The 46,412-nt window shown below is 72.2% G+C and carries 48 protein-coding genes and 1 riboswitch (1 of these 49 running past the window's edge); of the genes, 17 read left to right on the top strand and 31 right to left on the bottom strand.

Features of this window, described 5'->3' with window-relative positions:
* The first annotated feature begins 300 nt into the window (after positions 1–300).
* Entirely contained in the window at positions 301–1,656 is a 1,356-nt protein-coding gene (locus tag ACFPFQ_RS27415; RefSeq protein WP_379623806.1) for a GGDEF domain-containing protein, read from the top strand.
* Between the two features lie 108 nt (positions 1,657–1,764).
* Here the strand turns inward: ACFPFQ_RS27415 and secA are convergent, their stop codons facing one another.
* The 9 genes from secA to ahcY form a co-directional block, all read right to left on the bottom strand.
* Positions 1,765–4,677, bottom strand: coding sequence for a preprotein translocase subunit SecA (gene secA / locus ACFPFQ_RS27410; RefSeq protein WP_379623804.1), 2,913 nt, complete (start codon positions 4,675–4,677; stop codon positions 1,765–1,767).
* Between the two features lie 192 nt (positions 4,678–4,869).
* Positions 4,870–5,496, bottom strand: coding sequence for a ribosome hibernation-promoting factor, HPF/YfiA family (gene hpf / locus ACFPFQ_RS27405; protein WP_379623802.1), 627 nt, complete (start codon positions 5,494–5,496; stop codon positions 4,870–4,872).
* 241 nt (positions 5,497–5,737) lie between these two features.
* On the bottom strand, positions 5,738–6,397 hold the full coding sequence (locus tag ACFPFQ_RS27400) for a ComF family protein (protein WP_379623800.1): 660 nt from the start codon (positions 6,395–6,397) through the stop codon (positions 5,738–5,740).
* A 62-nt stretch (positions 6,398–6,459) separates the two neighbouring features.
* Positions 6,460–8,196: an LpqB family beta-propeller domain-containing protein gene (locus ACFPFQ_RS27395; RefSeq protein ID WP_379623798.1), complete on the bottom strand. Its 1,737-nt coding sequence runs from the start codon at positions 8,194–8,196 to the stop codon at positions 6,460–6,462.
* A complete protein-coding gene (gene mtrB, locus ACFPFQ_RS27390) occupies positions 8,193–10,022 on the bottom strand; it encodes an MtrAB system histidine kinase MtrB (RefSeq protein ID WP_379623796.1) in 1,830 nt (609 codons plus the stop codon). Before mtrB ends, ACFPFQ_RS27395 begins: the two co-directional genes overlap by 4 nt.
* A gap of 7 nt (positions 10,023–10,029) precedes the next feature.
* Positions 10,030–10,707, bottom strand: coding sequence for an MtrAB system response regulator MtrA (gene mtrA, locus ACFPFQ_RS27385; protein ID WP_379623794.1), 678 nt, complete (start codon positions 10,705–10,707; stop codon positions 10,030–10,032).
* 363 nt (positions 10,708–11,070) lie between these two features.
* Positions 11,071–11,712, bottom strand: coding sequence for a dTMP kinase (locus ACFPFQ_RS27380; protein WP_379623792.1), 642 nt, complete (start codon positions 11,710–11,712; stop codon positions 11,071–11,073).
* A gap of 22 nt (positions 11,713–11,734) precedes the next feature.
* A complete protein-coding gene (locus ACFPFQ_RS27375) occupies positions 11,735–12,187 on the bottom strand; it encodes an NUDIX domain-containing protein (RefSeq protein WP_379623790.1) in 453 nt (150 codons plus the stop codon).
* Between the two features lie 110 nt (positions 12,188–12,297).
* Positions 12,298–13,800 carry an adenosylhomocysteinase gene (gene ahcY / locus ACFPFQ_RS27370; RefSeq protein WP_379623788.1) on the bottom strand — a complete coding sequence of 501 codons (1,503 nt, stop codon included), beginning with the start codon at positions 13,798–13,800 and terminating at the stop codon, positions 12,298–12,300.
* A 117-nt stretch (positions 13,801–13,917) separates the two neighbouring features.
* Positions 13,918–13,995: riboswitch (S-adenosyl-L-homocysteine riboswitch) on the bottom strand.
* A gap of 175 nt (positions 13,996–14,170) precedes the next feature.
* Here ahcY and ACFPFQ_RS27365 point away from each other — a divergent pair.
* Genes ACFPFQ_RS27365 through ACFPFQ_RS27350 form a run of 4 tightly spaced genes read left to right on the top strand, consistent with a single transcriptional unit; the run spans position 14,171 to position 16,252 of the window.
* On the top strand, positions 14,171–14,581 hold the full coding sequence (locus ACFPFQ_RS27365) for a hypothetical protein (RefSeq protein WP_379623786.1): 411 nt from the start codon (positions 14,171–14,173) through the stop codon (positions 14,579–14,581).
* A 2-nt stretch (positions 14,582–14,583) separates the two neighbouring features.
* A complete protein-coding gene (locus tag ACFPFQ_RS27360; protein WP_379623784.1) occupies positions 14,584–15,240 on the top strand; it encodes a class F sortase in 657 nt (218 codons plus the stop codon).
* Positions 15,237–15,773: a SigE family RNA polymerase sigma factor gene (locus ACFPFQ_RS27355; protein WP_379623782.1), complete on the top strand. Its 537-nt coding sequence runs from the start codon at positions 15,237–15,239 to the stop codon at positions 15,771–15,773. Before ACFPFQ_RS27360 ends, ACFPFQ_RS27355 begins: the two co-directional genes overlap by 4 nt.
* Positions 15,770–16,252, top strand: coding sequence for a hypothetical protein (locus ACFPFQ_RS27350; RefSeq protein WP_379623780.1), 483 nt, complete (start codon positions 15,770–15,772; stop codon positions 16,250–16,252). Before ACFPFQ_RS27355 ends, ACFPFQ_RS27350 begins: the two co-directional genes overlap by 4 nt.
* Here the strand turns inward: ACFPFQ_RS27350 and ACFPFQ_RS27345 are convergent, their stop codons facing one another.
* The gene (locus ACFPFQ_RS27345; RefSeq protein ID WP_379623778.1) at positions 16,253–17,545 is read right to left on the bottom strand and encodes a glutamate mutase L; all 1,293 of its coding nucleotides are present in this window, start codon (positions 17,543–17,545) and stop codon (positions 16,253–16,255) included. It abuts the gene before it with no gap.
* A 131-nt stretch (positions 17,546–17,676) separates the two neighbouring features.
* Between ACFPFQ_RS27345 and ACFPFQ_RS27340 the strand changes: the two genes are divergently transcribed.
* From ACFPFQ_RS27340 to ACFPFQ_RS27325, 4 genes are all read left to right on the top strand, one after another.
* Positions 17,677–19,296, top strand: a complete 1,620-nt coding sequence (locus ACFPFQ_RS27340; protein ID WP_379623776.1) for a long-chain fatty acid--CoA ligase — start codon at positions 17,677–17,679, stop codon at positions 19,294–19,296.
* Positions 19,297–19,459: 163 nt separating this feature from the next.
* Positions 19,460–20,149, top strand: a complete 690-nt coding sequence (locus ACFPFQ_RS27335) for a maleylpyruvate isomerase N-terminal domain-containing protein (protein WP_379623774.1) — start codon at positions 19,460–19,462, stop codon at positions 20,147–20,149.
* The gene (locus ACFPFQ_RS27330) at positions 20,146–20,766 is read left to right on the top strand and encodes a hypothetical protein (RefSeq protein WP_379623772.1); all 621 of its coding nucleotides are present in this window, start codon (positions 20,146–20,148) and stop codon (positions 20,764–20,766) included. The genes ACFPFQ_RS27335 and ACFPFQ_RS27330 overlap by 4 nt, the downstream gene beginning before the upstream one ends.
* 43 nt (positions 20,767–20,809) lie before the next feature.
* Entirely contained in the window at positions 20,810–21,595 is a 786-nt protein-coding gene (locus tag ACFPFQ_RS27325) for a hypothetical protein (RefSeq protein ID WP_379623770.1), read from the top strand.
* Between the two features lie 93 nt (positions 21,596–21,688).
* On the opposite strand, the gene ACFPFQ_RS27320 is transcribed toward ACFPFQ_RS27325, so the two are convergent.
* Positions 21,689–22,354: a TetR/AcrR family transcriptional regulator gene (locus tag ACFPFQ_RS27320; protein WP_379623768.1), complete on the bottom strand. Its 666-nt coding sequence runs from the start codon at positions 22,352–22,354 to the stop codon at positions 21,689–21,691.
* Positions 22,355–22,459: 105 nt separating this feature from the next.
* Between ACFPFQ_RS27320 and ACFPFQ_RS27315 the strand changes: the two genes are divergently transcribed.
* The gene (locus ACFPFQ_RS27315) at positions 22,460–23,419 is read left to right on the top strand and encodes an acyl-CoA desaturase (protein WP_379623766.1); all 960 of its coding nucleotides are present in this window, start codon (positions 22,460–22,462) and stop codon (positions 23,417–23,419) included.
* 9 nt (positions 23,420–23,428) lie between these two features.
* Here ACFPFQ_RS27315 and ACFPFQ_RS27310 read toward each other — a convergent pair whose 3' ends face one another.
* Positions 23,429–24,937: an amino acid permease gene (locus tag ACFPFQ_RS27310; protein WP_379623764.1), complete on the bottom strand. Its 1,509-nt coding sequence runs from the start codon at positions 24,935–24,937 to the stop codon at positions 23,429–23,431.
* Positions 24,938–25,127: 190 nt separating this feature from the next.
* Here ACFPFQ_RS27310 and ACFPFQ_RS27305 point away from each other — a divergent pair, with 190 nt between their 5' ends.
* Entirely contained in the window at positions 25,128–25,781 is a 654-nt protein-coding gene (locus tag ACFPFQ_RS27305) for a DUF998 domain-containing protein (protein WP_379623762.1), read from the top strand.
* Here the strand turns inward: ACFPFQ_RS27305 and ACFPFQ_RS27300 are convergent.
* The 6 genes from ACFPFQ_RS27300 to ACFPFQ_RS27275 form a co-directional block, all read right to left on the bottom strand.
* Positions 25,768–26,688, bottom strand: coding sequence for a cation diffusion facilitator family transporter (locus ACFPFQ_RS27300; RefSeq protein WP_379623760.1), 921 nt, complete (start codon positions 26,686–26,688; stop codon positions 25,768–25,770). The genes ACFPFQ_RS27305 and ACFPFQ_RS27300 overlap by 14 nt on opposite strands.
* A 107-nt stretch (positions 26,689–26,795) precedes the next feature.
* A complete protein-coding gene (manA, locus tag ACFPFQ_RS27295) occupies positions 26,796–28,016 on the bottom strand; it encodes a mannose-6-phosphate isomerase, class I (protein ID WP_379623758.1) in 1,221 nt (406 codons plus the stop codon).
* 48 nt (positions 28,017–28,064) lie between these two features.
* Positions 28,065–29,153 (bottom strand): SIS domain-containing protein, encoded by a 1,089-nt coding sequence (locus tag ACFPFQ_RS27290; protein WP_379623756.1) that lies wholly within the window; start codon positions 29,151–29,153, stop codon positions 28,065–28,067.
* Positions 29,154–29,155: 2 nt separating this feature from the next.
* A complete protein-coding gene (locus tag ACFPFQ_RS27285; RefSeq protein WP_379623754.1) occupies positions 29,156–29,401 on the bottom strand; it encodes a Trm112 family protein in 246 nt (81 codons plus the stop codon).
* A 100-nt stretch (positions 29,402–29,501) separates the two neighbouring features.
* Positions 29,502–30,854, bottom strand: coding sequence for a phosphomannomutase/phosphoglucomutase (locus tag ACFPFQ_RS27280; protein WP_379623752.1), 1,353 nt, complete (start codon positions 30,852–30,854; stop codon positions 29,502–29,504).
* A gap of 22 nt (positions 30,855–30,876) precedes the next feature.
* A complete protein-coding gene (locus tag ACFPFQ_RS27275) occupies positions 30,877–31,224 on the bottom strand; it encodes a DUF3499 domain-containing protein (RefSeq protein WP_379623820.1) in 348 nt (115 codons plus the stop codon).
* Between the two features lie 125 nt (positions 31,225–31,349).
* On the opposite strand from ACFPFQ_RS27275, the gene ACFPFQ_RS27270 reads away from it, so the two are divergent.
* Positions 31,350–31,826 (top strand): metallopeptidase family protein, encoded by a 477-nt coding sequence (locus ACFPFQ_RS27270; protein WP_379623750.1) that lies wholly within the window; start codon positions 31,350–31,352, stop codon positions 31,824–31,826.
* A 62-nt stretch (positions 31,827–31,888) separates the two neighbouring features.
* Here ACFPFQ_RS27270 and ACFPFQ_RS27265 read toward each other — a convergent pair whose 3' ends face one another.
* The gene (locus tag ACFPFQ_RS27265; RefSeq protein ID WP_379623818.1) at positions 31,889–32,164 is read right to left on the bottom strand and encodes a WhiB family transcriptional regulator; all 276 of its coding nucleotides are present in this window, start codon (positions 32,162–32,164) and stop codon (positions 31,889–31,891) included.
* 256 nt (positions 32,165–32,420) lie between these two features.
* Between ACFPFQ_RS27265 and ACFPFQ_RS27260 the strand changes: the two genes are divergently transcribed.
* Complete coding sequence (locus tag ACFPFQ_RS27260; RefSeq protein ID WP_379623748.1) at positions 32,421–33,173, top strand: site-2 protease family protein; 753 nt, start codon at positions 32,421–32,423, stop codon at positions 33,171–33,173.
* Positions 33,174–33,222: 49 nt separating this feature from the next.
* Here ACFPFQ_RS27260 and ACFPFQ_RS27255 read toward each other — a convergent pair whose 3' ends face one another.
* Genes ACFPFQ_RS27255 through ACFPFQ_RS27240 form a run of 4 tightly spaced genes read right to left on the bottom strand, consistent with a single transcriptional unit; the run spans position 33,223 to position 36,381 of the window.
* Entirely contained in the window at positions 33,223–33,774 is a 552-nt protein-coding gene (locus ACFPFQ_RS27255; protein WP_379623747.1) for an NUDIX hydrolase, read from the bottom strand.
* Complete coding sequence (locus tag ACFPFQ_RS27250) at positions 33,768–35,129, bottom strand: coenzyme F420-0:L-glutamate ligase (protein WP_379623745.1); 1,362 nt, start codon at positions 35,127–35,129, stop codon at positions 33,768–33,770. Before ACFPFQ_RS27250 ends, ACFPFQ_RS27255 begins: the two co-directional genes overlap by 7 nt.
* The gene (gene cofD, locus ACFPFQ_RS27245) at positions 35,122–36,105 is read right to left on the bottom strand and encodes a 2-phospho-L-lactate transferase (protein WP_379623743.1); all 984 of its coding nucleotides are present in this window, start codon (positions 36,103–36,105) and stop codon (positions 35,122–35,124) included. The genes ACFPFQ_RS27250 and cofD overlap by 8 nt, the downstream gene beginning before the upstream one ends.
* 18 nt (positions 36,106–36,123) lie before the next feature.
* A complete protein-coding gene (locus ACFPFQ_RS27240; RefSeq protein WP_379623741.1) occupies positions 36,124–36,381 on the bottom strand; it encodes a response regulator transcription factor in 258 nt (85 codons plus the stop codon).
* Between the two features lie 46 nt (positions 36,382–36,427).
* Here ACFPFQ_RS27240 and ACFPFQ_RS27235 point away from each other — a divergent pair, with 46 nt between their 5' ends.
* The gene (locus ACFPFQ_RS27235) at positions 36,428–36,895 is read left to right on the top strand and encodes a helix-turn-helix transcriptional regulator (protein ID WP_379623739.1); all 468 of its coding nucleotides are present in this window, start codon (positions 36,428–36,430) and stop codon (positions 36,893–36,895) included.
* Between the two features lie 239 nt (positions 36,896–37,134).
* On the opposite strand, the gene ACFPFQ_RS27230 is transcribed toward ACFPFQ_RS27235, so the two are convergent.
* From ACFPFQ_RS27230 to ACFPFQ_RS27210, 5 genes are read right to left on the bottom strand one after another with little or no spacing between them, the layout of a single operon-like run.
* A complete protein-coding gene (locus ACFPFQ_RS27230; RefSeq protein ID WP_379623737.1) occupies positions 37,135–38,052 on the bottom strand; it encodes a DNA-3-methyladenine glycosylase family protein in 918 nt (305 codons plus the stop codon).
* Positions 38,053–38,057: 5 nt separating this feature from the next.
* Entirely contained in the window at positions 38,058–39,128 is a 1,071-nt protein-coding gene (locus ACFPFQ_RS27225) for a sugar phosphate nucleotidyltransferase (RefSeq protein WP_379623816.1), read from the bottom strand.
* A 59-nt stretch (positions 39,129–39,187) separates the two neighbouring features.
* Complete coding sequence (locus ACFPFQ_RS27220) at positions 39,188–39,940, bottom strand: dTDP-Rha--alpha-D-GlcNAc-pyrophosphate polyprenol alpha-3-L-rhamnosyltransferase (RefSeq protein WP_379623735.1); 753 nt, start codon at positions 39,938–39,940, stop codon at positions 39,188–39,190.
* A gap of 33 nt (positions 39,941–39,973) precedes the next feature.
* Positions 39,974–40,810 (bottom strand): tetratricopeptide repeat protein, encoded by an 837-nt coding sequence (locus ACFPFQ_RS27215; protein ID WP_379623733.1) that lies wholly within the window; start codon positions 40,808–40,810, stop codon positions 39,974–39,976.
* Positions 40,811–40,862: 52 nt separating this feature from the next.
* Positions 40,863–41,690: a glycosyltransferase gene (locus tag ACFPFQ_RS27210; RefSeq protein WP_379623731.1), complete on the bottom strand. Its 828-nt coding sequence runs from the start codon at positions 41,688–41,690 to the stop codon at positions 40,863–40,865.
* Positions 41,691–42,063: 373 nt separating this feature from the next.
* Here ACFPFQ_RS27210 and ACFPFQ_RS27205 point away from each other — a divergent pair, with 373 nt between their 5' ends.
* The gene (locus ACFPFQ_RS27205) at positions 42,064–43,524 is read left to right on the top strand and encodes an LCP family protein (protein ID WP_379623729.1); all 1,461 of its coding nucleotides are present in this window, start codon (positions 42,064–42,066) and stop codon (positions 43,522–43,524) included.
* A 23-nt stretch (positions 43,525–43,547) separates the two neighbouring features.
* Positions 43,548–44,276, top strand: a complete 729-nt coding sequence (locus ACFPFQ_RS27200; protein ID WP_379623727.1) for a TIGR03089 family protein — start codon at positions 43,548–43,550, stop codon at positions 44,274–44,276.
* A gap of 6 nt (positions 44,277–44,282) precedes the next feature.
* Here ACFPFQ_RS27200 and ACFPFQ_RS27195 read toward each other — a convergent pair whose 3' ends face one another.
* Positions 44,283–44,855 (bottom strand): class I SAM-dependent methyltransferase, encoded by a 573-nt coding sequence (locus tag ACFPFQ_RS27195; protein WP_379623725.1) that lies wholly within the window; start codon positions 44,853–44,855, stop codon positions 44,283–44,285.
* 155 nt (positions 44,856–45,010) lie between these two features.
* On the opposite strand from ACFPFQ_RS27195, the gene ACFPFQ_RS27190 reads away from it, so the two are divergent.
* Positions 45,011–45,784 carry a hypothetical protein gene (locus tag ACFPFQ_RS27190; protein WP_379623723.1) on the top strand — a complete coding sequence of 258 codons (774 nt, stop codon included), beginning with the start codon at positions 45,011–45,013 and terminating at the stop codon, positions 45,782–45,784.
* On the opposite strand, the gene ACFPFQ_RS27185 is transcribed toward ACFPFQ_RS27190, so the two are convergent.
* Together ACFPFQ_RS27185 and ACFPFQ_RS27180 are read right to left on the bottom strand one after the other, a co-directional pair.
* Positions 45,741–46,085 (bottom strand): SMP-30/gluconolactonase/LRE family protein, encoded by a 345-nt coding sequence (locus ACFPFQ_RS27185; protein WP_379623814.1) that lies wholly within the window; start codon positions 46,083–46,085, stop codon positions 45,741–45,743. The two genes, ACFPFQ_RS27190 and ACFPFQ_RS27185, sit on opposite strands and share 44 nt — an antisense overlap.
* Positions 46,086–46,101: 16 nt before the next feature.
* A protein-coding gene (locus ACFPFQ_RS27180) for an acyl-CoA dehydrogenase family protein (protein ID WP_379623722.1) crosses the window boundary here: on the bottom strand, positions 46,102–46,412 show its 3' end. Its footprint extends 844 nt past the window's final position; the window shows 311 of its 1,155 coding nt (coding positions 845–1,155); its start codon lies off the right edge, out of view; it ends in the stop codon at positions 46,102–46,104.

The following is a 46,412-nucleotide window of genomic DNA, read 5'->3' as shown; positions in this document are numbered from 1 at the left end:
AGCCACGCACTGCCATCACCACCCCGTCACCACTCGCACCAACACCAGCCCCACCGCTCAGCCCCAACTCCAACCACGCACTGCCATCACCTCCTCCACGATCGGCGCGGACGCGGCCACCGAGACCGTCGAGCGACCACGCAACAGTCCGGGATTCGCTCGGCCTCCGGCGCCCGTTGCAGCACCGTTCGGCGAGACGACACCCACGTCCGATGACAGAATGTTGCGACCGAAGCTAGGATCCGCTCGATAGGGGGTCACACTCGGGATGAAGTCGTGCACGGCCGGGGGTCTCGCCGGATGACGTCCAGTACGCGTCGTCCGTGGAACATCCGCCAATGGGATGTCTGGGCGCTGCCACCGCGGCTGCTCAGCTCAGTACTGCTAATCGAGGCTCTCGCGGTCGCGCTGCTGATCGTCGATGTGCTCGTCACGCCGCTCTCGGCCTACGCGCCGATCGGGGTCATCGGCAGCACGTTGGTGATCGGTGGCGTGGTTCACGCCGAGGTGTCGATGCGGCTCGAGCGGATCCGCCGTCGCGTCGTGGGCGAGGCCGCCAACATCGATCTCAGCTCGGTGTGGACGTTCGCCGCCGCCCTGCTGTTGCCGCCGCCCGCGGCATCGGCCGCGATCATCGTGCTGTTCACGTACCTCTACCTGCGGGTCTGGCGCCCGGCTAAGGTGCCACCGTTCCGGCAGATCTTCACCACGGCCACGCTCCTGCTCGCCGTGCACGCTGCCGCCGCCGTGATGGCCTACGTGAGCTTCGGGGCGAGCCAGCCGCTGCGCACCGGCCTCGGCCCGCTTGTCATCGTGCTGGCGCTGCTCGCGTTCACCGTCGTCAACACCTGCCTCGTCGTCGGCATCGTGATCATCAGCGCCAACAAGACCGTGCGCGAGGTCCTCGGGCAGGGCGACGAGATCGTCCTCGAGGTGGCCACGCTGTCCCTCGGTGGTCTCGTCGCGCTCGCCGTCTCCACCGGTGGCCCGCTGCTCGTGGCCTTCGCATTGCCGCCGCTGCTCGTCCTGCACCGCGCGGTGCTCGTGCGCCAACTCGAGAAGGCCGCCAATACCGACGGCAAGACCGGCCTGCTCACCGCGGCCGCCTGGCACCAGCGGTCCACCGAACGGCTCAAGCGCGCGCGGGAACACGAGGGTTCGGCCGGGGTGCTGATCCTCGACCTCGATCACTTCAAGCGCGTCAACGACGACTACGGCCACCTCGCGGGCGACGTCGTGCTGAAGGCCGTGGCCACCGCCCTGCGCGAGGAGGTGCGCGACCACGACCTCGTCGGCCGCTTCGGCGGCGAGGAGTTCGTGATGCTCCTGCCGCACCCGGAGTCACGCGACTACTCCTACGCCGACCTGCGAGCCACTGCCGAGCGGATCCGCCGCAGCATCTCGCGGCTCGGTGTCGAGATCGCGACCCCCGACGGGCCGCTGACCATCGGCGGGCTGTCGATCTCGATCGGCGGCGCGATCTTCCCCGGCGACGGATCCGTGGTGCAGGACCTCGTCGCGGTCGCCGATTCCGCCCTGTACGCCGCCAAGCGCGACGGCCGCAACACCGTGCGGCTGGGCCAGCACCAGAACCGGGAGCTCACCCTCCCGCACGTGACGCCCGCCTTCATCGAGAGCGACGCTCCCAGCAGCTGAACGACACAGCAGCTGAACCGCGCATCGGAGAACGGGGAAGGCCCCCTTCCACGCCGCTCGTGGAAGGGGGCCTTTCGTCGTCCAGGTGAAGTCAGGGCCTGGCCAGTGTCAGGGCCTGGCCGCCGAGGGCGAGCCGTGGCACTGCTTGTACTTGCGGCCCGACCCGCACGGGCAGGGTCGGTTGCGCGACGGCTCGCCCCCGCCGGTGGCCGCACCGGCACCTGCACTGCCGTTGCCGGAGCGGCGACCGCGAGCGGCGGCGGCGCCGTCCTCGTCGGGCCCGCTGTAGCTCAGCTGGGCCGGATCGGCGCCCCGGTACGCCACCGGGAGCACGCTGGTGGCCTCCGGGTCGTCGGTGACCGCGGCGTGCCGCCCGGACGCCGTGACGGCGGGGGGTGCCTTCCGCAGCGAGGCCGGCTGCGCTGCCTGCTGGACGGGCGCCTGCTGGACGGCAGGCTGCTCAACCGCGGGCGCGGCCTCCGCGACAGGCGGTGCCTCGGGCTCCGCTGCCTGCACCTTGACGTTGAACAGGTGCCCGACCGTCTCCTCCTTGATGCCTTCGAGCATCGAGGCGAACATGTCGAAGCCTTCGCGCTGGTACTCGATCAGGGGGTCGCGCTGCGCCATCGCGCGCAGCCCGATGCCCTCCTTGAGGTAGTCCATCTCGTAGAGGTGCTCGCGCCACTTGCGGTCCATCACCTGCATGAGGACCTGGCGCTCGAGCTCGCGCATGCCGCCCTGGGCGCCGATGATCTCGTCGATCTCGGCTTCGCGGCGGGCGTAGGCAGCCTTGGCGTCGGCGAGCACGGCCGCGGCCAGCGCCTCCTTGGAGAGATCGTCGCGATCCTCCTCGTCGTCGCCGTCACCGGCGAGCTCCTGCCAGGCGAACCCGACCGGGTAGAGCGTGCCGAGGGCGGTCCAGAGCTTGTCGAGATCCCAGTCCTCGGCGTAGCCCTCCGCCGTGGCACCGTCGGTGTAGGCCTCCACGACGTCCTCGAGCATGTGGTCGATCTGCTCCTGGATGTTCTCGCCCGCGAGCACCCGCCTGCGCTCGTCGTAGATCACCTTGCGCTGCTTGTTGAGCACCTCGTCGTACTTGAGGACGTTCTTGCGGATCTCGAAGTTCTGCTGCTCGACCTGCGTCTGGGCGCTGCGGATGGCCTTGGTGACCATGCCCGCCTCGATCGGGACATCATCGGGGAGGTTGAAGCGGTTCATGATCGATTCGACGATCTGGCCGTTGAACCGGCGCATCAGCTCGTCACCGAGCGAGAGGTAGAACCGTGACTCGCCGGGGTCGCCCTGCCGGCCGGAACGACCACGCAGCTGGTTGTCGATGCGACGGGACTCGTGGCGCTCGGTGCCCAGCACGTACAGCCCGCCCGCGTTGCGAACCTCCTCGGCCTCCTGCGCGACCTGCTCCTTCATCGACGTGAGCACGTCGTCCCACGCCTTCTCGTACTCCTCGCGCGTCTCGACAGGGTCCAGACCCTGGCGGCGCAGTTCGAGGTCGGCGAGGAACTCCGGGTTGCCACCGAGCTGGATGTCGGTGCCGCGACCGGCCATGTTGGTGGCGACGGTGACAGCACCCGCGTGCCCGGCCTGCGCGACGATCGAGGCCTCGCGCTCGTGCTGCTTGGCGTTGAGCACCTCGTGGGGCACCTGCAGCTGCACCAGCAGCTTGGCAAGGTACTCCGACTTCTCGACGCTCGTGGTGCCGACCAGCACCGGCTGGCCGTTGCGGTGCTTCTCCGCGATGTCGGCCGCGACGGCGTCGAACTTGGCAGGTTCGGTCTTGTAGATCAGGTCGGGCTGGTCCTTGCGGACCATGGGGCGGTTCGTCGGGATCGGGACGACACCCAGCTTGTAGATCTGGTGCAGCTCGGCGGCCTCGGTCTGGGCCGTACCGGTCATGCCCGAGAGCTTCTCGTAGAGCCGGAAGTAGTTCTGCAGGGTGATGGTGGCCAGCGTCTGGTTCTCCGCCTGGACCTCCACCCCCTCCTTGGCCTCGATGGCCTGGTGCATGCCCTCGTTGTAGCGGCGCCCGGCGAGCACGCGGCCGGTGAACTCGTCGACGATGAGCACCTGGCCGTCGCGGACGATGTAGTCCTTGTCGCGGCTGAACAGCTCCTTCACCTTCAGGGCGTTGTTCAGGTACCCGACGAGCGGGGTGTTGGCGGCCTCGTAGAGGTTGTCGATGCCGAGCTGGTCCTCCACGAGGGTGACGCCCTCGTCGGTGATGCCGACGGTGCGCTTGCGCTCGTCCACCTCGTAGTGGATGTCCTTCTTGAGCAGCGGCGCCATCCGCGCGAACTCCTGGTACCAGCGGGCGCTCTGCTCTGCCGGACCGGAGATGATCAGCGGCGTGCGGGCCTCGTCGATGAGGATGGAGTCGGCCTCGTCGACGATGGCGAAGTTGTGGCCGCGCTGCACCATGTCGACCTTGTTCCAGGCCATGTTGTCGCGCAGGTAGTCGAAGCCGAACTCGTTGTTGGTGCCGTAGGTGATGTCGGCGGCGTACTGGATGCGCCGGACCGCGGGCGGCATCTCCGAGAGGATCACGCCGACGTCGAGCCCGAGGAAGCGGTGGATGCGGCCCATGTTCTCCGCGTCGCGCTTGGCCAGGTAGTCGTTGGTGGTGACGAGGTGGACGCCGTCGCCGGAGAGCGCGTTGAGGTAGACCGCGAGCACCGAGGTGAGCGTCTTGCCCTCACCGGTCTTCATCTCGGCGATGTTGCCCAGGTGCAGTGCCGCCCCACCCATCAGCTGCACGGTGAACGGGCGCTGGCCCAGCGTGCGGACGGCGGCCTCGCGGACCACCGCGAACGCCTCGGGGAGCAGCTCGTCGAGGCTCTCGCCGGACTTGTAGCGCTCCTGGAACTGGACGGTGCGCGACCGCAGTTCGGCGTCGCTGAGGCGCTGGACGTCCGGTTCGAGCGAGTCGATGTGTGCAGCGATGCGCCCGAGCCTCTTCACCAGCTTCGTCTCACCGGCACGGAGCAGACGGTTCAGGAGCGGCACGGGTCGACCTCATTCACTCTTCGGCTGGCTTCGGCGCCGCGCCCATGGATGGTGGACGCCGCGTCGCACGGCAGACTTCCTGGACCAGGGTAGCGAAGCACCTGGGTCCGCTTGTACAACGCGTGAGGGACGGCAACCGTTCCTCTCGGATCGGTGCCGCCCCTCAGGCGAGTGCTGCCGTGCTGTCCGGAGCTACCGGGCGAGCTGGATCACGCCGTAGTCGTATCCCTTGCGCCGGTAGACGACGCTGGGCTCACCGCTCTCGGCATCGGCGAACAGATAGAAATCGTGTCCGACGAGTTCCATGCGGGAGAGCGCATCATCAACGCTCATCGGGTCGGCGGTGTGCACCTTGTGGCGCACGATGCGGCCGGGTATCAGATCGTCCTCGGGATTGAGGTACTGGTCGTGGTCGTGGCTGCGCGGGCCCGGGATCTCGACCTCGACCTCGGTGACGAGATCGTCGAGTACCGCGGTGGTGGTGCCACGTCCGGCGACCACTCTGGTGCGCTTGCCGTTGAGCCGGCGGCGGTCATGCGATCGACGCATGCGCCCTTCGAGTTTGGCGACGGCGGCATCGAGTGCCGCGTAGAAGTCCTGGGCACAGGCCTCGGCACGAGCGACGGGACCGCACCCCCGTCCGGTGAGCTCGACGCGCTGGCAGTTCTTGAGTTGGCGGCGGTTGCGTTCGTGGAAGAGCTCGACTTCCATGCCCGCAATCTTGTGGTCGTACCGCTCCAGGCGGGCGACCTTCTCGGCAACGTGGATCCGGAAATGCTCCGGAACCTCAACGTTACGACCGGTGACAACGATCTCCACGCAGACTTCCCTCGCTTTCAGCGTCGGGTTGGCATTGCAGACTGCGCACTGGGATTCCCCCGTATCCCTAGCGCTCGATCGGTGGTTCCTCCAGTAGGGACTTCGACGATGCGGAGCACCGTAACCCGCATCACGGTTCGGCAACAGGCCTCTGCGCCCAGTGACCCCGACCTGGGTGGATGCGCCGAGCGACATTCCCGCGTCGCCTGCGAGGCGGTAGGATTCCACCTCGATTTCATGATCAACGCGATCCGGAGGTGGCGTCGCAGAGCACGACGGCCGCCTCCACCGGCACGCCGGCCGCCGCGAGCGTGCGGGTGCAGGCCCGCACAGTGGCACCGGTGGTGACCACGTCGTCCACCAGCACAACCACTGCACCCGGCGGCGGCAGGCACGCCGGATCGACCCGCAGCGACCCGGCGAGGTTGGCGGCACGCTGCGCGGCGTCGAGGCCCATCGAGTCGCGGGCCCGCCGGGCCAGCCGCAGCGCCCGCGTGACCCGCACGTGCGGGCGCTCGGCCGCCATCGCGCGGCACAACCGCGCGACGTGGTCGCCGCCGCGTTCGCGCGCAGCGGACGGGCGCGACGGCGCCGGCACCAGCCAGGTGGCGGCCGGTGGCGGCCGGACGACCTCGTCGAGCGACTCCCCCAGCAGCAGTGCCAGCGGAGCGACCAGATCCCGGCGACCGCGTTCCTTGTAGCGCAGCAGCGCCGTGCGTGGCGGCCCGGTGTAGCGGGTGGCGGTGAGCACCGGTGGCGCATCGGTCAGCACGGGCCATCGGCGCTCCCCGAGGCGCGCGGCGCAGTGCCCGCACCAGGGCGTGACCGGCTCGGCGCAGCCCGCGCACTGCCCCGGCAGAACGAGGTCGACCAGCGCGGCAGCAGCGGACCGGACTCCCATGTCCCCATCGTGGCCCGCCGTGGCGATCGGCGTCGGGAGTTGTCCACAGGACCTGCCGCCGGTCAGCCCGGGTAGACCGGGATGGCGTCGGGCGCCCCGCCGACCACCAGCTTCCAGGTGGCCTGCTCGCCTCCCACGTAGCTCCACACGCCGGTCTGGTCGGTCACCAGCAGCGGGCGGCTGGGCGAGGCCGCCACGGCGCTCAGCGGCGGTGTCAGGTTGTTGATCGGCACCTCCTGCACGGTGAGCCCGTCGGCCGCGATCTGCATCACCAGCTGGTCGGACTGCTGCCGGGTGATGACCGCGATCTGCTCGGAGGTCTGCCAGTCGACGCCCACGACGGCGGTGAGCTCGCTCGCCCGGAGCCGCCGGACGTTGTGGATCGCGACCTCGCCGTCGATGCTGCGTTCCACGGCGCCGACGTACAGGCCACCGCCCACCACCGCCGCCACCCGCATGCCGTCGCGCGACAACCGCAGGTCGCCGATCGGTCCGAGCTCCGTCAGCTCGGTGTCGTTGACGTCGCCCGTACGGTAGTTGCCGTTGCCGTCGATGGACACGCGGGCGATCGAGGTGCCGTCGAGCACGGTCCACACCTCGCCGCCGCTGGGCGTCCAGGTGGGCCGCGACATCGACTTCGCGCTGAGCGGAACCGGTGCCACACCTGCATCGGCACCGCCGCTGACCAGCAGGATCCTTCCGGTTCCGGACCTCGCCACGACGGCCAGCCGTCGCCCGTCAACGGTGGCCGCCGCCGACTCCGCCGCGTAGGAGCCGTTGCCGAACGGACCGGGCAGCGCCCCGGCGTCGGCTCCGACCTGCAGCACCCGCCCCCCGCTCACGACGAGCGTCGGCACGTTGCTCGTGACCGGGGCCTCCGCGGAGAAGCGCAGCACGTCGTCACGCGTCCAGATCGCGGGGCCGCCGGGGAGCAGCGGCTCGCCGTCGACGAGCAGGCGCACCTTCGGCACGTTGACCTCGGCCAGCGACATCACCAGCTGGGCCGCGATCAGGCGCCTGGTCTCGTCGTCGAGGTCACCGGTCCTGGTCAGGTCGACGACGAGCACGCCGTCCTCGCCCGCTGCCACGTTGGAGCGCAGCCTCGCCGTCGTCGGGATCATCGACACCACGGCGCCGTTGAGCGCCAGCGAGGGCCCCGCCAGCACCATCGCGACTATCCGGGCCGCCCACGACCGGATCGGAACCTCCGGGATGTGGCGGGGATCGGCCACCACCAGCCGGCGTGAGTTGTCGACGAACCAGGGCGAGACGTCGTGGTAGTTCCCGCGGAAGTCGGTCAACGACACCACCACACCGGGTGGCAGCTGCGAGATCCGCCACTGGCCGTCGTGGCGCACGATGACGACGTCGAGCTGGAAGGTGGCCTGGTCGGGCTCGAAGGCCCCGTCGTCGGTCAGCTTACCGATCTTGTTGCCGCGGATCCGGATCGTGGTGGTACCGGTGCTGATGTCGGGAGCCCCGGGCGCGGGCACGGTGTCGATCTGCCCGTCGAGGATCGTGAGGCTCGCGTCGTCGTGCCACGACTGCGCGGCCTCGGTGGTGAGGAAGCGCCGTGCGGCGCCGTGCTTGTCGGTACTGCTGGCCGAGTTCGTGACGAACAGCCGCACCATGTCGAGCGGGTCGCTGCCGTCCGGTGGCGGGAGGTCGGCGGCCGATTCGCCCCGGCCGACCTGCCGCAGCACCTGCACCGGGGAGTCACCCGGCACGGACGCGCACCCGGTCACCACGGCGAGCACCAGCAGCAGCGCCAGCGCCGTGGCCGCACCGCGGATCGTCATCGGGCGTCCTCGGAGACGGCCTCGGCACCGGTGTCGACGTCGGTTGCGGCCTCGATGTCGGTGTCGGTGTCGCTACCGGCACGGTGCGCCCCGGCGGGTGTGTCGGTCTCGGCGATCGGGATGTTGACCAGTAGCGTGTTGGTGATCATGGACCAGCCCAGCGGCGGCGTCGGCACTGACGTGGCCGCCGCCGGGGTCCGCGCCGAGATCGCGGGCGCGGAGCCGTCCTCGGGCCCCAAGGGCAGGGGGCTGGACTCCACGCTGTCGCCGGTGATGCGTGGCAGCGTCAACCGGAAGGCCGCGCCCTCCCCCGTCTCCCCCCACGCCTGCAACCAGCCGCCGTGCAGCCGCGCGTCCTCGACGGCGATGGACAGGCCCAGCCCGCTGCCGCCGCTGCGCCGGGCCCGCGACTCCTCGGCCCGCCAGAACCGGTTGAACACCAGCCCGGCCTCACCGGGCCGCAGCCCCACCCCACGGTCGCGGACCAGCACCGCGACGGCGCGCTCGTCGGCGGCGAGCACGACGTCGACGGGGTTGCCCTCGCTGTGGTCGATGGCATTGGCGACGAGGTTGCGCACGATCCGCTCGACGCGGCGGCTGTCGACCTCCGCGAGGATGCCGACGGGAAGATCGAGGCGCAGCTCGGTGGCGGTCTCCTCGGCGATGCCGCGCACGGCCTCGACGGCGCGCTCGACGACGTTGCGCATGTCGACCGGGTCGGCGGAGAGCTCCGCGACGCCTGCGTCCAGCTTGCTGATCTCGAGCAGGTCACCCAGCAGCGCCTCGAAGCGGTCGAGCTCGGTGACCAGCAGTTCGGAGCTGCGGCGCAGGGCAGGCAACAACTGCTCGCGCGAGGCGTACAGCACGTCGGCGGCCATGCGGACGGTGGTGAGCGGTGTGCGCAGCTCATGGCTGACGTCGGAGGTGAACCGGCGCTGCAGCGCCCCGAACTCCTCGAGCTGGTGGATCTGGGTCTGGATGCTGGAGGCCATCTCGTTGTACGACTCGCCCAGCCGCGCGACCTCGTCCTCGCCGTGCACCGGCATGCGCTCGTCGAGGTGGCCGTCGGCGAAGCGCTCCGCGATCTCGGCTGCCTGCCGGACGGGGCGCACGACCTGGCGCGTCACGATGCTCGCGATGCCGGCCAGCAGCAGCACGAGTATCAGCCCGCCGACGATCAGCGTGCTCTGCACGAGCCCGAGCGTGCGCTGCTCGGAGTCGACAGGGAACAGCAGGTAGAACTCGAGCGAGCCGTTCGCCGTGCGCACCGGCTGCCCGATGAGCAGCGTGGGCACCGGCTGGCCCTGGTCGGTCAGCGTCACGTAGCGACGGGCCAGCGCGCCCTGCGCCACGGCGTCACGCAGATCCCGCGGGACGTCCAGTACCGGTCCGACCGAGATGCCCGTGCCGCCCTCGCGGGTGCCGGAGGCCAGCACGGCGCGGAACGCACCGGCGCTCGCCGCGGGTCCCGCCGCGGACGCGCTGGAGTTGGTGAGGCGATCGAGCGCGAGCTTGAGATCGGTGTCGATGGAGGGCCGATCCGGATCGACGTTGGACAGCTCCGTCTCCAGCAGCACGCGGCCCGCCTCGGCCCGGCTGAGGGTGTCGGCCTCCTTGGTCTCGGTGACGCGCAGGGCGATCTGGGTCTGCAGCACCAGCCCGAGCACGACGACGACCGCGGCGGAGAGGGCGAGCGTGCTGAGCACGACGCGCAGCTGCAGCGACCGCCGCCACACCGTGTTGAACGCCTCGGCGAGATCCTCACCGGACTGGCGGATCTGCCGCGTGGCCCGGCGGAACCGCGCACCGGCCGCGATGGCGATCACGGCCGGATCATGGGGGTCCGGCCTTGTACCCCACACCGCGCACCGTCAGCACCACCTCGGGGTGCTCCGGGTCGCGCTCGACCTTGGACCGCAGCCGCTGCACGTGGACGTTGACCAGCCGGGTGTCGGCGGCATGGCGGTAGCCCCACACCTGCTCGAGCAGCACCTCGCGGGTGAACACCTGCCGGGGCTTGCGCGCCAGCGCGACGAGCAGGTCGAACTCCAGCGGCGTGAGGGCGATCTGCTCGCCTGCCCGCTCGACCTGGTGGGCTGGCACGTCGATGGTGACGTCGCCGATGGAGAGCTGCTCGGCGGGCTCGGTCTCGGTGCGCCGGACCCTGGCCCGGATGCGCGCGACGAGCTCCTTGGGCTTGAACGGCTTGACCACGTAGTCGTCGGCGCCGGACTCGAGGCCCAGCACGATGTCGACGGTGTCGCTCTTGGCGGTGAGCATGACGATCGGCACGCCCGACTCGGAGCGGATGGCCCGGCAGACGTCGATGCCGTTCATGCCGGGCAGCATCAGATCGAGCAGCACCACGTCGGGGCGCAGCTCGCGGACCGCGGGCAGCGCCCGGGTGCCGTCCTGGACCACAGCGGTGTCGAAGCCCTCACCTCGGAGCACGATCGTGAGCATCTCGGCCAGTGCCGGATCGTCGTCGACCACCAGAACGCGCGACTTCATGTGGCCAGCATCCCACCTACGTGCTCGGACGGCGCCCGCGACCCGCAGCGATGCGGTGACTCGATGATCGACACGGGGCGGCGGGGCCGGCTCGCCATGCTCGTGGCGCTCGGTGTCGACAACTTCGGGACGGGCCTGTTCGCGCCGCTGCTGGTCGTCTACGTGACGCGGGTGATCGGCCCGGACATCAACGCCGCGGGCGCGCAGCTCACCGTGGGCGATGGCTACCGCCAGGTTCTGCGCGTCCGGTGCCCGGCGTCTCGATCACGCTCAACACCGTGCTGGCGCTGGGAACGGTCGGGGCGCTCGGGCTCGGCCACCGGCACCGGCGCTGACCGGCGCCGGGTAGCAGCGGGGGCCGCCTCAGCCGAGCAGGGTGGCCGCCAGGGCCGGGGCGTCCAGCTCGGCGGTGCCGTCGAGCACCGTCCACGGCGAGAGCCATCCCGTGGCCGCGAACCGGGCATAGACGGCGGCGACGCGTTCCTGCAGCCCGCCGTCGGACTCGTAGGCGTCGCGCTCCCGGCCGGCCTCGGTGCGTTCGCGGTGGGCCGCCCGCTCGGCGGCGACCGCCCGGGGCACCTGCAGCAGGAGCTGGTGGTCGGGGATCGGGATGCCGAAGCGCTGCAGCTCCAGGTCCTGGATCCAGGCCGCCACGTCCCCGTCGCCGTCCTGGCCCAGCCGGGCGGACTGGTACGCGGCGTTGGAGGCGATGTAGCGGTCGACGAGCACCACGTCGTTGCCGGCCAGCGCGGCACGCAGGTCCGGGGCCGCAGCCCGGCGGTCGAGCGCGAACAGCACCGCCATCGCGTAGACCGACTCGCCCAGGTCACCCGCCTTGCCGTACAAGGCCTCGCGCGCGAGCTGGGCGTGGACGTCGTCGTCGTAGCGCGGGAAGGCGAGCCGCGCCACGCGCGCCCCCGCCGCGTCGAACGCCGCGCAGAGCGCGTCGGACAGGGTGCGCTTGCCGGCGCCGTCGAGCCCTTCGATCACGATCAGCCTGCTCACGGGCGGCAGAGTAGCCGCCGGCTCAGGCGATGTTGCGGACCAGCTCCCAGCTCGCGGCGAACCCGGGGTGCAGCGGCAGCTCCGCCAGCGCGTCGGCGGCCACCCAGCGCACCGCGATCGTCTCGGCGGTCAGCGCGGTGAGCACGAACTCGCTGCTGGCCCGGCCGACGACGGTGGTGTACGCCCAGCCGCCGTGATCGTCGACGTGGCAGCCGGTCAGCTCGTAGCTGCCCGGCGCCAGCCCGGCCTCCTCGGCCGCCTCCCGCTGCGCCGCCTGCTCGGCGGTCTCGGCGCGGTTGCGAGCGCCGCCGAGGATGCCCCACGTGTCGCCGTGGTGGCTCCAGGTGGCGCGGTGCTGCAGCAGCACCTTGTCGTCGTGCCACAGCAGCAACCCGGCGGCACCGTAGATGCCCCAGTGCTTGTGGCCGAGGGCGCAGCGCGTCCATCCATCACCGTCACCGCGCGGGAAGACCACGGTGCCAGCCTATGTCGGGGAGGGGCGCCAGGGCACCGTCGAGAACGACGTTGTCATGATCGAAAGGGCCTGTTGATCATGGCAACGTCGTTCTCGACGGCTCGGGGTGATCAGTAGCGGTAGTGCTCCGGCTTGAACGGGCCGTCGACGTCGACGCCGATGTACTCGGCCTGGTCCTTGGTGAGCTTGGTCAGCTCGCCGCCCAGCGCCAGCACGTGGATCTTGGCGACCTTCTCGTCGAGGTGCTTGGGCAGCCGGTAGACGTCCTTGTTGTACTCCTCGAACTTGGTGAACAGCTCGACCTGGGCGATCACCTGGTTGGAGAAGCTGTTGCTCATCACGAAGGACGGGTGGCCGGTGGCGTTGCCCAGGTTCATCAGGCGACCCTCGGACAGCAGGATGATCGAGTGCCCGTCCGGGAACACCCACTCGTCCACCTGCGGCTTGATGTTGATCTTGCGGATGCCGGGGATCCGGCCCAGTCCGGCAACATCGATCTCGTTGTCGAAGTGACCGACGTTGGCGACGATCGCCTGGTGCTTCATCGCCTTCATGGCGTCGGTGGTGATGATGTCCTTGTTGCCCGTGGTGGTGACGATGATGTCGGCCTTGCCGATCACGTCGTCGAGCAGCGCCACCTGGAAGCCCTGCAGCAGTGCCTGCAGCGCGCAGATCGGGTCGACCTCGGACACGATCACGCGGGCACCCTGGCCGTGCAGCGCGGCCGCCGAGCCCTTGCCGACGTCACCGAAGCCGCAGACCAGCGCGACCTTGCCGCCGATCAGCACGTCGGTGGCCCGGTTGAGGCCGTCGATCAGCGAGTGCCGGATGCCGTAGGTGTTGTCGAACTTGCTCTTGGTGACCGAGTCGTTGACGTTGATCGCCGGGAACAGCAGCTCGCCCTGCTCCGCGAGCTGGTAGAGCCGGTGGACGCCGGTGGTGGTCTCCTCGGTGACGCCGCGGATGCCCTCGGCGACCACGGTCCACCGCTTGCCGTCGGCGGCCAGCGAACGGCGCAGCGTGTCGAGCACGATCCGGTACTCGTCGGCGACGGTGAGGTCGTCGTCCTCGACGGTCGGCACGACGCCGGCCTTCTCGAACTCCAGGCCCTTGTGCACCAGCATCGTGGCGTCGCCGCCGTCGTCGAGGATCATGTTGGGGCCGACGGTGTTGCCGTTCTCGTCGGTGAACGAGAACAGCTGGTCGGTGGCCCACCAGTACTCCTGGAGCGTCTCGCCCTTCCAGGCGAACACGGGCACGCCCTTGGGCTCCTCCGGCGTGCCGGAACCGACCACGGTGGCGGCGGCGGCGTGATCCTGGGTGGAGAAGATGTTGCAGCTCACCCAGCGCACGTCGGCGCCGAGGCTGACCAGCGTCTCGATGAGCACCGCGGTCTGGATCGTCATGTGCAGCGAGCCGGCGACGCGGGCGCCGTGCAGCGGGCGGGCCTCGGCGTACTCGCGACGCAGCTCCATCAGGCCGGGCATCTCGTGCTCGGCGAGGCGGATCTCCTTGCGGCCGAACTCGTGGAGCGAGAGGTCGGCGACGGCGAAGTCGATGCCGTTGCGGGTCTGCAGCAGCCGGCTCGGGCCGGTTGTGGTGTCGGCGGTCATGGGGTGGTGAAGCCTCCTCGAATGCCCCGGATGGGGGCCGTGCGGCAGGGAATCGTGCGGCGGGCCTCGATCGGCACGGCGGGAGACGATGCGATGGGCACAGCCTGCCTCCTGGATCGAGTGCAGGCGCCCTTGTGCAATGGCCGGTTGGTCGAGCGTGGCGGACATCCGTCCGTCGCAGCGCCCCTCGACCCCGACTACGCGATTGCCTCTCCAGCATCCCGATCGGGCGCAGCGTCGTCAACTCGGTGAGGCGCGTTCCGCACGCGGTGGGCCGCGATCGTGGCGGCGATCACATCGACGGCCGCAACGCAGCGCCGGTGCCATCGCGTCACAGGGGTCGACATCGGATCGACGAACGGAACTCGACATGGCAGTACGTGCACGCGCCGCCCGCCTCGCCTGCGGGGCGGCCGTTGCGGGAGCGCTCCTGCTCACCGCCCCGGCGACGGCCTTCGCGGAGACCGCGACCCCCGCGCCCGCCCCGCCGACCACGGCGGCCGAGCAGGCTCCCCAGCCGCTGACGGCCGCCCCCGCGCCCGCCGTGACCCCGGCGCCGAGCGCGCCGCAGCAGGTTCGCACGCCCGAGGCGGCACCTGCTGCCCCCGGGACCCCGCCGCAGGTCCGCAGGATCCCGTCCGGCGCTCCGGAGACCGGTGGCGGCGCCACCGCTGCCGGCAGCGACGTCGCGCCGCTCGTCCTCGGCGGCATCGCGCTGGCCGGAGCGGGTGTCGCCGTTGCGGCCGTCGCGGCACGGCGCAGGCGGGGCAACGCCTCCTGAAGGTGGACGAGACGCTCGGCAGTAGACGCACCGGACGGCTGATCGCCGCCGCCGCGGTGGTGCTGTCGCTCGTCGGGGGCGGGGCGGTGGCGGTCGGCATGGCCGGGGAACCGCCCGCGGTGACGCGGGTCGAGGGCACCCCGGTCGTGCCTGCCGCTGCCCCCGGCGCCTCGACGCCGGCGGCGACGCTGGGCCCGTCCGTGCCGGTGCGCCTCGACATCCCCGCCATCGGCGTGCACGCCGGCCTGATGCGGTTGGGCCTCAACGCCGACGACACGGTGGCCGTGCCACCGGTCGACTCGCCCGACGCCGGCTGGTATGAGAACTCGCCCACGCCGGGCGAGCTCGGACCGTCGGTGCTGCTCGGGCACGTCGACTCGGCGCGCGCAGGGCCCGGGGTGTTCTTCGACCTGCGCGCGATGCGCCCCGGCGACGAGGTCTCCGTGACCCGGGCCGACGGTTCGGTCGCGACGTTCCGGGTGGACCGGGTCGTCGAGTACGCGAAGGCGGCGTTCCCGGCGAGCGAGGTGTACGGCGACATCGACCATGCGGGGCTGCGGCTGGTCACCTGCGGCGGTGCGTTCGACGCCGCGGCGCACAGCTACGTCGACAACGTGGTCGTCTACGCTTCGGCGATCACGTCGGGGCAGGTGCGATGACGGCCGCAGCAGCGCCGGGGAGCGACCCGGCATCGTCGTTCGATGCCTTCGTGCTGGCCCACGGCCCGGAGCTGCTGGGGTTCGCACGCAGGCTGACGACCGACCACCACCGGGCCGAGGACATCGTGCAGGACGTCCTCGCCCGGGTCGGGCTCGCGTGGGCGAAGGTCAGCCGCGCCGACGACGTGCGCGCGTACGTGTTCAAGGCGGTGCTCAACGACTTCCTGTCGTGGCGCCGCAGGCTCTCCTCCGGTGAACGCCCGGTTGCCGACCCGACGCAGCACCGCGCGGCCAGCGTTCCCGGCGCCGACGACGGTCTCGTCGAGCGCGACCAGATGCTGGGCGCGCTGGCGCGGCTGCCACCGGTGCAGCGCGCCGTGCTCGTGCTGCGCTACTACCACGACCAACCCGACGCTGCGATCGCCGCGCTGATCGGGTGCCGCGAGTCCACCGTGCGATCCCACGCCCGCCGGGCGCTGGCGACGCTGCGGACCCTGTCCGTCGACCGCACCAGCGAAGGGAGCCGGCGATGACCGACCCCGAGGCCATGCTGCGCGCGAGCCTGCACGACCCGGCACTCGACGACGGCATCTCGGCCACCGCACTGCTCGACGGCGTCCAGCGCCGCCAGGGCGTGCTCCGGCGCCGCCGCCAGCACCTCGCCACCGCCGCGGCCGCCGTCGTGGCCGTGTTGGTGATCGGCGGCGTCGCCCTGATCACCGCCCGCCCACCCGCGGTGCAGCCGGCCGCACCGCCACCGTCGAGCGCTCCGGCGACCACGGACCCGTTCCCGCAGCAGGCGCCGTCCACGCCGGCCACCGTCACCCCGGCGCCGGAACCGACGCGGGAACTGCCCCCACCCCCCCTCACGACGACGAGCGAGGCACCCTCGTTGCCGGGGCTGACGACACCGCCGACGGTAGCGGTCCCGCGCACCGCCGACCCCGGCGTGCGGGCCCCGCAGCCGGTGACCACCGAGGTACCGGGGCCGGCGGCCACGCGCAGCGGGTGATCAGCCCAGCAGGTGATCCCGCAGCAGCGACTCGGCAGCCCCCGCGCGGCCGTGCGCTGCGAGCAGCCCGGCGGGTGCGACGGTGAAGTCGGCGTCCACCACCACCGGCACGTCGGCCAGCGCGGCGGCCACGACCGGGTCGCTGCGCAGCGTCGACTCGACCGCGGCGAGCCCACCCCACGGATCCCGCTGGCGGAACACCCCGCCGGAGAGCACCACGAGCCCGAGGTCGCGTCCGGCGTCGGCATGGGTGCGCAGGTGGCGGCGCACCGCGACGACGGCGGCGAGCGCCGCGATGCGGCGGTCCTCAGCCGCGCTGCCGGCGTCGCGCGGCACGTAGCCGACCTCGCTGGCCATCCGCTCGACGGTGGGCCCGAGCAGGTCGGCCTCCACCGGGTCGACGATGCCCTCGGTCTGCGCCCCGACGAGCACGCCACCTGCCGCGGCACGCACCCCGAGATCGCCCTCGACGGTGTGGCGGCCCTCGTCGCCCAGCGCCGAGTGCACGTCGGTGGTGGCGCAGCCGACGTCGACGAGCAGCACCCGGGCACCGCAGATGCGGGCGAGCTGCGTGGCGGCGTGCCCGACGGCGTCGGGCGTGGCCACCCGCACCAGCCTGCGGAACCGCGGTGCGACAGCGGGACCGCGACCGCCCAGCGCGTGCCGGGCGTAGAGCTCCGCGATGGCGGCCCGCGCCGGTCCCGGCACGATCTCGCCACCGCCGGGCAGCACGTTGTCGCAGGCCACCACGGTGCGCCCGGAACCGGCCAGCAGGGCGAGCGCGTCCTCACGGGCCGCGGAGTTGCCGGCCAGCACCACGGGGAAGCGGATGCGGGCGCTCGCGAGGCGGCTCGCGTTGTGCAGCAGGGCCGCCGGGTCGTCGCCCTCGCCGCCGCCCAGCAGCAGGACGACCCCGGGCCGGGTCCCGCGCAGCAGCCGGACGTCCGCGGGCTCCAGCGGTCCCGCGTGGACGTGGACCACGTGCGCGCCCGCCGAGCAGGCGACCCGGTGCCCGGCCTCGGTGGTGAGCAGCTTCTCCGACCCGATCACCGCCAGCCGCAGCCCGCCACCTGCCGACGAGCACGCCAGCAGCTGTGGCTCGACGCCCGACTTGCGCGAGCCGGCGGCGGAGACGGCCCGCACCGCGGCGTCCATGCCCGCCAGCACGTCCCCGGTGGTCGTGATGTGCTCGGCGAACCCGGCCAGCCCGCCGTCGGGGTGCACGAGCACCGCCTTGGTCCAGGTCGAGCCCACGTCGAGGCAGACCGCTGCGGCCTGATCACTGGGCGTCACAACTGCGGAGCCTAGTCATAGGTGCGGATCGGGGCGCCCCTCCTGATGCAGATGGTCTGTCGGTGCGGGTTTGGGTAGCGTGCCGGGACCCACGGCACGCCGATCGCACGGGAGCTCCGATGCTCGGACTGATGCAAGATCGTCCGCTGTCCCTGCCACACGTCTTCCACCGCGCTGAGCAGTACTTCGGGCACAAGACGATCGTCACCGCTGACGCCGACGGTGAGACGACCACGACCATCGCCGACTGGGCGCAGCGGGTGCGCAGGCTGGCCGCGGTGCTCGACACGCTCGAGGTCTCCGCGGACGGGCGGGTCGGCACGTTCTGCTGGAACACCGGGCGACACCTCGAGCTGTACCTGGCGGCGCCGTGCACCGGCCGCGTGCTGCACACCCTCAACATCCGGCTGTTCCCCGAGCAGCTCGTCTACATCGTGAACCACGCCGAGGACGAGGTCGTCTTCGTCGACCGCTCGCTGTTGCCGCTGCTCTGGCCGCTGGTGGACAAGATCGAGACGGTCCGCCACTTCATCGTGATCGACGACGGCGCCGATGTGCCGATCCCGGACGACCCGCGGGTGCACGACTACGAGGAACTGCTCGCCGCTGCCACGCCGTTCACCGGCACGTTCGTCGTCGAGGACGAGAACACCGCGGCGGCGATGTGCTACACGTCCGGCACCACGGGCAACCCCAAGGGTGTCGTCTACAGCCACCGCTCCGCCGTCCTGCACTCGCTGATCACGCTGACCGCAGACGCGTTCGGACTGCGCGAGCGCGACGTCGTGCTGCCGGTGGTGCCGATGTTCCACGCCAACGCCTGGGGGCTGCCCTACGGCTGCCTGATGGCGGGCACCGACATGGTGATGCCGGGCCCGAACATGACCCCCCAGGCCATCGTGGGGCTGCTGGAGAAGCACCGGGTGACGGTCACCGGAGGCGTCCCCACCATTTGGATGGGCATGCTGCCCCTGACCGAGGGCCGCGACCTGTCGGCGCTGCGGTTGATCCTCTGCGGCGGGTCGGCGGTGCCGCGGTCGCTGTCGGAGTCCTACCGCACCGCGATCGGCCTCGCGATCACCCAGGCCTGGGGCATGACGGAGACCAGCCCGATCGCCACGATGTCCACCTCCCGCTCCCACCACGACGCGCTGACCGAGGACGAGCGGGCCGACATCCGGGCCCGGCAGGGTCAGGCCGCACCACTGGTCGACATCCGGCTGGTCGACCCCGAATCGGGTGAGGTCCAGCCGTGGGACGACCTCGCGACCGGCGAGATCCAGGCCGCGGGCCCGTGGATCGCGAAGGAGTACTACCGCGGCGAGGGCGGCGGCGCCCAGTTCACCGACGACGGCTGGCTGCGCACCGGCGACGTGGGTTCCGGCGACCGCTACGGGTTCGTCCGGCTCGTCGACCGCACCAAGGACCTCATCAAGTCCGGCGGCGAGTGGATCGGGTCCGTCGAGCTGGAGAACGAGATCATGGCGCACCCCAAGGTCGCCGAGGCCGCCGTCATCGCGATCCCGCACGAGAAGTGGGTGGAACGGCCGTTGGCGTGCGTGGTCGTCAAGCCGGGCGAGACGCTGACGGCCGAGGAGGTCATCGAGTTCCTGACGCCGCGGGTGGCCAAGTGGTGGCTGCCCGACGCCGTGGAGTTCATCGACGAGGTGCCCAAGACGAGCGTCGGCAAGTTCTCGAAGAAGACGCTGCGGGAGAAGTTCGGGGGTTACCGGGTGTCCGGACCGCAGTAGGCGGGCGCGGTGCGGCGCGCCGCGTTCGCGAAGGATGGGCCGCCGTGAGAAGTTCGGTGGCTACCGGGTTGCCGGCCCAGCGCGGCGCCTTACTGCAGCTGTGATGTTGCACGACCTATGACGGCAGGACATGACGACCGCACGACTTGCATCAGCACGACCCATGACCGCATGGCCGGCGAGCGTGACGCCGGCGAGCCCGGCACTCTCGGCACTGCGCATCGCGTACTCCGACCTCACGACGATCGCGTTGTCGATCGACGAGGAGGACGCGTGGCGACCGACGCGCTGTCCGGGCTGGGTCGTGCGCGATCTGCTGCTGCAACTGCTCCAGGACGCGCAGGCCGCGCTGGTCGCGCTGGCCACACCCGCCGCCGGTCCGCCCGACCGGGACGCCGTCACGTACTGGTCCGACGGGAGCGGCAACCACGATCCCGAGTTCTCCGCGCTGCGCGCCCAGCGGACCATGTCCAGCGCCTGGACCCTCACCGCGCTGACGCGGTCGCTCAGCGACACGACCCGCGCCGTCGTCACGCTCGCCGCGCGCACTCCCTCGGACGCCACGCTGGCCACCCGCGAGCACATGCTGCGGGCCGACGACCTCATCGTGACGCTCGCCGTCGAGGCGGCGGTGCACCACCTCGACCTCGTGGTGGACCTCAACCGGCCGGGACCGCGGCCGGAGCCGCTCGCACTCGTCCGCCAGACCCTCGACGGGCTGCTGGGCTGGCCGGCCCCCGAGGACTGGTCCGACGAGCGGTGGGCGCTGCTGGGCACCGGCCGGGTGCCACCCGGCGGTCGGGAGCGGCGGGAGCTGGGCGCGGCGGCCGCGGAGCTGCCCCTGCTCTGGTGAGCGCGCCGGTCGTCACCTTCGCGGCGCTCGCCGAGCGGGTGCTGGTGAGCGAGCCGCGGTGCGGCGGCACCCGGCTGGTGTGCGTGGACGGGCCGTCGGGCTCCGGGAAGACGGTGCTGGCCGAGCGGCTGGCCGCGGCACTCCCGGATCCGGTCGTCGTGCACATGGACGACCTGTACCCCGGGTGGGACGGGCTCGCCGCCGCCGTCCCCGAGCTGTTCGAGCGGATCATCGCGCCGCTGCTGGCCGGGCACGCCGCCGGCTACCGGCGCTACGACTGGGAGCGGGGCGGCTACGCGGAGGAGCACGACATCGGGACGCCTGCGGTGCTGCTGGTGGAGGGCGTCGGGTCCGCGGCACGGATCATCGCGGCGCACGCCGTGCTGGTGGCGTGGCTGGAGGCGCCGCGCGCGGAGCGCTTCCGGCGCGGCATCGAGCGCGACGGCGAGGGCTACCGCCCGCACTGGGAGCGCTGGGCGCGGCAGGAGGACGTGCACTTCGCAGCCGAACGCACCCGCGAACGCGCCGGCCTGCACGTCGACGGCGCGCCGTCGCAGCCGCACGAGCCCGCCGCCGAGATGGTCCTGCTCCGCGAACCCGCGCCGGCGGCGGGCTGAGCAGAGCCGTGCGCCCGATGGCGGCCAGGGGCCGGGACGATCGATGACCACGCCGCTCGCCTTCACCTTCGCCGGCATCGTGCTCATCGGCGTCCTCGGCTTCCCGGGGCGGCGCCGTCCTGCAACCGACCTGGCCGAGTGGGCCGTCGGCGGCCGCCGGTTCGGAGCGGTGACGATGTGGTTCCTGCAGGCAGGCGAGGTGTTCACGACGTTCACCTTCCTGGGCATGGCCGGACTCGCGTTCTCCGGTGGCGTCGCCGCGATGTACGCGCTGCCCTACGTGCCGATCGGGTACGTCGTGCTGTTCTTCCTCGCAAAGCGGCTGTGGACGCTCGGCAGGGCCCGTGGCTACCTGACGCAGGGCGACTTCCTCGAGGACAGGTACGCGAGCCCGGCGTTGGGCACGATGGCGGCCGTGCTCGGGGTGCTGTTCGTGCTGCCCTATCTGCAACTGCAGATCACCGGCCTCGGACTGATCGTCGCGCTGGTCACCGGCGACGCGGCGTCCGGGACGCTCAGCATGGTCGTCGGCAGCGTCGGGGTGGTGGCCTTCGTGCTGTGGGCCAGGATGGCGCTGATGACGCTCCCACCGGCCTGGCCTGCGCTGATGTCGGCACGCGACCCGAAGGTGCCGCGCCGCAACTACACGTGGATGCCGATCTACTCGCTGTGCCTGCTGCTGCCGATGACGATCGGCTTCGCCGCGCTGGTGGTGCTGCCGCCGGGCACGGACCCCAATGGGGTGCTGCTCACGCTGAGCCGCGACGCGCTGACGTTCGCGGGGTCGGTGCAGCTGGCTCCCGCCAACGGCGTGTCGGAGGTGGTCTGAGCCGGCGGCGCCCCCGTTGCAGGAAAGCCACTTTGCCGCAACGTCGTTGCAGGAAAGTGGCTTTCCTGCAACTCGGCGGGGCGCACCGGGCGCTCAGCCGACCCGCGCCCGCAGCCCCGCCAGCACGATGTCGAGTCCCTCGTCGAGCTCGCGGGCACCGTCGTAGACCGCCAGTGCGGGTGCCAGCTCACGGAGCCGGGGGAACTCGCGGATCGGCAGCAGTTGCAGGCCCAGCCGGAGCACGTCGTCGGCCTCGTCGGGATCGTCGAGGCGCTCCTGCAGCTCGTTGAGCACGTGGCCATGCAGGAACCCGATGAACAGCCGGTAGGCGTAGAGCGCCTCGCGCGCGCCGAATCCGGCCGTGGTGAGCAGCTCCAGCAGGTCCTCGAGCGGGCGCAACGTGCCGCGCGGCCGCCGGGCGAGCGGCGTGGCGAGCGGGCGTGTCACCAGCAGCGGGACGACGTGCGGGTGGGCGAGGGTGATCTCGCGGTAGGCGTGCGCGGTACGACGCAGCGCACCCTCCCAGTCGCCGTTCTCGGCAGCGGGCACGCGGAGCTCGGACACGACCAGCTCGACGACGCCGTCCAGCAGCGCGTCCTTGCTGTCGGCGTGCCGGTAGAGCCGCATCGGGTCGCGGTCGAGCGCCTTGCCGAGCCTGCGCATCGACAGCGCGTCGACCCCGTCGGCGTCGATCAGGGCCAGTGCGGTGGTGAACACCCGTTCCCGGGTCAGCGCCGGGCGCCGATCCTCCACGTTCACCGCTCCCTCCGCCATCACACCTTGTCGGATCGGCCGCTACGCCGTAGCGTCGACCGTAGCGCTACACCGTAGTGTTTGCGCCGCGACATGCCGCAGAGGATCCCCGTGACCAGCTCGATCACGTCCACGTCCGCCACCCTCGCGAGTCCGATCGTCGAGGGGCGCAAGTCGACCGTCGAGCACCTGCTGGTCATCGTGTTCGTCATGATCCCGGTGCTCGCGCTCGCCGCCGCCGTCCCGCTGGCCTGGGGGTGGGGCCTGAGCTGGCTCGACTTCGGGCTCGCCGCCGGGATGTACACGATCAGCGTGCTTGGCGTGACGGTCGGCTTCCACCGCCACTTCACCCACCGCTCCTTCACCGCGCACCCCGCGCTGCGCAGCGCGCTCGCCGTCGCCGGCAGCCTGGCCCAGCAGGGCGACGTGATCACGTGGGTGGCCGATCACCGGCGCCACCACGCGTTCTCCGACAAGGAGGGCGATCCGCACTCGCCGTGGCTGCACGGCACCGGACCGGCCGGGCTCGCGAAGGGCTTCCTGCACGCGCACATCGGCTGGCTGTTCGGCCACGACAAGACCAACGCCGCCCGGTTCGTGCCGGATCTGCTCGGCGATCCGGCGATCGTCCGGATCTCGCGGCTGTTCCCGGTCTGGACGGCGGTCAGCCTCGGCCTGCCCGCACTCGTCGGCGGCCTGGCCACCTGGTCGTGGTGGGGCGCGCTCACCGCGGTCTTCTGGGCCGGGCTGGTCCGCGCCGGGCTCGCGCTGCACGTCACGTGGTCGATCAATTCCATCTGCCACATGATCGGCGACCGTCCGTTCGCCGCCAGAGATCGGTCGGCCAACGTCTGGCCGCTCGCGGTGCTGAGCATGGGCGAGTCCTGGCACAACCTGCACCACGCCGACCCCACCTGCGCGCGGCACGGCGTCGGGCGCGGTCAGATCGACATCTCGGCCCGCGTCATCTGGGCGTTCGAGAAACTGGGCTGGGCGCGTGACGTCCGCTGGCCCACCCCGCGCCGCCTCGCCAGGCTCGCCGCGCCGGGAGATCCCGGCGCGGCCGCCTGATCGCGGAGCTCAGCGCTTCCCGGCGTTGCCCGGCGCCAGCCGGGAGTGCGTCCGCCCGTAGGCCCAGTAGACGACCAGGCCGATCACCATCCAGATGACGAACCGCAGCCACGTCTCCACGGCCAGGTTGAGCATCAGCCACACGCACGCCAGCACCGCGAAGATCGGCACCAGCGGCACCAGCGGGGTGCGGAAGCCACGGTCGAGGTCCGGGCGGGTGCGCCGCAGGATGATCACCCCGATGGACACCAGCACGAACGCGAACAGCGTGCCGATGTTGACCATCTCCTCCAGCGCGCCGACCGGGAAGAACGTGGCGACGACCGCCACGATCCCGCCCACCAGGAACGTGGCCCGGGCCGGCGTCCCGTGCTTGCCGGTGACGGCCAGGCCGCGCGGCAGCAACCCGTCGCGCGACATCGCGAACAGCACCCGGATCTGGCCCAGCAGCAGCACCATGACCACCGTGGTGAGGCCGAGCAGCGCCCCGACGGCGATCACCGTGGCCGCCCAGTTGACACCCAGTTCCGAGAACGCCGTGGCCAGCGTGGCACGGGAGCCGTCGGGCTGGGTCTTGAGCTTGGTGTAGTTGACCATGCCCGTGAGCACGAGCGCGACGGCCACGTACAGCACCGTCACGATGGCGAGCGAGCCCAGGATGCCGCGCGGCAGCGACTTCTGCGGGTTCTTCGTCTCCTCGGCCGTGGTGGCCACCACGTCGAAGCCGATGAATGCGAAGAACACCAGCCCGGCGGCGGCCAGCAGGCCGAAGATGCCGTACGTGCTGCTCAGCCCGCCCCCGATCGCCGAGATCAGCGACTGCGACAGCCCGGTGGCCGCGCCGGCGCCGCCCTCGGACGCCGGCGGGATGTACGGGGTGTAGTTCTCGGCCTTGATGTAGCCGATGCCCACGATGATCACCAGCAGCACGATGGCCACCTTGATCGCCGTGAGGATGAGGCTGACGCGGCTCGACAGCTTGGTGCCGAGCGCGAGCAGGACGGTCAGCACCACGATGAGCAGCAGCGCACCCCAGTCGACCGTGATGGGGCCCAGCGCCACCGAGCTGGGCACGTCGAGGCCGAACTGCTTGAACACCGTCTCGAGGTAGGACGACCAGCCCTTGGCCACCACCGCGGAGGCGACGGCGAACTCCAGCACCAGGTCCCAGCCGATGATCCAGGCGATGAACTCGCCGAACGTCGCGTAGGAGAACGTGTAGGCGCTGCCGGCCACCGGCACCGTCGAGGCGAACTCGGCGTAGCAGAGCGCGGCGAGCCCGCAGGCCACGGCCGCGATGACGAACGCCAGCGAGACCGACGGGCCGGCGACGTTGCCCGCCGTGCTCGCCGCCAGGGTGAAGATGCCCGCCCCGATGACGACGGCGACCCCGAAGACGATCAGGTCCCAGGTGCCGAGGTCCTTGCGGAGTTTGGTGTCGGGCTCGTCGGTGTCGGAGATGGACTGCTCCACGGATTTTGTCCGCATGATCCCGTTTTGTCTGTCACGAAGGGCCATCCGCGGACCCTAACCAGGCGAGCACCGGCGCGACCAGAACTTAGGCGGAGCTTGATGCAGTCATGAGGCCGACGCGGATCGGCACCGTCGAGGTGGCTCTCGAGGATCTTCGAGGCCGTGTCGAGAACCGCCACCGCCCGTTCGACGCAGAGGTGAGGCCGGGATCCACCCGGCGACCGGGAGGACCACCATGACCACCACCGTCGCAACCCCGAGCACCACGACCGCATCGACCCGGCTGCTGCTCGCCTGCGCGGTCGCCACCACACCGGTGTTCGTGATCGTCGGGCTCGCGCAGGCGTTCACCCGCGAGGGCTTCGACCTGCTGCGCCACCCGCTGAGCCAGCTCAGCACCGGTGACCTCGGCTGGATCCAGATCACCAACTTCCTCGTGACCGCGGCGCTGACGATCGCGGGCTCGTTCGGGTTCGGTCGCGTGCTGCGTGGAACGCCGGGCGGGACGTGGGTGCCCCGCCTGCTGCTCGTCAACGGCATCGGGACGGCGCTGGCCGGGGTGTTCGTGATGGATCCCGGCAACGGCTTCCCCGCGGGCAACGACGCCGTACCCGCAACGATGAGCTGGCACAGCACGCTGCACATGGTGTGCGGCTCCCTCGCGTTCCTCGCGATGATCACCGCCTGCTTCGTGCTGGGCCGCCACTACTCCCGTGCCGGGCGCCCGGGCATCGCTGCGGCGACCCGACTGGCAGGCATCGTGTTCATCGCCGGTGACGCCTGGGCGATGGCGGGTGGTGCGCTCGGCACCGTGACGATGTTCGCGGGCGTGCTCGCCGGGATGGCGTGCATCTCGGCGGTGGCCGCCGAGCAGCTCAGCCGACGGTGACCACGCGGTCCAGATCGGGCTCCAGGTAGATCAGCCGGGCGTCGGGGACCGCGGCGCGCACCCGCGCCTCGGCCTCGTCGATCGCCCGCGCCACGGCCTCGACCTGCAGGCCAGGCGTCAGCGCGATCTTCGCCGCCACCAGCAGCTCCTCCGGACCCAGGTACTGGGTGCGGATGTGGATCACGCGCTGGACGTCGCCGCCCGTGAGCCCGTCGACGATCGTGGCGAGCACGGGCGCCGTGGCCCCCTCGCCGATGAGCAGGCTCTTCATCTCGATGATCAGGATGATCGCGATGACGCCGAGGAGCACGCCGATCGCGATCGTGCCCAGCGCGTCGAAGACGGGGTCGCCGGTGAGCACCGAGAGCCCGACGCCCAGCAGTGCGAGCACGAGCCCGATCAGCGCGCCGAAGTCCTCCAGCAGTACGACGGGCAACTCGGGCACCTTCGCCTGGCGGATGAACTGCCACCAGGTGGCCGCGCCCTTGAGCGGGCGGGACTCGACGATCGCGGTGCGGAACGAGAAGCCCTCCAGCCCGATCGCGACCACCAGGATGCCCACCGCCACCAGCGGCGACGACAGCGGCTCGGGGTGCTCGAGCTTGTGGATGCCCTCGTACAGCGCGAACACCGAGCCGAGCGTGAACAGCAGCAGCGCCACGACGAACGAGTAGAAGTAGCGGTCACGCCCGTAGCCGAAGGGATGCTCGTCGGTGGCGGCGCGCTTCGCCCGGCGGCCACCGAGCAGCAGCAGCCCCTGGTTGGACGTGTCGGCGAGCGAGTGCACCGACTCCGCCAGCATCGAGGACGACCCGGTGATCAGGTAGCCGATGAGCTTGGCCACCGCGATCCCCGCGTTGGCCAGAAGAGCCGCGACGATCGCCCGCGTACCACCGTGTGCTGCCACGCGGCGACCCTACCGAACCGGACTCCCCATCCGACCACGCCGTCGAGAACGTGGTTGCCGTGATCAACAGGCCCTGTGGATCACCGCAGGTGCGTTCTCGACGGGATTCAGGCCAGCCCGTCGCCCGCCAGGAACAACTGGGTGCCGGGCTCCCGGACGTGCACCGTGACGCCGGTGTCGCCCGCGGCCAGCCACACCGAGGCGCCCCTGGCGAGCTCGAGGTCCCGGCCGTCGGAACGCACGCAGGCCGCACCGGCCGTGCACAGCAGGATCCGGGCGCCGCCGTCGGGTACCGCGACTCCAGCCGCGTTCGGCCGGGGCGACTCGTGGCGCCGCAGCAGGAACTCCTCGACGGGGGTGTCGTAGCGGATCCAGTCACCGTCGGGGCTGCCGGTGATCACCGGCGGTGGGGCGGCGGCGAAGTCGAGCACCCGCATCAGCTCCGGCACGTCGACGTGCTTGGGCGTGAGGCCGCCGCGCAGCACGTTGTCGGAGTTGGCCATCAGCTCGATGCCGGCCCCCGAGAGGTAGGCGTGCAGGTTGCCGGCCGGCAGGAACAGCGCCTCCCCCGGCTGCAGCGTGACGCGGTTGAGCAGCAGGGCCGCGAGCACGCCCGCGTCGCCGGGGTAGAGCTCCGAGAGCTCCAGCATCGTGCGGGCATCGGTGCGGAACGCGCCGTCGTCCCCGCCGGCGAGCCGGACGCAGCCGGCCTGCAGCGCGGGAACCAGCTTGTCGAGCATCGACTGCGGCAGCGTGATCCACGTGGTGAACAGCGCGCGCAGCCCCGACGCGTCGGGTTGAGCGGCGAGCAGTTCGACGTGCCCAGCCAGCTCCGGCACGTCCAGCGCCCGCAGCAGCGCGATGCTGGCCGCCGGGTCGCGGAACCCGACGAGCGCGTCGAACTCGGTGAGCGCGCAGATCAGCTCCGGCTTGTGGTTGTCGTCGCGGTAGTTGCGATCGGGCGCATCCAGCGGGATGCCGGCGGCCTCTTCCTGCGCGAAACCGGTGCGGGCCTGCGCGATGCTGGGATGGGCCTGCAGCGAGAGCGGCTCGTTGGCCGCGAGCACCTTGAGCAGGAACGGCAGCGTCTTGTGCCAGCGCAGCGCGCGATCGGCGCCGAGCTGGCCCTCGGGATCGGACTGCACCGCCTCCAGCAGCGACGTGCGCTGCCCGTCGGCGTGCACCAGCCGCGACGGGTCGGCCGGGTGCGCCCCGAGCCACAGCTCCGCCTGCGGGTGGGGGGACGGCACGTGCTGGCCGAGTAGCTCGGCGATCACGGTGCGCGACCCCCATGCGTATGGCCGCACCGGGTTGTCCAGCAGCTCCACGATGGTCTGCGCGCTCCTCGCGAATCGGGCCCTGCACCCAGGCGGCGCCTAGGCGGGGGCGATCGTGCGGGTGGCCAACCCCAGGTATACCGCGGCCGCGTCGAACCGGGAGGCGAGCAGCGCGGCGCGCAGCAGTGCTGCGTGCCGGACGCCGCGCGCCACCTCGTCAACAGGGTGCACCACGTCGGCCGACGGGAAGGGACGGCCGGTCCGACGCAGCGCGACCTGGCCCGGATCCTCCTCGGCCGTGCCGATCAGCACCAGCCTGGCCGGTGGTGCCTGTGCCTCCGCCGGGTCGTCGAACGGATCGTGGAAGACGTCGTGGCTCGCGACCTGTTCCAGCAGCCTGAGCAGGCCCGGGAGCGCGGCACCCCGCGCGACGTCGGAGGCGTGTGCCACGACCCCGGCATGGGCTGCCAGCGAGCCCGCCGCGTGCTCAGCGACGGCAGCGGCGACCGGATCGGCACCCCACAGCAGCGGCGTGTGGTCGGCCAGGCGCAGCGCGAGCGACTTCGCCGGGTTCATGAACGGCTCGTGGCCGGGCTGGTTGCGCTCGGCCTCGGTGTCCAGGACGTCGGCCAGCACGTCCATCCCGGGCTCCAGCGGGACCGGCAGCAGGCCGAGCGCCGAGACGGTGGTCAGCGCGACCGTGAGCGCGCGCGGCAGGTCCAGCCCCGGCGGCACCGGGATCCGCTGCTCCACCAACCGCACCCGGCCGGCACCGGCGGACGCGACCGGGCCGTCGGCAGGCGCGGACAGCACCACCTCGGCGCCGCGGCGAACCGCGAGCGCGACGGAGTCGGCGAGCTCGGTGTCCTCGGCATCGGCGGTGTGGCCCACCACGACGTCGAGCGGTCCGATCCAGCTGGGGACGGTGTCGGCCACCACGATCGGCACGGCCCCGGCTGCCCCGACGAGCGCGGTGATCATGCCCGTTGCCGAGGTGGACGCGCCGGGCCTGCGCAGCAGCACCAGCGCCCGCGGGCGGGTGCCGGCGAGGTCACCGACGCCGACGTCGAGCGCCGATTGCGCCGCCGACCGCACCTGGGCCCCCGCGGTGGCCGCCGCACGCAGCACACCGGCGGTGTCGAGCGCGACCAGCGCTGCCGGATCGCCGAGCAGGGTGTCGTCGAGCACGGTCAGGCGCCGCCTGCAGCGGGGCCGGAGGCGCCCGTCGGCGCAGGGCCGGAGGCGCCCTCCGGGGGAAGCGCCTCGTCGATGAGCAGCACCGGGATGCCGTCGACGACCGGGTAGCGGCGACCGCACTGCGTGCAGGTCAGCACGTCGGCATCGGGATCACTCGCCGTGCCGGCCCGCAGCGGGGCGTGGTCCTCGGTCGGGCAGGCCAGGATGTCCATCAGCTGGGGGTCGAGTGAAACAGCCACGGTCGTCCTCTTTCGTCGTGCGGGTGCGAGCGATGCTGCCAGTAGTCGGCGGGTCGTGCCCGAAGAATCCGGGAACGGTCGGCCCGGGGCCCGTTCCTGGTCAGGCGCGGACGATCGCCAGCACCTCGTCACGCAGCGTCGCGACGGCGGCGTCGTCGGCCGCCTCGACGTTGAGCCGCAGCAGCGGCTCGGTGTTGGACGCGCGCAGGTTGAACCAGGCACCGTCGGCCAGCCGCACGGTGAGCCCGTCGAGCTCGTCGAACTCGGCGCGGTCGCGGTAGGCGTCCTTGACGGCAGTGACCCGGCCGGCCTGGTCACCGACCGTCGAGTTGATCTCACCGGACGCGGCGTACCGCTCGTACCGGGCCATCAGCTCCGAGAGCGTGCCGGCCTGCTCGCCGAGCGCCGCCAGCACGTGCAGCGCGGCCAGCATTCCCGAGTCGGCGCGCCAGAAGTCGCGGAAGTAGTAGTGCGCGGAGTGCTCACCACCGAAGACGGCGTCGGTCTCGGCCATCGTCTGCTTGATGAACGAGTGGCCGACCCGCGTGCGGACCGGCTGCCCGCCGTGCTCGCGCACGATCTCCGGCACGGCCAGCGACGTGATCAGGTTGTGGATCACGGCCGAGCCGGGCGACCTGACCAGTTCGCGGACCGCGACGAGCGCGGTGACCGCGCTCGGGCTGACCGGCTCGCCGCGCTCGTCGACGACGAAGCAGCGGTCGGCGTCGCCGTCGAAGGCGAGCCCGATGTCGGCACCCTCCTCGACCACGCGCTTCTGCAGGTCGACGAGGTTGGCCGGGTCGAGCGGGTTGGCCTCGTGGTTGGGGAAGTTGCCGTCGAGCTCGAAGTACAGCGGCACGACGTCGAGCGGCAGGCCCGCGACCACCTCGGGGACGGTGTGGCCACCCATGCCGTTGCCGGCGTCGACGACGACGCGCAGCCGCCGACCGCCGGAGATGTCGACGAGCTCGCGCAGGTAGCCCGCGTAGCCGGCCAGCATGTCCTGCACCGTGGTGGTGCCGCCGCCGGGACCGGCGGGAACCCCGGCCTCCACGTCCTCGCGGATGGTGACCAGGCCGGTTTCCTCGCCGATCGGGGTGGCTCCCGCCCGGCACAGCTTGATGCCGTTGTACTTGGCCGGGTTGTGGCTCGCGGTGAACATCGCGCCGGGCAGCCCGAGCGTGCCGGAGGCGTAGTAGAGCATGTCGGTGCTGGCCAGGCCGATGGAGACGACGTCGAGGCCCTGGCCGGTGACGCCGTCGGCGAACGCGGCGGCCAGGCCGGGTGAGCTGTCGCGCATGTCGTGTCCGATCACGACGGCGGTGGCACCGCCCTCCGCCACGATCAGCCGGGCGAGCGCCGCCCCGAGGTCGCGCACGATCGAGGCATCGATCTGCTCGCCCACGACGCCACGGATGTCGTACGCCTTCACGATCCCCGACAGGTCAGTCACGGGAGAAACCCTATCGGGGCAGTCAGTCCTCGGACGGGCCGGGCAGGACGCGCAGGTGGCCGCGCCGGCCGGTGCCGGTGGCCGGTGCCGCCTCGATGGGGCGATCGACGCGGCCGGCCTCGCGCACCGCCTCGGCCAGCGCCGTGAGGTCGTCACTGCTGTGTTGCGGCGGCGAGAACTCGCCCTCGAACCGCACGACCTCCCAGCCCCTGGGGGCGGTGAGCCGGTGGGCGTGCTTGTTGCAGAGGTCGTACGAGTGGGGCTCCGCCTGCGTGGCCAGCGGGCCGACGACGGCCGTGGAATCGGCGTAGACGTACGTGAGAGTGGCCACCGCGAACTCGGTGCACCCGGTCCGCGAACACCGCCGCACACTCAGCACGTCATCGACGATAGCGCCTTGACCCCCGCTGATGTGGGTGCGACGCGCGCATCGGAATCTCGCTCGAACCGGCGATCGCTGGCCGACGACGGCCGGTGGCGCTCTAGACTCGGCCCGTGACCACCGCACGACGCACGATGCGCCGCTCGCCCCGCCGGCGAGATCGGCGCGGTCGCGGGCTGCGTGGCCTGATGTATCCCGCCACCACGCCCGCCAGCCGCACCCGCGCCGAGAAGTTCGACGCGCTGGTGCTGGAGGCGCTCGAGCCCATCGAGCTGCGCTGGGGATCCGAGCTGGCCGATCTCGACCTGGCCGTCGACGAGGTCCCCGAGGTGGAGGAGACCTCCCCCGACGAGGTGGTGTGGGGCGCCGGGGTGCTCGCCGATGTCGGCGTGCCGCTCGCGCAGCTCGTGCCGGCCGGGGTCGACCCGGAGGGGCTGCCGTCGCGGGCGCGGATCGTGCTCTACCGGCGCCCGCTGGAGGCGCGGGCCCGAGGGGGTGCCGATCTGGCCGACCTTCTGCACGAGGTGCTGGTGGAGCAGGTGGCGGAGTACCTGAACATCGAGCCGGAAGCGGTGGACGGGGGCGAGTAGCTCCCGCCGGACAGCACTTCGGGGCCGCACGATCGCACGGCCCCGAAGTTGCAGAACTTGCGTCAGATCATGCCCGCCGCGACGTCGACCTCGAACGCCGCGCGGCGCAGCCGTCGGCGTTCGCGCTCCGACAGGCCACCCCAGATGCCGAAGCGCTCGTCGTGCGCGAGTGCGTAGTCCAGGCACTCGGCCCGCACGTCGCAGCCCGAGCAGATGCGCTTGGCCTCGCGGGTGGAGCCGCCCTTCTCGGGGAAGAACGCCTCGGGATCGGTCTGAGCGCAGAGTGCACGCTCCTGCCAGTCCGGTTCCTCGTTGTCGTCGAGCTGGTCGACGAGCACGAAGGACCCGTCGTAGGAGCTCGGGGTTCGCAGCTGATCAGCTGTCGTCTCGACCAGCGTCAGCGTGTTTGTGATCACGTTCACTCGCCCACCTCCCCACGCTCGGCGTAATGGTCGCCCCCGACCAAATAACACCGCTGTAAGTACAACGCTGTGACCGAGCCATTGCAAGTTGAGTCTTCCATCCGGGTGACGCGGTCCACCCGGTCGGTCCACTACCGCGCAGACTGGTTAAGTGCACGGTGTGTCCACCCGAGTGAGTCCGCTGTTCCTGCTGCTGGTGGTGGTGTCCGCCGCCGGCGGGGTGCTCGCCGCTCTGGGCACGGGCGCCGCGTTGGCGGGCGGCTCCACGGTGCTCCTGACCACGGGAATCGTGCTTCTCGTGCTCGGTGGGTGGGCCGTATCACTGTGCCTGCACGAGTTCGGTCACGCCGGCATCGCCTACCGCGGCGGCGACACCTCGGTGCGCGGCAAGGGCTACCTCACACTCGACATCCGGCGCTACACCGACCCGTGGTTGTCCTTCGTCCTGCCGCTCGTGTTCCTCCTACTGGGTGGTATTCCGCTGCCCGGTGGCGCGGTGTGGATCAACCACGGTGCCATCCGGTCCCGCGGCGTCCGCAGCCTGGTGTCGCTGGCGGGGCCGTTCGTCAACCTGGTGCTCGGCGCGCTGCTCACCGCCGCGGTGGTGCTCGTGCCGATGCCCATCGGTCTCGCGATCGGGCTGTCGTGCCTGGCCTACTTCCAGGTGATCGCGTTCGTGCTGAACATCCTGCCGATCCCGGGGCTCGACGGCTTCGGTGCGCTCGAGCCGTTCCTGCCCGACGGCGCGCGCGCCGTTGCCGCGCAGGTCAGGCCGTGGGCGCCGATGGTTCTGTTCGTGCTCCTGATCGGCGTTCCCGGGGTGAACCAGGTGTTCTTCACCGCCAGCGACGCGCTGTTCCACGCGGTCGGCGGCAACGACCGGCTCGCCGGTACCGGCCGCGCGTTGCTGCAGTTCTGGCGCTGACCCGCGCGCCCCGTGCGGGCGTTCGGGGCGGCGGTTGCGCCGACCGGGATCAGCTCGCGTCGATCAGCTCACGCGCTGCAGAGATGGTCGACTCCAGCGCGGCATCCGTGTCTGCGGGTAGGCCGTTCAGGGGCCACCAGCGCAGATCGTCGGACTCGTCGCTGATCTGCGGCTGCGCGCCGGGCCGCGCCCGCACGAGGTACTGGACGTCCAGATGGCGCGTCGGCACCCCCAGCGAGCACGTGATGGGGTGCACGTCGATGTGCAACGGCAGCCGGTCGATCGTCAGCTCGGCGATCCCCGACTCCTCCTGCGCCTCGCGCAGCGCCGCATCCCGCAGCGAGCCGTCCTCGGGCTCGCAGTGCCCGCCGAGCTGCACCCAGCGCCGGACCCGCTTGTGCAGTGTCAGCAGCACGTGCTCGGAGGTGGCGTCGAGCAGCACGGCCGACGCGGTGAGGTGCCCGGCCTCGCACGAACGCGAACACGCGTCGTCGGGGCGGGCGGCGAGGAAGGCCAGCAGCGCCTGGCGCAGCGCGCGCTGCCCCGCGTCGGGCGGTGACCACGCGGCCAGCTCCGCGGCGGCGACGGCCGGGGCTACCACTCGAGCAGCCCTTCCGCGGCGTCGCGCGGGGCGCGCGGTTCGATCGCCTCGACCGGCATCCCGACCGCGACGGCGCCCAGCGGCTGCCAGTCGGCCGGCACGTCGAGCACCCGGCGCACGACGTCGGCGGCGAAGATCGTGGAGCCCACCCAGCACGACGCGAGACCCTCGGCCGCGAGCGCCACGAGCAGCGACTGCACCGCCGCCCCGCCCGCCACGGTGAACATCGTGCGCTCGCCGAGCCGCCGGGCATCGTCGGGGTAGCTGTGCATGCCCTCCCCCGTGCGGAACGCCAGCACCAGCTCGGGTGCGCGGCGCAGCAGGTCGCCGCGGCGCATCCGGCGCTCCACCTCGTCGGTGGGACGGCCGTCGGCCTCGAGGTGCTCCTGCCAGCGCACGGCCATCGCGTCCAGGAGCGCGGCGCGGCGATCGCGGACCCATGCGAACCGGAACGGAGTGCTGTGGTGCGGCGCAGGCGCGGTGAGCGCGACACCCACCGCGCGACGCAGCGCGTCGGCGTCGACGGGCTCGTCGCTGAAGTCGCGGGAGCTGCGCCGCAGGAGCACGGCCTCGCGACGGCCGCGGGCGATGGCCTCGTCGGTGCCGAGCCAGAACATGTCCTCGTCGAGCGGGCGCACCAGATCGCGCGCGGTGGAGCCGTCGTCGACGGGCACCAGCCCGCGCACCACGGCCACCGGGAGGCCCCCGAGCTTGCCCTTGACCAGGTCGGCGGCACCGGCCAGCTCGTCGGCCAGCGCCACCTCGGTGACCAGCAGCTCGTTGCCCTCGCTGTCGACCGCGCCGCCGTAGCGGTGGATCACCTCGAGGCCGGCCGAGCCGATGGCGACGTCGGTCTGCCCGACCCGCCACGAGCGGCCCATCGTGTCGGTGACGACCACCGCGACGTTCACGCCCAGCAGGCGCGCGAGGTCGGCGCGCAGCCGGGCCGCGCTCGCGTCCGGATCCGACGGCAGCAGCGCCAGCTCGTTGCGCCGCACGTTGGAGCCGTCGATGCCGGCCGCGGCCTGCACGATGCCGAGCTTGCCGGCCACGATCAACGTCCGGCCGCGCCGGGCGAGCACCCGCTCGGTCTCGGCGTCGACGAGCTCGCGACGCAGCGTGTCGCGGGCCTCGACGTCGGTGGGGGCGGGCACCAGCCTGCCCTCCACCTTGGAGAACACCTTGGACGTGACCACTACGACGTCGCCGTCGGCGATCCAGGGCGCGGCCGCGGCCAGCGCGCCCGCCAGGTCGTCGCCCGGCCGGAACTCGGGCAGCCCGCGCACCGGGGAGACGGTGATGGCGTCGCGCGCGGCGTGGTCGCCGGGGGGCAGCCCGGGCGGCAGCTCAGACACCGGCCAGCTCCAGCGCGCGGCGCGCCATCTCGGCGGTGGCGTCGACGTCGGTCATCAGCAGCGGCACCGCGCGCACCTCGACGCCGGGCACGTCGGCCTCGTCGCCGGTGTGCACGAGGTAGCCGTCGAGCAGGCCACCGGCGCTGCGGGCGCCGTAGTGGCGGCCGACCGCCTCGGCGCTGGTCTCGACGCCGATGGCGGTGAGGCAGCGGTCGGCCATCCCGCGCAGCGGCCGACCGCCCACGATCGGCGACAGCCCGACGACCTTCGCGGCCGTGGCGGCCAGCGCGTCGCGCACGCCGGGGACGTCGACGAGGGTGCCGATGCTCACCACGGGGTTGGACGGGGCGATCAGCACGACGTCGGCAGCGGCGATCGCCTCGCGCGCCGCGGGCAGGACGTTGGCCTCGTCGGCGCCGATCGAGGCGAAGCGGTGTGCCGGCAGCTCGCCCTTGTGGCGCACCCACCACTCCTGGAAGTGGATGGCCTTCTGCGCCTTCGGGCCGGTGGCCGGGTCGTCGATCACGACGTGGGTCTCGACGCGGTCGTCGGTGACGGGCAGCAGCGTGACGCCGGGCTGCCAGCGGTGGCACAGCGCCGCGGTGACGTCGGAGAGCGGGTAGCCCGCCCGCAGCATCCGGGACCGGACCAGGTGGGTGGCGGTGTCCTTGTCGCCGAGCCCGAACCAGTCGGGATCGGCGCCGTACGCGGCGAGCTCGTCGCGCACCGCCCACGTCTCACCCGCATGGCCCCAACCGCGCTCCGGGTCGATGCCGCCGCCGAGCGTGTACATGCACGTGTCGAGATCGGGGCAGATCCGCAGCCCGTGCAACCAGATGTCGTCACCCACGTTCACGACCGCGGTGATCTCGTGTTCGGACTCACCCGGGCCCGTGGCAGGCAACCCGAGCGCGGCCTTCACCCCGAGGAGGAAACGGGCGCCACCGACGCCCCCGACCAGCACGACAACCTTCACTCGGCCAACCCTACGACGTCAGCCCCGCGCATCCCGCACCAGCAGCGCCACCTGCACGCGGTTGTCGACACCCAGCTTGAGCAGCAGCCGCGAGACGTAGGCCTTGACGGTGGCGACGCTCATCGACAGCTCCGCGGCGATCACCGCGTTGGACCCGCCGCGGGCGACCGCCCCGGCGATCGTGATGGTCCGCCCGTCGGCGAGGACGTGCTCGTCGAGCATCAGCGTCAACCCGGCACGCACCAGCGCATCGTCGTCGACGAGCAGGACGCGCACGGCGGGGCGATCACCGGGACGGCCAGGGCAGCCGCGCGGTGAGCTCGTGCTGCCCGTCGGGCGCGCGGGCGGCGCGGAGCTCGCCGCCTGCCGGCTCGACCCGCTCGCGCAGCCCGATCAGGCCGGTACCTCGGACCGTTCGGCGAGGTGCTGCTCGCCGGCGCCGGCTGCCTTCCCCTGCGAGATCGGCGACACCGGCGACACCGCCCGCGCCGCGCTCGCCGAGACCCGCTCCCTGCTCGCCGTGCGGCGCCTGATCGCGGAGTTCGCGCAACGACCCAACGCCACCCGTCACCGCCCGGAGCGACTGCGCGCCCTCACCCGGCGCGAGACCAAGGTGCTGACGCTGATCGCGGGCGGGCTCTCCAACGCCGAGATCGCCGAGCGGCTGGTGCTGGCCGAGGAGACGATCAAGACCCACGTCAGGCACATCCTCGGGAGGCTGGAGCTGCGCGACCGCACCCAGGCGGTGGTGCTCGCCTACGAGTCCGGGCTGGTGAAGGCGCGGGGCTGACGGCTCACAGCAGGAACTCGCGGGCCCATCCACCCCAACTCGCGGGTCCATCCATCGCAACTCGCGGGTCCATCCATCGCAACTCGCGGGTCCATCCATCGCAACTCGCGCTTCGCGTAACCACCCCCATCCGCGAGTTGCGACGGAACGCCCCGCGAGTTGGGGTCGAACGCACCGCGAGTTGCGACGGGAACGCCCCGCGAGTTGGGACGGATCTGCCGGCGCGATTCCCAGAGGTCTCAGATCGCCCGGTAGTCGCGCGGCGAGAACCGGGGCCCGAACCGCGGTCGCTTGAACCCCGACGCCTCGACGTAGCGCACGGCGCGCTGGCGCTGCGGCGCGTACGGCGTGAGCACCTCGAGCAGGCCGGCATCGTCGAGCGGGCGGCCCAGCAGCGCCCACCCGACGACGGTGGGGATGTGGAAATCGCCGAAGCTGACGGCGTCGGGGTCGCCCCAGACGCGCTGCGCCACCTCCGCCGCGGTCCAGACGCCGATGCCGGGCACCTTGCGCAGCAGCTCGCGGCCGGCCTCGCCGCCGAGCCCGGCCGCCGCTTCCAACCGGTGGGCCACCGCGGCGCAGGCCAGTATCGCGCGCCTGCGAGCATTGTCGACACCGGCGCGGTGCCACTCCCAGTCGGGCACGGCGCGGATCTGCGCGGGGGTGGGCGGCAGGCGCAGCCCGTCGGGCACCGGACCGGGCGCCGGGTCGCCGTAGCGGCGCACCAGCTCCCGCCAGGACCGCCGCGCCTCGGTGCCGGTGACCTTCTGCTCCAGGATCGAGGGCACCAGCACGTCCCAGACCCGCATCGACGCGCCCAGCCGCAGCCCGGCCAGCCGTTTCGCGGAGTCCGCGACCAGCGGGTGGTGGGCCACGAACTCCTCGGGCCGATCGCCGGCACCCAGCAGCGCAGGCAGCCCGTCGAGCGCCCAGGCCGCGCCCGGTCCCCATGCGGCCAGCACGACCGTGCCGTCGGCGCGCCGGTGCAGCCGTGTGGAGACGGGGCCGGCAGGCGACGTCGACGCCCGCCAGATCGCCGTGCCGGACCCCCCGGTCTGGAAGGTGGGATCACCGCGGCCGCGCTGCAGTGGCGCGAGCACGCCGTGGAGATCGAGCCGGTACTCCGGCTTCCACTCGCGCTCGACCGCCTCGGACATGCGTGTCAGACGTCCGCGGAGAAGCGCACCCCGTGCGGCGGCAGCACGACGTCGGGCCAGATGCGGACCCCGTCGCGGAGCTCGCAGTGCGCACCGACGACCGCGCGGTCGCCGATGACCGTGTCGCGCACCGACGCGCCGTCCTCGACGCGCGATCCCGTGCCGACCACCGAGTGCTCCACCACCGCGCCGGCACCGATCACGGCTCCGTCGAACACCATCGAGCCCTCGACGCGGGCGCCGGCCCCGATCCGGGCCCCGCGCCCGACGGTGGTGCCGCCGAACACGAGCGCGCCCTGCGCGATCTCGGCGCCCTCGAGCACCAGGCTCTCCCCGACCGGTCCTGCCAGCGCGGCCGACGGCGCCACGCCGCGCACCAGGTCGGCCGAGCCGTGGATCAGGTCTGCAGGCGTGCCCATGTCGCGCCAGTACGCGTTGTCGACGTGCCCGGAGACGCGCGCGCCCGCCGCGAGCAGCCCGGGGAACGTCTCGCGCTCCACCGACACCGGCCGCCCCTCGGGGATGGACTCGATGACCGACCGCCGGAAGACGTAGCAGCCGGCGTTGATCTGGTCGGTGGGCGGATCCTCGGTCTTCTCGAGGAACTCCAGCACCTGGCCGCTGTCGTCGGTGGGCACGCAGCCGTACGCGCGGGGATCCTGCACCCGCACGAGGTGCAGCGTGACGTCGGCGTCGGTGCGCCGGTGCGTGTCGACGACGGCACCGAGGTCGGTGCCGCACAGCACGTCGCCGTTGAACACGAGCACGTTGTCGGCGCTGAGGTGCTTGGCGACGTTGCGGATGCCACCACCGGTGCCCAGCGGGTGCTCCTCCACGACGTACTCGATCTCCAGCCCGAGCTGGGCTCCGCTGCCGAACGCATCGGAGAACGTCTCGGCGAGGTACGACGTGCCGAGCACGACCCGGCGCACTCCCGCCGCCTGGATCCGGGACAGCAGGTGTGCCAGGAACGGCACCCCGGCCGTGGGCAGCATGGGCTTGGGAGTAGCCAACGTCAGCGGCCGCAGCCGCGTGCCCTTGCCTCCCACCAGCACCACTGCCTCGACGTCGTGCAGCACACGTTCTCCTTCGTCACGCTCGTTGTGCGGATACTTCGGTAGCGAAGAGTTCGGGCTCAGCCGCGGCGCACCATCGCCATCAGCGCACGGGCCGGGGCGGCGTGCCGATCGCGCACGTAGCGGCGCAGCCCACGGTCGTGAGTCTCCAGGATGCCCTGCCGCTCGCGGGCGTGGACGGTGACCTCGGCGGACGGGACGCCGACGACCAGCCAGCCGGCCCGGTCGAGCCGGTCGCCGAGATCGACATCAGCGGGTTCGGGATCGGTGCCCGAGCCCGCGTAGCGGGGGTCGTAGCCGTCGACGGAGTCCCACGCGGCCCGGCGCACCAGCACGCAGGTGCCGGCGAGCCAGCCGACGAACCCGGCAGGCACCGGGACGCACCCGACCCCGCCGCGCACGAGTTGCCCGAGCCGGGGCCGCGGCCCGCCCGAACCCATGAGCACGCCGTCGGGCGCACGCAGCCGCGGCCCGAGCGCCCCGGCCCGCGGGTGCTGAGCTGCGGCCCGCAGCAGCACGTCGAGCGCGCCGGCACCCCAGCTGACCTGGGGATCGGCGATCGCGACCCAGCCGACGTCCGGTGCGAGACCCGCGACGGCGCGGTTGACGGCAGCGGCCCGGCCGACGTCCTCGGACAGGCGCAGCAACGTGGCTCCCGGTGCCGCCGGCGCACCACCCGTGTCGACGTGCACTGCCAGCACCGGGCGGCCGGTGGCGGCCGCCAGCGATCCAGACACCGCGTCGGGCGGGGTGGCCGTGCGCGTGACGGTGACGTGCGCCAGCGCATCGCCGTACCGCTGGACGGGCCCCACCGCGCACACCCTAACGGTGTGCCCTGCATCACCTCAGTCGTCGGTGGGATCCTCGCCGTCGAGCTCGGCGAGCGCTGCGACCGCGGCGCGGTTGCCCCAGCCCACGGCGATGACCAGGTACTCGCGGGCCTCGACCGGCCGCCCGTCCTCGATCAGGAACATGGCGAGCGTGTAGGCCCAGCCCGGCTCGTTGTGGCGCTGGGCCTCCCGGAACTCGCGCTCGGCGCCACCCGGATCGCCCTGCACGAGCAGGAACTGGCCGTACGCCGTGTGCGCCTGGACCGCATCCCGGCGCCCTGCCCACTGGTAGAGCTGCTCGGCCTCCTCGTGGCGCCCCTGCAGCGCCCGCACATCGGCGAGGGCGACCATGGAATCGGGTCGGGACTCGTCGGCGTAGCGCTCGGCCGCCGCGACGGCCAGGTGCAGCTCGCCGGCCTCGGCGTGCAGCGACACCAGGTTGGACGGGGCCTGCCCGTCGCCGGCATCCGCGGCCCGGCCGAGTACGAGCACCGCCTCCCGCAGCCGGCCCGTGTCGCGCAGCAGGATGGCGAGATCGTTGGCCGCCGGCAGTTCTCCGGACTCGACGGCCAGCCGCAGCGCACCCTCGGCGCGCTCGTCGTCGCCGATCTCGACGTACGCGACGCCGAGCCGCCCGGCGAAGCGCACCTGGCCCTGCGCGACCAGCGGGGCCAGCCACTCGGCCGCGGCGTGCCAGCTGCCGCTGTCGAGGTAGGCCTGTACGAGCAGATCCGGCGCGGCCTGCTCGCCGGAGGCGACGGCCCTGCGCAGCACCTCGACCGCGTCGAACGCCCGGCCGGCGGCGAGCAGCTGCGCACCTTCCGCCGAGAGCGGTTCCGCCATCCCCGTCATCGCCCTCCGCCCGATCGAATGAGGGGATGGTGGCACCCTGGTCCGACAGAAGTCACGTTCGGTAGGTGGCGATCACCTTCCGGTAGGCCAGTCGGCGCACCCGTTCGGGCACGAGGCGGTATCCGCCGCGGATCGCGACGTTGCGCAGGTACATCCCGCGGGAGATGAACCGGATCTTGCGGAACCGCCGTTGCAGCGCGAGCTCGGCCCGCAGCTGCGACAGCCCACCCCGGCGCGCATAGGCGCCGGCACCGACGCGGTAGCAGACCAGCGGCTCCGCGACGTTGGCCACGCGGGCGCCCGCGACGATCATCTTCGCCCAGAGCAGGTAGTCCTCCATCAACGCGAAATCGGTGTAACCACCGACGGCGCGGACCAGATCGCGGCGGTACACGACGGTCGGATGGTTGAACGGGTCTGCGAACCGCGAGCGGATGAGGATGTCGATCGGCTCGATCGGCGGCGTCCGCGTCCCGACGACGTCATCGCGATGGGTGCCGAACTCGATCAGGCCCGATCCCAGCAGGTCGACGCCCGATTCGATGATCGGCATCTGCACCGCGAACCGGTGCGGCAACGAGATGTCGTCGGCGTCCATCCGCGCCACGACGTCGTGCTTGCACGCCTCGAGACCGGCGTCGAGGGCCGGCCCCAGCCCGACGTTGCGCTCCAGCAGCACCAGCTCGACCGGCACCGGGCTCTCGGCCGCCAGCTCGTCGATCCGTGCCTGCAGGTCGGCGCCGACCGGGCCGTCGCGCACGATCACGACCTGGTCGGGCATGCGGGTCTGCTCCTGGACCGTCGACCGGAACGCCTCCGTCAGGAAGTCGGGCCGGTCACCGGCCCAGACGGGGAGCAGCAGCGAAAGCTGTTCGGGCACGTGGGGTTCTCCGTCCTTCCGCGCTCACGGATTCCTGTCACGGTCTGTGACACGGGCAGGGGCCGTCGCGGTCACCCGCGACACGCGGGGCTCTCACCAGGGCCGGACGGGCCTGCTGGTGCACCCTATGGGGCACGTCGCTGCCGATCGGAGGTGGAGTGTGGACGCACGCCGGAGCGGCCCCACCAGGTCCTCGGTGTCGGCGCGATCCGAACCGCCCTTCCCGTCCCGTTCGGCCACCTCCCGATCAGGCAGGCCTGCCAGGTCGGCAGGCGAGCACGCCGGTGCAGCAGCAGGTGGGTCGACGGCGCCCCGGCGCCGCCCCACCGCCGCCCGCGCACCCGCCGGGACCCCCTCCGGACCGGTGTGGCCGGTGATCGCGCGCCGGGTGCGCATCGGGCTCGCGGTGGCCTCGGTGCTCGTACTGGTCGTCACCGGTGTCGCGTGGGGCCTCTACCGCGACATCACCGCCGGCATCACCACCACCGACGTCATCGCGGGCGGCTCCACCACCGGAGCGCAGAACATCCTGCTCGTCGGTGTCGACAGCCGCACGGACGCGCAGGGCAACCCGCTGCCCCAGGCGGTGCAGGACCAGCTGCACAGCGGGCCCGACACCGGGGTGCTCAACTCCGACACGATCATCGTGCTGCACGTGCCCAAGGGCGGTGGGGCCGCGGCGGCCTTCTCGATCCCGCGCGACGCCTACGTCGACATCCCCGGCTATCGCACCGACAAGATCAACGCCGCCTACCCCGCGGTGAAGGAGCTCACCGCCGAGAAGCTCGTGGCCAACGGGATCACCGACCGGGCCACCGTCGAGGCCAAGGCCGGGCAGGCCGGGCGCGCCGCGTTGATCAAGGCGGTGGAGGGGGTCACCGGGCTCACGATCAACCACTACGCCGAGATCAACCTGCTCGGCTTCTACAACCTCACCACCGCCATCGGCGGCGTCGACGTCTGCCTCAAGGCCGCTGTCGACGACGACCTGTCCGGAGCGAAGTTGCCGGCCGGACCCCAGACGATCTCGGGCGCCGACGCGCTCGCCTTCGTCCGGCAGCGCCACGGGCTGCCCGACGGCGACCTCTCCCGGATCCGGCGCCAGCAGGTGTTCCTCGCCGCCGTCGCCGACAAGATCCTGCACGGCGGCACGCTCACCGACCCGGCCGCGCTCAAGGGCCTCGTCGACGTCGCGCAGAAGTCGCTCGTGATCGACTCCGGCTGGGACATCCTCGGGTTCGCCCAGCAGGCCTCCGACATCGCGGGCGGGAACCTCGAGTTCCTGACGATCCCGACCCGCGGGCAGGAGACCAACTCGCGCGGGGACGTCGTGCTCGTCGACGACTCCGAGGTGAGCGACTTCATCGACAAGCGGATCGCCGACCAGGCGGCGGCGGCCGCGCAGGCCGCTGCCAAGCCCGTGTCGAAGCCCGCACCCGCCAAGCTCGACGTGATCCCGAGCCGCTACGTGGTGGACGTGCGCAACGGCTCCGCCAGGGTCGGGCTCGCCGGCGACGTCGCCACGAAGATGCGGGCGCTGGGATTCGCCTACGGCACGATCGACAACACCGACGCGACGCCGACGTCGGTCGTGCGCTACACCGGCTCCGACGGCACGGCCGCCCGCGCGGTGGCCGACCAGCTCGGCGGCATCGCCACGGAGTCGTCGAGCGACGTTCCGCCCGGGCACCTGAGCGTGCTGGTGGGCGCCGACTTCGACCCGGCCATGGCTCCGCCGCCCGCGGCGCCCGCAGCGGACCCGGCCCCCACCTCCGCGCCCCCGCCGCCGCCGGACGCCCCGATCACGGCGGCCGGGGTGCCCTGCATCGACTGATCGCCCGTACTACCGTTCGGTCGGTGACCCTGACCGCAGCGCTGCTCGACCCGATCCGTTCCGGGGCGTCGGCCGCCCGACCGCTGATCACGTTCTACGACGACGCGACGGGCGAGCGCATCGAGCTCTCCGGCATCACCACCGCGAACTGGGCGGCGAAGGCCGCCAACCTGCTGCGCGACGAGTGCGACGTCGAGCCCGGCACCCGCGTGGCCGTGCTGCTCCCGGCGCACTGGCAGACCGCGGCCGTGCTGCTCGCCGCCTGGTGGTGCGGCGCCGAGGTGGTGCCCGACGCGGGTGACGCCGACCTGGTGCTCTGCGATGCCGACCGGCTCGACATCGCGCTCGCGGCCGGGGCCGCGAGCGGTGTGGTGGCGCTGTCGCTCGACGCGTTCGGCAAGGGCCTGCCCGGCCTGCCGGACGGCGTGATCGACTTCGCGACGGAGGTGCGGCTGCACGGCGACGAGTTCGTGCCGTGGGCCCCGCTGCCCGACACGGCGCCCGCGCTCGCAGGCACCACAGTGGCCGGGGTGCTGGCCGATGCCGCCGCGCGCGCCACCGACCTCGGCCTCGGCGCGACCGACCGGGTGCTCTCGACACTGGAGTGGGACAGCCCCGACGACCTGCGCGACGGCCTGCTGGCCGTGCTCGCCGCCGGCGCGTCACTGGTGCAGTGCCGCCATGCCGACGAGACGGCGCTGCAGCGCCGGGCGACGTCGGAACGCACCACCGCGCGGCTGCCGGTCGCCTGACATCCCCTAACCGGGCTTGCGCGCCTCGATCAGGAACCGCTCCGACTGCGAGACGAACGGACCGCCGGCCTGGATGCGTTCGTGCAGGGCGGCGAGCTGCTCGCGGTAGCCGTCGACGGTGAGGCCCGGCACGGTCCAGAGCACCTTGCGCAGGAAGTGGACCACCGCGCCGACGTCGTCGAACGTGACGCGCAGCGACTGCGTCCGCAGGTCGATGATCTCCAACCCGGCGGCCTCCGCCGCCGTCACCGCCCGCTCGGTGCTGCGTTCGGCGCCCACCGGGAGGGGACCCATGAGGGCCTCGCTGAGCGCGTGGTTGGTGCCCGCCCCGATCTGCTGCGACAGGAACGTGCCGCCCGGTCGCAGGACGCGGGCGATCTCCGGCCACGGCGTTGAGACCGGGTACCGGCTGACGACCAGGTCGAACGTGGCATCCGGATACGGCAGCGGCGCGTCGTCGGCGACCTCGGCCACCGCGACGCCCAGCGGGGCCAGGTTGCGCCGGGCCACCGCAGCGTTGGGCGGCCACGACTCGGTGGCCGCCAGCAGCGGGGGCACGGTGGGGATGCGCGCGGCCACCAGGCCTGCGTCCGCAGAGCGAAAATCAACCTCAAACCTGGCTCAAGATCGTGGTCAGGTCCACGTGGCGGTCGTAGCTTCGGGACACCGCACCGCCGAATCAGGCGCTTTCACCATGCGTGCGCCGTGCGCGCCGACTGGGAGGCATCCGCCCTGTGCACAGTTCGTCGACGACGCCGTCACCCGCTGTTCACGCCCGGCTGCGCCGCATCCACCTGCTCTTCCGCGCCGCGCTCTCCGTGTTGCTGTTGCTGTTCCTCGTCGTGATCGGGCTCGTCGCGGCGGGCATCGCCACTGGCCGTCCCGGTGCAGTCGGTCCGGTCGCACCGCTGGTGGTGGCCGTGCTGCTGGCCGTCCCGATCCAGCGACGGCGCCGGCGACCGGCGGCCTGGACGCTGTGCGCCGCGGCGCTGGCCCTGCCGATCGGTGTCGCCTGCGTGCTCGCCGTGGCCCCGGCGCCGGGGCCCGTCGCCGCCGCGCTGCTCGCGACACTGCTCCCCGTCGGTCTCGTCGCCGCGGCGGCCCACCTCGCCGGGCGAGCCTCCCCCACCGACGCCGGCGCGCTGCCGTTCGACGTGGTGGCCGCGATCCGCACCGGTCGGCGACCCCGGCCGCGACGACCGATCGTCGACAACGCGACGTTGACGTTCGCCGACATCGTCGTGACCGTGCGGGCCGGCCGGACCGGCGCGGCGCAGTTCAGCATCGCGCTGGCGCGCATCCGCGGGATGGCGGTGCGTGAGGCCACCGAGCGGGACGGTCCATGGCTCTCGATCCCGGGTGAGCCTGCGGTGCTGCCGCCCGCCGGTGCCGTGCTCGTCGTGTACGACGATCGCCACACCTACCTGTTGCCCGTGCACGACCCGGCGGGCTTCGCCGCGACCGTCAGCACCCGTGTCGCGCTGGTGCAGGGAACCGTGGTGACCTGACCGGTGCGGTGCTCATCCGGCGGCCCGACGGATTCGGGGTGCGCCGGTCACCTGCCTTCACGAGCGAGTAAAGGCCGCTCGTCGCCGTGATGTGCATGCGGTTGTTCTTGGGGCCGCCGAAGGCGATGTTGGACACCGCCTCGGGGACGCGCAGCCGTCCGATCAGCGAGCCGTCGGGGTCGTAGCAAGGCACGCCACCGCTCGTGGCCGCCACCCAGAGCCGACCACCGTCGTCGAAACGGATGTTGTCGAAGCGACCGACGTCGTCCGTCGCCGTCGCGAACACCCGGCCGTCGGACAGCGTGCCGTCTCACGTGTCAGCGCAGCAGCGCGCGCGCCATCACCATGCGCTGGATCTGGTTGGTGCCCTCGTATATCTGAGTGATCTTCGCGTCGCGCATCATCCGCTCCACCGGGAAGTCGCGCGTGTAGCCCGCACCGCCGAGCAGCTGCACCGCGTCGGTGGTGACGCTCATCGCCGTGTCGGAGGCGAAGCACTTGGCTGCGCTGGAGATGAATCCCAGGTTCTTCTCGCCGCGCTCGGCCCGGGCGGTAGCCACGTAGACGAGCTGCCGGGCGGCTTCGACCTTCATGGCCATGTCGGCGAGCATGAACTGCAGGCCCTGGA

The organism is Pseudonocardia sp. GCM10023141, assembly GCF_042653605.1.
The sequence above is the reverse complement of the archived record's forward strand: the minus strand, read 5'-3'. Positions and strand labels throughout refer to the sequence as shown.

What these genes read in the sequence shown, in the direction of transcription:
- ACFPFQ_RS27215 (WP_379623733.1), bottom strand. Translation starts at nt 40,810, where the DNA reads ATGACGGGGATGGCGGAACCGCTCTCGGCGGAAGGTGCGCAGCTGCTC.
- ACFPFQ_RS27230 (WP_379623737.1), bottom strand. Translation starts at nt 38,052, where the DNA reads ATGTCCGAGGCGGTCGAGCGCGAGTGGAAGCCGGAGTACCGGCTCGAT.
- ACFPFQ_RS27305 (WP_379623762.1), top strand. Translation starts at nt 25,128, where the DNA reads ATGACCACCACCGTCGCAACCCCGAGCACCACGACCGCATCGACCCGG.
- ACFPFQ_RS27350 (WP_379623780.1), top strand. Translation starts at nt 15,770, where the DNA reads ATGACCGACCCCGAGGCCATGCTGCGCGCGAGCCTGCACGACCCGGCA.
- ACFPFQ_RS27335 (WP_379623774.1), top strand. Translation starts at nt 19,460, where the DNA reads ATGACCGCATGGCCGGCGAGCGTGACGCCGGCGAGCCCGGCACTCTCG.
- ACFPFQ_RS27415 (WP_379623806.1), top strand. Translation starts at nt 301, where the DNA reads ATGACGTCCAGTACGCGTCGTCCGTGGAACATCCGCCAATGGGATGTC.
- ACFPFQ_RS27355 (WP_379623782.1), top strand. Translation starts at nt 15,237, where the DNA reads ATGACGGCCGCAGCAGCGCCGGGGAGCGACCCGGCATCGTCGTTCGAT.
- ACFPFQ_RS27400 (WP_379623800.1), bottom strand. Translation starts at nt 6,397, where the DNA reads ATGGGAGTCCGGTCCGCTGCTGCCGCGCTGGTCGACCTCGTTCTGCCG.
- ACFPFQ_RS27325 (WP_379623770.1), top strand. Translation starts at nt 20,810, where the DNA reads ATGACCACGCCGCTCGCCTTCACCTTCGCCGGCATCGTGCTCATCGGC.
- ACFPFQ_RS27340 (WP_379623776.1), top strand. Translation starts at nt 17,677, where the DNA reads ATGCAAGATCGTCCGCTGTCCCTGCCACACGTCTTCCACCGCGCTGAG.
- ahcY (WP_379623788.1), bottom strand. Translation starts at nt 13,800, where the DNA reads ATGACCGCCGACACCACAACCGGCCCGAGCCGGCTGCTGCAGACCCGC.
- ACFPFQ_RS27365 (WP_379623786.1), top strand. Translation starts at nt 14,171, where the DNA reads ATGGCAGTACGTGCACGCGCCGCCCGCCTCGCCTGCGGGGCGGCCGTT.
- ACFPFQ_RS27310 (WP_379623764.1), bottom strand. Translation starts at nt 24,937, where the DNA reads ATGGCCCTTCGTGACAGACAAAACGGGATCATGCGGACAAAATCCGTG.
- ACFPFQ_RS27395 (WP_379623798.1), bottom strand. Translation starts at nt 8,196, where the DNA reads ATGACGATCCGCGGTGCGGCCACGGCGCTGGCGCTGCTGCTGGTGCTC.
- mtrA (WP_379623794.1), bottom strand. Translation starts at nt 10,707, where the DNA reads ATGAAGTCGCGCGTTCTGGTGGTCGACGACGATCCGGCACTGGCCGAG.